The sequence below is a fragment of the Streptomyces sp. NPDC007088 genome (assembly GCF_042869355.1).
In the GTDB taxonomy this organism is placed as follows: Bacteria; Actinomycetota; Actinomycetes; order Streptomycetales; family Streptomycetaceae; genus Streptomyces.
Genome location: NZ_JBIAFO010000011.1, coordinates 228,251 through 285,055, shown reverse-complemented (window position 1 = coordinate 285,055; position 56,805 = coordinate 228,251). Strand labels below are relative to the sequence as shown.

Here is a 56,805-nt window from a genome sequence, read left to right as displayed (position 1 = left end):
TACTGGTGACGGGAGAAGGGCCGGTCACCCGGGTCGCCGCCGGAGCCCGGGGCGGCGCCCGGCACGGGTGCGGCCGCCCCCTGTCCGGTCTCGGAGTCCGGGCCGGACGGGGCGTCGGGGCGCCGTCGGCGTGCACGGGGTGTGCGCGTGGCGTGGTCCGTCCTGCTGCTCATCACCTGGCCGACCGTAGGCGCCCGCGCGCGACCACTTGGTCCAGCTTGAGCCCATTTAATCCTTACGGGTGAACAGATCACTCGAAAGGGGACAGTCTTCCGCTGCTTCCGCGGACCCGCGCACGCGTCTCGCACCCCCGGCGCCGACCGGGTCCGGGCGCGCGGTACGGCGCTGTCCGAGGCGCCCGTTACGGTGACGGCATGGCTGCCCGTACCAAGTCCGCGAAAGACCGTCCTTCCTATCGCTGTACCGAGTGCGGGTGGCAGACGGCCAAATGGCTCGGCCGCTGCCCCGAGTGCCAGGCGTGGGGGACGGTCGAGGAGTACGGCGCGCCCGCCGTGCGGACGACGACGCCCGGCCGGGTCACGAGTTCGGCCCTGCCGATCGGGCAGGTCGACAGCCGGCAGGCCACCGCGCGCTCCACCGGCGTCCCCGAGCTGGACCGGGTGCTGGGCGGCGGACTGGTGCCGGGCGCGGTCGTGCTGCTGGCCGGGGAGCCGGGCGTGGGCAAGTCGACGCTGCTGCTGGACGTCGCGGCGAAGGCGGCCGGCCCCGAGCACCGCACGCTGTACGTCACGGGCGAGGAGTCCGCCTCCCAGGTGCGGCTGCGGGCCGACCGCATCCACGCCCTGCACGACGAGCTGTACCTCGCGGCGGAGACGGACCTGTCCGCCGTCCTCGGCCACCTCGACGCGGTCAAGCCCTCCCTTTTGATCCTGGACTCGGTGCAGACGGTGGCCTCCCCGGAGATCGACGGCGCGCCCGGCGGCATGGCCCAGGTGCGGGAGGTGGCGGGCGCCCTCATCCGGGCCTCCAAGGAGCGCGGCATGGCGACGCTGCTGGTCGGGCACGTCACGAAGGACGGCGCGATCGCGGGCCCCCGGCTCCTGGAGCACTTGGTCGACGTGGTGCTGAGCTTCGAGGGCGACCGGCACGCCCGGCTGCGGCTGGTGCGCGGCGTCAAGAACCGCTACGGCGCGACCGACGAGGTGGGCTGCTTCGAACTGCACGACGAGGGCATCACCGGTGTGACCGACCCCTCGGGCCTGTTCCTGACCCGGCGCGACGAGCCCGTGCCCGGCACCTGCCTGACGGTGACTCTGGAGGGGCGGCGCCCGCTGGTCGCCGAGGTGCAGGCGCTCACCGTGGACTCGCAGATCCCCTCGCCCCGGCGCACCACCTCGGGCCTGGAGACCTCCCGGGTGTCGATGATGCTCGCCGTGCTGGAGCAGCGCGGCCGGATCACCGCGCTCGGCAAACGCGACATCTACAGCGCGACGGTGGGCGGCGTGAAGCTGTCCGAGCCGGCCGCCGACCTCGCGATCGCGCTGGCCCTGGCGAGCGCGGCGAGCGACGTACCGCTGCCGAAGAACCTCGTGGCGATCGGCGAGGTGGGCCTGGCGGGCGAGGTGCGGCGGGTCACCGGCGTACAGCGGCGGCTCTCCGAGGCGCACCGGCTCGGCTTCACCCACGCCCTCGTCCCCTCCGACCCGGGGAAGGTCCCCGCCGGGATGCGGGTCACCGAGGTCGCGGACATGGGCGACGCGCTGCGCGTCCTGCCCCGGGGCCGCTCGCGCGCCCCGCGTGAGCCGCGCGAGCCGCGCGAGCTGCGGACCCGGGAGCTGTGAGTCCGCGCACTCCTCGCGCGGGGGGCGCCCACCCGGCCGCGCACCCCGCGCCGAGGGGCGCGCACGCGCCCGGCGCCGCGGACGGCGCGCCCAGCACTTCGGACATTTCGGGACTGGTCGCGGGGCGTCTGGCCCCGGCCCCGCCGTCGGCGGGGGTGGCGCCGGTAGACTTTGCCCTGGTCTCGCCCGTCCGTACGGAAGTCCACAGGTCAGTCGGCGGCCCAGCCCCCACGGTGCGGTCCGCGTGTCCCGTCCTTGGTCCGCCGTGCGGACATCGGATCCAGTCGGGAGGTCGCCGGGCGCCGGCAGCTCTCCGGCCGTACCCGTGACTGGCTCCTGGGCATCCGAGGCACAGTAGATCTGCGACCGGAGGAGTGCAGTGGCAGCAGGCGACCGGGGAGCGGCTCCCGGCAAATCGGGCGGCGGTTCCCGTTCCGATGGGCTGATGCGCGCCTCACTGAGCGCGGTCGCGCCGGGTACCGCCCTGCGGGACGGCCTGGAGCGCATTCTGCGGGGCAACACCGGCGGGCTCATCGTGCTCGGCTGGGACAAGACCGTCGAGTCGATGTGCACGGGCGGGTTCATCCTGGACGTCGAGTTCAGCGCGACCCGGCTGCGGGAGCTGTGCAAACTCGACGGCGGCATCGTCCTCGACAAGGACCTGACGAAGATCCTGCGGGCGGGCGTGCAGTTCGTGCCCGACCCGACGATCCCGACCGAGGAGACCGGCACCCGGCACCGCACCGCCGACCGCGTCTCCAAGCAGGTCGGTTTCCCCGTGGTCTCGGTGAGCCAGTCGATGCGGCTCATCGCGCTGTACGTGGACGGGCAGCGCCGGGTCCTGGAGGACTCGGCGGCGATCCTGTCCCGCGCGAACCAGGCCCTCGCGACGCTGGAGCGGTACAAACTGCGCCTGGACGAGGTCGCGGGCACGCTCTCGGCGCTGGAGATCGAGGACCTCGTGACGGTCCGCGACGTGTCGGCGGTCGCCCAGCGGCTGGAGATGGTCCGGCGGATCGCGACCGAGATCGCCGAGTACGTCGTGGAGCTGGGCACCGACGGGCGGCTGCTCGCGCTCCAGCTCGACGAGCTGATCGCCGGGGTCGAGCCGGAACGCGAGCTGGTCGTACGGGACTACGTGCCCGAGCCGACCGCGAAGCGTTCGCGCACCGTGGAGGAGGCGCTGACCGAGCTGAACGCGCTGACCCACACGGAGCTGCTGGAGATGCCGGTGGTGGCCCGCGCCCTCGGTTACACGGGCTCGCCCGAGGCGCTGGACTCGGCGGTCTCCCCGCGCGGCTTCCGGCTGCTCGCCAAGGTGCCGAGGCTGCCGGGCGCCATCATCGACCGGCTCGTGGAGCACTTCGGCGGTCTCCAGAAGCTGCTCGCGGCGAGCGTGGACGACCTCCAGACGGTGGACGGCGTGGGCGAGGCCCGCGCCCGCAGCGTCCGCGAGGGCCTCTCACGGCTCGCCGAGTCCTCGATCCTGGAGCGCTACGTCTGATCCCGGCCCGGCCGGGGAGCGACAGGCGGTACGGGCGAGGGGGCGGGACCGGAGAGACCCGGTCCCGCCCCCTCGTGTCCCCCGCCCGCGCGCTCAGTCCTTGTCGAGGCGGAACGAGGTGCGGGCCTTCGGCAGTCCCGGCGCCTTGGCCTCCACGAGGTAGGTGCCGGGCTTGGCCGCCTCGGGCTTCGCCTTCGGGGTCGCGCACCGCCCGGTGCTCGCCTCGCGCTTCCAGGTGACGTCGTAGCGGACGCTGTCGCGCGCGGGCACCCGCAGCAGCACGCCGCCGGCGGCGGGGCAGTCGTCGGAGGCCCAGAAGCTGTTCTTCTCGCCGGTGAGCGCGATGGTCACCACCGTACGGCGCGGGCCCAGGTCGATCTTGCAGTCGCTGCCCGAGTTGTTCCTGACGGTCAGCTGGAGCACCGGCTTCTGGTCGGGCTCGTACGTGTTGCGCTTGCTGCGCAGCGTCAACTCGACCGCTGAGGCTGAGCAGTTGGCGAGGGAGGAGCCGGCCGGGAGCAGGTTCGCCGGGCCGCCGGCCACCGCGCCGGAGGCGCCGGAGGCGGAGCCCGCCGCGCCCGGACCGTCCGCGCCCTGACCGCTGTCACCCCCGGAACCGGCCGAGTCGCCGGAACCGCCGGAGCCCTTGGCGTCCCCGGAGCCGCCGGTTCCGGCCGAGGAGCCGTCCCCCGCACCGTCCCCCGAGCCGCCGCCCGAACTGCCCCCGGAACCGGCGGAATCGCCCGACTCGTCCCGTCCGCCCGGGTGTTGGCTGATGGCGGGGCCCGAGTCCCCCGGGCCGGGGGTGATGGAGGAGGGCGCGGGGTGACCGCCGTTGGGCCCGTTCGCGTCGTCCTTCTTGCCTCCGCCCGAGCCGCCGAGACTCAGCAACCAGACGACCAGCAGGACGACGAGGAGCAGGACGGCGCCGAGAATCCCCCTCCGTCGCCAGTAGATGCTGGAGGGAAGCGGCCCGACCGGATTACGCATAGATCCCACGGCGCAAACTCTACGAGAGATCACCGCGCCTTCCGGCGCCACCCGCCGCTTGGCGTACAACTTTTGCGGATCATCATTCCGGGTCCGTCCGGCGGCGCCCGCACCCCCGGCCACCGGCGGGCGGCCCCGGCACGAGGCCAACACCTCACCCCGGGGGCCGACTTGACCCGCATTGCCCGCATTTGCCCTGCTGGTGCGGTCTCCCAGCGCGGGCGACCCCGCCGAACGGCGGGTGTACCCCCGCCGAACGACAGGGGTACGGACGGTACCGGAGAGGGACGCGCGTGGTCGGGAGCACCGCGTAGCGTCCCCGACCATGGATGGCATGACCAGCGTCGACTCAGACCTCTATCTCGACATCGTGAACTTCGGCCACCGCACGCCGGGGTGGTTCCAGCACGTCGCCGAAGCCTGGACGGAAGCCGGACTGCTGCTGTTCGCGGTGCTCTTCCTCGTGGCGTGGTGGCGGGCACGGCGCGGCGACCCGATGGCGCTGGCCGTCGCGGTGCTCGCCCCGCTGGGTACCGGAGTGGCGTACGTCATCAGCGAGATCGCGAAGTCGGGCATCACCGAGGAGCGGCCGTGCCGCGCGGTGCAGGGCGCGGTCTCGCTCATCGCGTGCCCCGTGCGCGGGGACTGGTCCTTCCCGAGCAACCACGCGACGATCGCGGGCGGCGCGGCGGTCGGCCTGCTGCTGGCCTGGCGGGTGATCGCCTGGCTGACGGTGCCCATGGCGCTGCTGATGGCCTTCTCGCGCGTCTTCGTCGGCGTGCACTACCCGCACGACGTGGCGGTCGGCCTGGTCCTGGGCTCGCTGGTCTCGATCCTGGTGGTGAAGCTCGGCACCCGCCCGCTCGCCGCCCTCGCGAGCGCGATGCGCGCCTCCTCCTTCGGCCCCGCGCAGTGGCTCGCGGGCCCCGGCGAACGCCGCGCCGCCCACGCCGCGCCCTACGCGCGCTGAGCCCCGGCCCTCGGTCCGGGCTCCCTCAGCCGGAGAGGGGCCCCGCCTCCTCGTACGCGGACGCGGCGGGGGCTCCCTACCGCGTCCGCCCCCCGTGCGCCCCCCGCGCGCCCCGCGTCGCCCCTGCTCACGGCCCGGTGCGATGTGTCCCGGCGGCGTGCGGGTGCCGGGGCGTGGCAGGATCGGGGCGCCATGACTTTGCCGACGAAGACCGCGCCCGTGCCCGCCCCCTCGCCCGCCCAGGACTCCAGTTCGCTGCACACCCCCGTCATCGCCTGGTTCGAGGCGCACGCCCGGGACCTGCCCTGGCGGCGGCCCGAGGCGGGGGCCTGGGGTGTGATGGTCAGCGAGTTCATGCTCCAGCAGACCCCGGTCAGCCGCGTGCTGCCGGTGTACGAACAGTGGATGGCCCGCTGGCCGCGCCCCGCCGACCTGGCGAAGGAACCCTCGGGGGAGGCGGTGCGGGCCTGGGGCCGGCTCGGCTACCCGCGCAGGGCGCTGCGGTTGCACGGCGCGGCCGTCGCCATAACGGAACGGCACGGCGGTGACGTACCGGACCAGCACGCCCAGTTGCTCGCGCTGCCCGGGATCGGGGAGTACACGGCCGCCGCCGTCGCCTCGTTCGCGTACGGCCAGCGGCACGCGGTGCTCGACACCAACGTGCGGCGGGTCCTGGCGCGCGCCGTGAGCGGGGACCGCTACCCGCCGAACGCGACGACGGCCGCCGAGCGCCGGCTCGCCCGCTCCGTCCTGCCCGAGGACGAGGCGACGGCGGCGCGCTGGGCCGCCGCCTCCATGGAGCTGGGCGCCCTCGTGTGCACCGCGAAGAACGAGGACTGCGGGCACTGCCCGCTCGCCTCGCGCTGCGCGTGGCTGCTGGCCGGGAAGCCCGAGCACGAGGGGCCGCCGCGGCGCGGGCAGACGTACGCCGGTACCGACCGGCAGGTGCGCGGGAAGCTGCTCGCGGTGCTGCGCGAGGCGCACCACGCCGTACCGCAGTCCGCGCTGGACCGGGTGTGGCACGAGCCGGTGCAGCGGGCGCGGGCGCTCGACGGGCTGGTCGCGGACGGGCTCGTCGAACCGCTGGAGGGCGGCTACTACCGGCTGCCCGGTCACCGGCCGGCCGGCACCGCGCAGTACGGTGCGCCGCGGGCCGGGGCGGGTCAGCAGGTCGTACGGACCGGGCAGCAGCAGCCGCCGGGGACGGGCCGCCCGCCGCTGGCCCGGCCGTCCGGCGCGCCGGCGGAACGCCCCTGACACCCCCCGGCCCCCCTGGGGAACGAAAGCCGCGTACCACCCGTTATGCCCCGCGCACGGCCGCGCACGCTGGGCTGTTACACAACCTACGCACAGCCGTGCGCTGGTCTACCGGTGGAGCGCGAAGCTCCGTTACACCCTCTCCGTAGCGTCCCTCCCAAGTGCTCCGACCAGAGCACACGGGGAACGACGGAGGCGAAGACCATGGCGCACGGGGTGGCCGGGGGCAAGGTTCTGGGAGCGGTGCCGGCGATGCGGCACGGCGGGAGCGAGGGGGCGGAGGTCCGGGGCGGGGGCGACGGGCTGCCGGGCGAGATCCTCGACTTCGAGGAGTACGTACGGGCCCGGCAGGACGCCCTGCTGCGCAGCGCGCGTCGGCTCGTGCCCGACCCCGTCGACGCGCAGGACCTCTTGCAGACCGCCCTGGTGCGCACCTTCGGCCGCTGGGAGGGCATCGCCGACAAGCGGCTGGCCGACGCCTACCTGCGCCGCGTCATGATCAACACCCGCACCGAGTGGTGGCGGGCGCGCCGGCTCGACGAGGTGCCCACCGAGCAGCTGCCCGAGCCGAGCGTCGAGGACGGCACCGAGCAGTACGCCGACCGCTCCCTCCTCATGGACATCCTGTCGGTTCTCGCTCCGAAGCAGCGCAGTGTCGTCGTGCTGCGACACTGGGAGCAGATGTCCACGGAGGAGACGGCTGCCGCTCTCGGCATGTCGGCGGGCACGGTCAAGAGCACGCTGCACCGTGCGCTGGCCCGGCTCCGTGAGGAGCTGGAGACCCGGGCGCGGGAGGACCGCGCGCAGGAACGTGAGGAGCGGGAGCGGTGCGCGGCCTAGGTTCTTCTGGACGGCGGTCCGCGCGGGGCGCCGAAGGGCGCCCCGCGCACAGACGGCGGCGGCCGGCCCTCGTGGGCGCGGCCGTGCTCACCGCTTTCGGGACGGCCGCCCTCACGGCCTGCGGCGCCTCGGGCACCGGTACCAGGGACGAGGGCCCGGCCCGCACCGACGCGGTGAGCCGCCCCTCGCCCTCGCCGAGCCCGGCCGCGACCTCCTCGCCCGTGCCCTCGCTCAGCCAGGCCCAGGTGGTCCGGATGCTGCGGGCCGACCCCGAGGTGAGCCAGGAGACGAAGGACGATCTCCGGCCCTGCGGCCGGGACTACCCGGTGGACGTCAGCCTCGGCGACCTCACCCGCGGCAGCGCGCCCGACGTCCTGGTCAACGTCATGACCTGCGGGGACGCGGTGGGCGTGGCGACGTACGTGTACCGCGTGCGCGAGGGCTCCTACGTGAACGTCTTCCAGGCCGAGGACCCTCCGGTGTACGCGGAGATCGACCGGGGTGATCTGGTGGTGACCAAGCAGCTGTACCGCAAGGGCGACCCGGTCGCCTATCCGTCGAGCGAGGAGGTCATCACGTACGCCTGGCACGACGACGTCTTCAAGGAGGCGTACCGGCTGCACAACGACTACAGCAAGGCGGTCGGCGGCGACGACGACAAGTCCGGCTCCGCCGGAGGCTGACCGACCGCCCCGCCGTCCCTCTCCCCCACCCCGTCCCCGACCGGAGCAGCGCGCCACCATGACCGACCAGACTTCCGCGCAGGCAGCGGGCCCCCGGGTCCTCTTCGTCGAGGACGACGACGTGATCCGGGAGGCGACCCAGCTCGCACTGGAACGGGTCGGTTTCGCGGTGACCGCCGTGCCCGACGGGCTGCGGGGCCTGGAGGAGTTCCGGGCCGCTCTCCCCGACATCGCCCTGCTCGACGTGATGGTGCCGGGCATGGACGGGGTGAGCCTGTGCCGCCGTATCCGCGACGAGTCGACGGTCCCGGTGATCCTGCTCTCCGCGCGGGCCGACTCGATCGACGTGGTGCTCGGCCTGGAGGCGGGCGCCGACGACTACGTGACCAAACCCTTCGACGTGTCGGTGCTGGTGGCCCGGCTGCGCGCGGTGATGCGGCGCTTCGGGCACGCGGCGGGCCCGGCCGAGCGGACGGCGGGCGAGCAGGGGGACGAGGCGGACGAGGGGCCGCTGCGCTTCGGGGACCTGGAGGTCGACACCGAGGGCATGGAGGTGCGCAGGGACGGGACGCTGATCGCGCTGACGCCGACGGAGATGCGGCTGCTGCTGGAGTTCTCGGCGGCCCCCGGCACCGTACTGACCCGCGACAAGCTGCTGGAGCGGGTCTGGGACTACGGCTGGGGCGGGGACACCCGGGTCGTGGACGTCCACGTGCAGCGGCTGCGCACCAAGATCGGCCAGGACCGCATCGAGACGGTGCGCGGTTTCGGCTACAAGCTGCGGGCCTGACGGGCGGGTGAGCACCTCGTGACCTCACGTTTCGGCCGCGCCCGTGCCGGGTCCCCCACCGGTCCGGCCACCGGTCCCGCCGCCGCCTCTCCGGGCGCCCCGTCCTCCGGTTCCTCCCCCTCGGGTGCCACCGGCACCGGTCCGCGACCGCGCCTGTACCGGCTGCGCACCTCGCTGCGGACGGGGCTGCGCTGGAAGCTGAGCGCGGCGATCGCGCTGGTCGGGGCGTTCGTGGCGCTCGCGCTGAGTCTCGTCGTGCACAACGCCGCCCAGGTCTCGATGCTCGACTCCTCGCGGGACGTGCAGGACCAGCGGGTGCAGTTCGCGCAGCGCATCTACGAGGCGACCGGCCGGTTGCAGTTCGGCGCGAAGGTCGACGACCCGGCCCTCCCGAAGGCGTTGCGCGACCGGGTGGCGAAGAAGCGCCGGGCGACCTACATCCAGGACCACGCCAACGGCCGCCCCGACGTGTGGGCGGCGCTCCCGCTGAGCAACGGACACGTGCTGTCCCTGCACACGCACTCCACGGGGCGTCGCGGGGACATCATGAAGGACCTCGACCAGGCCCTCGTGATCGGCTCGATCTCGGTGGTGCTGGGCGGCAGCGCGCTCGGGGTGCTCATCGGCGGGCAGCTCTCGCGCCGCCTGCGCAAGGCCGCCGCCGCGGCCCGCGAGGTGGCCAGGGGCCGTACGGACGTACGGGTGCGGCAGGCGATCGGCGGGGTCGTACGGGACGAGACCGACGATCTCGCGCGCGCCGTGGACGCCATGGCGGACACGCTGCGCCAGCGCCTGGAGGCGGAGCGCCGGGTGACGGCCGACATCGCGCACGAGCTGCGCACCCCGGTCACCGGGCTGGTGACGGCGGCCGAGCTGCTGCCGCCCGGCCGGCCGACGGAGCTGGTGCGGGACCGGGCCCAGTTGCTGCGCACCCTCGTCGAGGACGTACTGGAGGTCGCCCGGCTGGACAGTTCGGCGGAGCGCGCCGAACTCCAGGACCTGATGCTGGGCGAGTTCGTCCGGCGCCGGGTCGCGGTCTTCGACCCGGCGGCCTCGGTACGGGTGCTGTACGAGTCGGAGGTCAGGACGGACCCGCGCCGCCTGGAACGCATCCTCGGCAATCTGCTCGCGAACGCCGCGAAGCACGGGCGGGCGCCGATCGAGGTGTCCGTCGAGGGCCGGGTGGTGCGGGTGCGCGACCACGGCCCCGGTTTCCCCGAGGCCCTGCTCGTGGAGGGCCCGAGCCGTTTCCGCACCGGCAGCGAGGACCGGGCGGGACGCGGTCACGGACTGGGCCTGACCATCGCGACGGGCCAGGCCCGGGTGCTGGGCGCGCGGCTCACCTTCCGCAACATCACCGCCCCGGGCGCCCGCGACGCCGAGTCCCCGGCTCAGGGCGCGGTCGCCGTCCTGTGGCTCCCGGAGTACGCGCCCACGAGCACGGAGGGATGAGGAGGGGGGCCGTCCCACCCTTCCCGCGGCACGACTGAGGCCCGGCACGACTGAGGCCCCGGGGCCGGCTTTCGCCGGCCCCGGGGCCTCAGTACGGATCTTGACGCGCGGGGCGCCGCGGCCCCCGTGGGTCGGGGGATCGCGCCCCTACGGGCCGGGGGGTCGCGTCCCCACGGGCCGGGGGGTCAGGGGTCAGACCTTGACGCCCACCTTGTGCAGGAAGTTCACGGGGTTGACCGCCGAGCCGTAGTTCGGGGTGGTCCGGATCTCGAAGTGCAGGTGCGGGCCGCTGGAGTTACCGGTGTTGCCGGACTGCGCGATGTGCTGGCCGGTCGTGACCTGCTGGCCGACCTTGACGTCGATCCGCGACAGGTGGGCGTACTGCGAGTACACGCCGTTGCCGTTCTTGATGACGATCGCGTTGCCGTAGGCCGGTCCGTCACCGGCGCCGTTGCCGCCGGCCTTCACGACGGTGCCCGTGTGGGCGGCCATCACGTTGGTGCCGAGCGGCACCGCGAAGTCCTGGCCGGAGTGCTTGTGCGCCCAGCGGGAGCCGTCGTTGCCGAAGCTCGCGGACAGCGTGTACTTGGCGACCGGGTCGATCCAGGAGGCCGCCTTCTTCTTGGCGGCGGCCTGCTCGGCGGCCTTGTCCTTCTTCGCCTGCTCGGCGGCCTTCTTGGTGTTCTGCACCGCCTTGGCCTGGGCGTGGGCCTGGGCCTGGACGGCGGACGCGTTCACGCCCGGGAGAGCGGCGGTGGCCTTACCGCTGTCAGCGGCGTTCGCGGCCCCGGCTCCGAGCACCGCGGCGGCACCGAGACCGGCGGCCATGACGGCGGCGCGGCTGCGGAGACGGGGGGTGTTGCCGGAGTTCGAGGTCGTGGCGCGCTTCAGCATGGGGGGATTACCTCCGGGTGGGGGAAACCCGGCGCACTGCCGGGGTGACACTCACATTGGTAACCCGGGCCCCAGAAGGACCCAAAATGGCCCTTGTACTACCAAACCCCGTAAACAACCCGCCACCGAGTCGCCGCGACGAAGGCCGATCCACCCCGCGTGACGCAGTCGACGTGACGCCGTTCACACGGCGAACGCGCAGCTCAAGAGGGGGGTGCCAGCCGCAGCGCCGACCGTCGCCACGCGGCCGCCCCTTTCACCTCCCGTATGACTTGTACATAAAAGTCCGTATTGTCCAACTAAAGTCCGTAGTACGTGACGCAGGCCCTATGCCACACGTCACGAACAGACCCCCTCCAGGGCCCGGATCTCGCGCTCGACAGCCTTGATCCGACTTCCCGGGACCGCCCGCAAGCGACCCGCCCGCCCCTTCCGGAGCCTCCATCCGTCATCACTGCGTGTAGGCGCACGTACAGACGGTCACCAGACGGACGCCCCTGCTGTCGGCACACGCGCACGAGCACGAGCACGAGCGCGCGCACGAGCGCAGGCAACGCGACGCGGACAGGCCGGCCCGGCAGGGGGCGCGACAGGCGCAGCACGGGCGGGCCGGCAGGCACGGCACAGGCGAGCGCGGCCCGGCAGACGCGGCACGGGACTCACGGGCGGGCACGGCACGGGGGACACGTCGGCCCGGCACGGCACGGGCACGCCTGGCACGGGCCCGGCACGGCGCAGGCCGACCCGCCCCCGGAGCCGCGTACGGCCGAGGCTCCCCGCCACCGGCCGCGAAAGGCGCGCGCACGGCCTCCGCCCGTGCGACCGCACGCGCCGGCCCCCGCCGGTCGTCGGTCCCGGCACACGAAAAGGCGGTCCAGGGCCGGTGCGTACACCGGCCCTGGACCGCCTTCCCGGACGTGCCGGGCTGTCCAAACCTTCCGGGCCCCTTGAGGCCCGGGGCTCCCCGGGGCTTCAACGGCCCCGGGGAGGGCCTCAGCCTTCCTTGCTCAGGTTCGGGCCGCCACCCGTCGCGGACTCGACCGGCGGGGCGTCCGGCAGCTGCGCCTTCTCCTCGCCGCGGAAGGTGAACTGGGCGCTCTCGCCCTCGCCCTCCGTGTCGACGACCACGATGTGACCGGGGCGCAGCTCGCCGAAGAGGATCTTCTCCGAGAGCACGTCCTCGATCTCACGCTGGATCGTGCGACGCAGCGGACGCGCGCCCAGCACCGGGTCGTAGCCGCGCTTGCCGAGCAGCTTGCGCGCCGACTGGCTCAGCTCCAGGCCCATGTCGCGGTCCTTGAGGCGCTCGTCCACCTTCGTGACCATGAGGTCGACGATGCGGGTGATGTCGGCCTCGGTGAGCTGCGGGAAGACCACCGTGTCGTCGACACGGTTGAGGAACTCCGGGCGGAAGTGCTGCTTCAGCTCGTCGTTGACCTTGGCCTTCATGCGCTCGTAGCCGGTCTTCGTGTCGCCCTGGACCGCGAAGCCCAGGTTGAAGCCCTTGGAGATGTCGCGGGTCCCCAGGTTGGTGGTCATGATGATCACCGTGTTCTTGAAGTCCACGACACGGCCCTGGGAGTCGGTCAGGCGACCGTCCTCCAGGATCTGGAGCAGCGAGTTGAAGATGTCCGGGTGGGCCTTCTCGACCTCGTCGAAGAGGACCACGGAGAACGGCTTGCGCCGCACCTTCTCGGTGAGCTGGCCGCCCTCCTCGTAGCCCACGTAGCCGGGAGGCGAACCGAAGAGCCGCGAGACGGTGTGCTTCTCGCTGAACTCCGACATGTCGAGGGAGATCAGCGCGTCCTCGTCGCCGAAGAGGAACTCGGCGAGCGTCTTGGCCAGCTCGGTCTTACCGACACCGGAGGGGCCGGCGAAGATGAACGAGCCACCGGGACGCTTCGGGTCCTTCAGACCCGCACGGGTACGCCGGATCGCCTGGGAGAGCGCCTTGACGGCATCGGTCTGGCCGATGACGCGCTTGTGCAGCTCGTCCTCCATGCGCAGCAGACGCGAGGACTCCTCCTCGGTGAGCTTGAAGACCGGGATGCCCGTGGCGGTGGCCAGGACCTCGGCGATCAGCTCCTCGTCCACCTCGGCCACGACGTCCATGTCGCCGGCCTTCCACTCCTTCTCCCGCTTGGTCTTCGCGGCGAGGAGCTGCTTCTCCTTGTCGCGCAGGGAGGCGGCCTTCTCGAAGTCCTGCGAGTCGATCGCGGACTCCTTGTCGCGGCGGACGCCGGCGATCTTCTCGTCGAACTCGCGCAGGTCCGGCGGCGCGGTCATCCGGCGGATGCGCATCCGGGAACCGGCCTCGTCGATCAGGTCGATCGCCTTGTCCGGCAGGAAGCGGTCCGAGATGTACCGGTCGGCGAGCGTCGCGGCGGCGACCAGGGCGGAGTCCGTGATGGACACGCGGTGGTGCGCCTCGTAACGGTCGCGCAGGCCCTTGAGGATCTCGATGGTGTGCGCCAGCGAGGGCTCCGCGACCTGGATGGGCTGGAAACGACGCTCAAGCGCCGCGTCCTTCTCCAGGTACTTGCGGTACTCCTCCAGCGTCGTGGCGCCGATGGTCTGCAGCTCGCCCCGGGCCAGCATCGGCTTGAGGATCGAGGCGGCGTCGATCGCGCCCTCCGCGGCACCCGCGCCGACGAGCGTGTGCAGCTCGTCGATGAACAGGATGATGTCGCCGCGGGTGCGGATCTCCTTGAGCACCTTCTTCAGGCGCTCCTCGAAGTCACCGCGGTAGCGGGAACCGGCGACCAGCGCGCCCAGGTCGAGGGTGTAGAGGTGCTTGTCCTTGAGGGTCTCGGGCACCTCGCCCTTGACGATGGCCTGCGCGAGGCCCTCGACGACGGCGGTCTTGCCGACGCCGGGCTCACCGATCAGGACCGGGTTGTTCTTGGTGCGGCGGGACAGCACCTGCATGACCCGCTCGATCTCCTTCTCGCGCCCGATGACCGGGTCGAGCTTGGACTCACGAGCGGCCTGGGTGAGGTTGCGGCCGAACTGGTCGAGGACCAGCGAGGTCGACGGCGTGCCCTCGGCGGGGCCGCCGGCGGTGGCCGTCTCCTTGCCCGTCTGGTAGCCGGACAGCAGCTGGATGACCTGCTGCCGCACCCGGTTGAGGTCTGCGCCCAGCTTCACGAGGACCTGGGCGGCGACGCCCTCGCCCTCGCGGATCAGGCCGAGCAGGATGTGCTCCGTGCCGATGTAGTTGTGGCCCAGCTGAAGGGCCTCGCGGAGCGACAGCTCCAGGACCTTCTTGGCACGGGGGGTGAAGGGGATGTGGCCGGACGGGGCCTGCTGGCCCTGACCGATGATCTCCTCCACCTGCTGGCGGACCGCCTCGAGCGAAATCCCGAGGCTCTCCAGGGCCTTAGCGGCGACACCTTCACCTTCGTGGATCAGCCCCAGAAGGATGTGCTCGGTGCCGATGTAGTTGTGGTTGAGCATCCGGGCTTCTTCCTGAGCCAGGACGACAACCCGCCGCGCGCGGTCGGTGAACCTCTCGAACATCGTTAATCGCTCCTCAGAGCGGTCAGGCAGTAAAGGGGTCGGTCCCCTCCCTGTCCTTCCGCAGCTTAGTCCCGCAGGCGGGGACCGCTCATTCCAACTGCCGACTGTTGCGATGGCCTCCTGCACCGTGACGCCGACAACTGCCTCAACCTGATGGTGCGAGACGATGTTCCCGCAGGCCAAGCGGATACCCGCGCCATCACTACGCCGATGGCGAACGCACCGCGCCGGAAACCGCGTGTCGCCCCTCCCCACTAGGGATGTCTTACCCGCAAACACCGACAGTCCATGCGGCGCACCCCCGTTCCCTCCGCTACGGGCGAACACCCTTGCGCCGTCCGGCCCGCCCGAGCGCCCGCGTTCCGCGCACACACCGTGACACGGTCATCACGGCACGTAACCCGGGAGTGCGGCCCGCTGTTGCTCCGGGCATGAACGCCCGCCCTCCCTCTCCCCCTTCCCGCCCGGTGCCCGTCGAGACCTCCGCGTGCCCCTGCGGCTCGCGGTCCCGGGCCCGCTGGTACCGGACGGAGCTCGGCTGGCCGGTCCGGGAGGCCGGGGCCGGGGGGCCGGTCCTCCTGGAGACGGGAGCGCTCTTCGACGTACTGGAGGTCCCGGCCCCGGCCGGTCTCGCCGTGCTGGAGAGGCTGCGGCCGCGCTCCCCCGTCGCGCTGCACGGCCGGACGACGCGGTTCCTGGTGGCCGCCGGCAGCGCGGAGGAACTGCCCGGACTCCTTCAGTGGCTGGAGTGGGGGACGCTCGCCACCGCCCTGCGCGCGTACGGCACCGGCGGGCACGTCGAAGCGCCGCACCCGCCCTCCTGCGAGCGGGAGGGGCCGGCCGGACGGCCGGGGACGGCCGCGGCGGGGCCCACGGCCGAGACGGAGCCGCCGCCCGCCCGGGGGCGAGGAGAAGAGGCCGGCGTCGGCGCGGGGCCGGCGCGAAGCGGCGCGGGGGCGCCCTGCCACTGGCTCGTCGCGCCCCGCGTCGGCGAGACCGGGGCCGGGGAATCTGAGTCGCTTCCCGGCCTGGACGGGCTCGGGGGCGGTGGGGGCGCCCCCGGACTCGCTCGGCTGGTGGACGCGGCGGCCACGGAATGTCACCGGATCGGACTGTGGGGCCCTGCGGCCCGGTCCGCTCAGCGGTGCGCGTCCTCGTACGCCTGACGGACGTCGGCGGGAACGCGGCCGCGGTCGTTGACCTTGTGGCCGTTCTCCTTGGCCCAGGCGCGGATGGCCGCGGTGTCCTGGTTGCCGCCGGAGGAGGCGCGGGACTTGCCCCGGCCGCCCGCCGCGCGGCCGCCGGTGCGCCGGCCGTGCTTGACGTAGTCCTCCAGCAGACCGCGGAGCTTGTCCGCGTTCGCCGTGGTGAGATCGATTTCGTAGCTCTTGCCGTCGAGTGCGAACGTCACGGTCTCATCGGCCTCGCCGCCGTTGAGGTCGTCGACAAGAAGGACCTGTACCTTCTGCGCCACCGGGTTTTCCTTTCATCGATAAATGCAGTACGCCGAAAGCAAACCGCTTTTTCCGGGAAAACACAAACCCCTCGTAGAGAGTAGGGGAGAGAGCGAGGGAAGAGCGGGGGAAGGGCGGAGGAGAGGCTGGGGAGAGACTGCACAGGCGAAGAGCCCGGGAAACATGCGCGTTTCGGACATAGGTAGCACGGGCAGCCTGGGCACGGAAAGGAGGGGGTGATTGACCGATCATCTCCGGTCACCGAAGTCACGGTCTTCACGCGGCGAACTCCGGACGCCCCCGACAAAGAACCCCGCTTGTGGAGTCCGGGAAGTCCGCCCGGGTAGTCGGCGTAGTCGGTCCGGGCCACTCGGCCGGTAGTCGGATCGCGTTAGCGAGGGCGCGCGGGAGACCTCCGGCGGCCACGGCGGGAACCTGTCGCACGGCACACCCGTATCTTCCGGCGGGGCGCGCGGATAGCCGCCTTCCCGGCTTCCCGGGAAGGCGTGCGGGCAACCGGTCAGAGATGCAGAAGCATCCGGTAGTTGCCCAAGGTGTTGGGTTTCACCCGTTCGAGACCGAGGAACTCCGCCACCCCTTCGTCCGGAGAACGCAGAAGTTCGCTGTAGACGTCGGTGTCGACGGGAGTCTCGCCGATCTCCACGAAGCCGTGCTTCGCGAAGAACTCGACTTCGAAGGTCAGGCAGAATACCCGGCGAACGCCGATCCAGCGGGCGGTGTGCAGCAGCTTCTCCAGCAGCAGGTGGCCGAGGCCGGCCCCCTTCAGCTCGGTGTTCACCGCGAGCGTCCGCACTTCCGCGAGGTCCTCCCACATCACGTGCAGGGCCCCGCAGGCGACGACCTCCGCGTTGTCGTCGCGTTCCGCGACCCAGAACTCCTGGATGTCCTCGTAAAGCGTCACCGTGGCTTTGTCCAGCAGGATGCCCCGGCGCGCGTAGGCGTCCAGGAGGTCGCGTACGGCGGGAACGTCCGCGGTCCGCGCCCGGCGCACGGTGACGGCATTCGGCTTGAGTTCGGACGCGTGAGCTGACATGCGGGGGAGGCTATCGCTCTTCCTCGGGCACGGACGCCGCGGGTTCCACTCGGGCTTGCCCGGGTTCTCGGGGTTTCCCGGGTTCCGGCCGGGGCTCTTCGGACTCCGCCCGCGTATCCTTCCGCGGTCCCGCTGCTTCCGCTGCTTCCGCCGAGGGCTCTCCCGGTTCTTCACGCTCCGCCGGTTCTTCGCGCTCCGCGGGTTCTCCCCGTTCCCCAGGTACCCCGTGTTCCGGGCCGGGCGCCGGGGTCGGCGTTTCCGCGAGCCCCGGGCGTTTCGGCGCTCGCGGAGTTCTCGCGGTTTCCCCGGTTTCCGGGGTTTCGGCTTCCGGGGCGGGCGTACCGGCCGCCCCGCCCGTTTCCTCGGGACCCTGCACGATGCGTACGGCGTCCCGGAGCGCCTCGCGCTGCGCGGGGGACATCATGCCGAAGAAGGCGACGAGCGCGGCGGCCTGGTTGTCGCTGCGCGCCCAGTCCTCGTTCATGAGGGCCGCGGCGTACGCGGCGCGGGTGGAGACGGCCTCATATCGATAGGCCCGCCCTTCGGCCTCGCGCCGCACCCAGCCCTTCTGATGGAGATTGTCCAGGACGGTCATCACCGTGGTGTAGGCGATCGAACGTTCCTGTTGCAGGTCCTCCAGAACTTCCCGGACCGTGACGGGACGGTTCCACTTCCATACGCGGGTCATCACCGCGTCTTCCAGATCTCCCAGGGGGCGGACCACGAAAGCACTCTACGTCGACAAAAGACATAAACCAGTGAATGGACGACAAAGGCGGCGAAAAGGGCGTGCGATCCGGTCGGGGCCGGATCGCACGCCCTTTCGGTACGTACGGGTGCGGTGCGGCGGGACGCCGCGGGCCGCGGTGGGACGGGGCCGGGACTCAGCCCGCGTCGCCCGAGCCCCGGGTGGGCGGCACGGAGGCCGGCTCGGCCTGCGAGCGGACGAGCGCCGCGTCCACCGCGGCGTCCTCCTTGGACTTGTTCGCACCGCCCTGCGACTTCACTATCGTCACGACCAGGCCGATGAAGAACACGGCCATCACCACGGGGGGTACGAGTGCGGAGACGTAGTCCATACGTTTCAGAGTAGCCGCGTCATCCCGCCGCCAGCTTCTGGGGTGGCGTGTCCGGTTTCTGCGGCGCGGGGGCGGGGCGCCGTTTGGGCGGGAACACCTCGGCCGGAGTGGGCGCGGGGCGGCCGGGGACCTTGGGGGCCGGCTTACGGGCGGGCTCGCCCGCGGGCTTCGCGTCCTGGTCCTCGGTGGACTTGCGGCCCCCGGGCAGGGCCAGCAGCCGGGTGCGCGGCGCGGGCGCGGAGGCCTGGCCGACGAGGCCGCCCCGCAGGGAGTGCCCGGCCAGCTCGCGGCAGCGCTCCAGCAGCCGGGCGGCGGCCGGGTCGTCGCGCAGGGAGCGCAGCGCGGCGAGATCGTCGGGGCCCGGCCGGTGCCCGGCCCCCAGAGCCTCTTCCAGGAGCGGCAGGTACCCGGGGGCGCTGCCGGGCAGGGCGGCGCGGTAGCGGCCGAGGTCGGCGACGAGGAAGGCGCGCAGCCGGGCCGCCTCCTCGACCGCCTCGTCCACGGCGCGGGCCAGCCGCAGACAGTCGCGGACGTCCTCTTCGCGGGCGGGGCCTGGCAGCAGGGCGAGGGCAAGGGCTCGACGCAGCACACGCAGCTCGTCTGCGCCGAACACCATGCCGCCGCGGGAAGATCCGTATGGCGTGGGCATGAACCGACGATACGCACAAAGCGGACAAAAGTCGGGTTATTGGGGCGGCGGGGCGGAGTCCCTGGGATGGGTGCGGGGGCCGCGCCTACGCGGTCGGGCCCCCGCCCGAGAAGCTGCGCGCCGTCGCCGCCCCGAACCGGCGGCCCGTACGCGGCCGCCGCCCCCACCCGACGTACTGCGCGCCGTCGCCGCCCCGAACCGGCGGCCCCGTGCGCGGTCGCGGCCCGCGCGGGCTTCCGGGGCCTGTCGCGCGGGGCGCGTTCCTCATCCGCGAGGAGACGTCACCTGCGGGAGACGTTGCGCTCGTACACGAGGCGCAGGCCGATGAGGGTGAGCCACGGTTCGTGCTCGTCGATGACGGTGGACTCGCCCAGGACCATGGGGGCGAGTCCACCGGTCGCGATGACCGTGACCTCGTCCGGTTCGGCGGCCAGCTCGCGCTTCATGCGCTGGACCACCCCGTCGACCTGTCCGGCGAACCCGTAGAGGATGCCGGACTGCATGGCCTCGACGGTGTTCTTGCCGATCACGCTGCGCGGTCTGGCCAGTTCGATCTTGCGGAGCTGGGCGCCGCGCACGCCGAGGGCCTCCACCGAGATCTCGATGCCGGGCGCGATCACGCCGCCGGTGTACTCGCCGCGTGTGGAGACCGCGTCGAAGGTGGTGGCGGTGCCGAAGTCCACGACGATCGCCGGTCCGCCGTACAGCTCGACGGCGGCGACCGCGTTGATGATGCGGTCGGCGCCGACCTCCTTGGGGTGGTCCATGAGGATCGGCACGCCCGTCTTGATGCCGGGCTCGACGAGGACGGCGGGGACGTCCCCGTAGTAGCGGCGGGTCACCTCGCGCAGCTCGTGCAGGACCGAGGGGACGGTCGAGCAGACCGCTATGCCGTCGATCCCCTCGCCCAGTTCCACGCCGAGCAGCGGGTGCATGCCCATGAGGCCCTGGAGCAGCACCGCGAGTTCGTCGGCGGTGCGCCGGGGGTCGGTGGAGATGCGCCAGTGCTCGACGATCTCCTCCCCGTCGAAGAGCCCGAGGACGGTGTGCGTGTTCCCGACGTCGATCGTCAGCAGCATCGGGGGCTCCTTCCCGGGCGGGGCGCCGTGGCCCCGGCTCGCGCGCGGGGCGCCCTGTCTCCGGCCGCCATCAGGCCGTGGCCCCGCGCAGGTCGAGGCCGATGTCGAGGATGGGCGAGGAGTGGGTCAGGGCGCCCACCGCGAGGTAGTCGACGCCGGTGTCGGCGTAGGCCCGCGCGTTCTCCAGGGTCAGCCGGCCCGAGGACTCCAGCAGCGCCCGGCCCGCGTTGAGCGTGACGGCCTCCTCGGTCTCGGCGGGGGTGAAGTTGTCGAGCAGGACGAGGTCGGCGCCCGCGTCCAGGACCTCGCGGAGCTGGTGGAGGGTGTCCACCTCGACCTCGACGGGGAGGCCGGGGAACATGTCGCGCACGGCCTTGAACGCCTGCGCGACGCCGCCGGCCGCGATGACGTGGTTGTCCTTCACGAGCGCCGCGTCCGACAGCGACATGCGGTGGTTGACGCCGCCGCCGCAGCGCACCGCGTACTTCTCCAGGGCGCGCAGGCCCGGCGTGGTCTTGCGGGTGTCGCGGACCTTCGCGTCGGTGCCCTCCAGCGCGTCGGCCCAGGCGCGGGTCGCCGTCGCGATGCCGGAGAGGCGGCACAGCAGGTTGAGCGCGCCGCGCTCGGCGGTCAGCAGGTCGCGGGTGCGGGTCGTGACGCTCAGCAGCCGCTGCCCGGCGTGCACCGCGTCCCCGTCGGACACGTGCCGCTCGACCTCGAACTCCTCGGAGGCGACGAGCGAGAGGACGGCCTCGGCGATGTGCAGCCCGGCGACCACGCCGTTCTCGCGCGCGGTGAAGTCGCCCGTGGCCACGGCGTCCTCGGGGACGGTCGCGGCGGAGGTGACGTCTTCGCCGCCGTCGAGGTCCTCGGCGACCGTGAGGTAGGCGACGTCCTCGACCAGGACCGGGTCGAGTCCGGCCTCGGTGAGCAGTTCGGCGAGCGCCGGGTCGAGGCCGGACTCGTCCGGTCCGTCGTGGCCGCCGCACGCGCAGCCGTCGCCGCAGCCGCCTGCGGAGACGAGGGGGAGTTCGGAAGGTTCGGGCGTACTGCTCACGGGTCAGTGCTCCTGGGGACGGGCGCTCGGGGTCGGCAGGGCGGGCAGGGTCGGCGGCAGCGCGGCCGTGTCGGTGGTGTGCGCCGACAGGCCGTGATCCGCGTTCAGGGTGACGACGATATGCCGCCGCCAGCCGGTGTCGTCACGCCCGGCGTGGTCCTCGCGCCAGTGGCAGCCGCGCGTCTCCTCGCGCCGCAGGGCGGCGGCGGTCAGGACCCGGGCGACGGTCAGCAGGTTCGTCGCCTGCCAGCTGTCGACGCCCGGTTCGGCCCGCTTGCCCTCGGCGGCCTCCAGGACGAGACCCTCCAGCCGTTCGGCGGCGGTGCGCAGGGAGGCGGCGGAGCGCAGCACGCCGACGCCCTCGGTCATGATCCGCTGGACGGCGAACCGGGCCTCGGCGGGCTGGAGCGTCTCGGAGACGAGGTCCCCGGCGGCCGGAGCCTGCGCGACGGCCTCGGTGGCGCGGGCGGCTCCGGCGCCTGTGGCGAGATCGGCCAGGGCCAGGTCGGCGAGCGCGGGGTCGGGCAGGGCGGACTCGGCGAGGGCGCGGCTCGCCTCGGCGGGGGGCGCCTCCGCGGCGTCCTCGTCGTCCATGGTGCTGGTGCTGGTGCCGGTGGTGCTGGCGGTGCTGCTCGCGTTGTCCGCGGCGAAGCGCTCGGCGAGGTGGCCGGCGATGCGCTCCGCGTAGACGAGCCCTTCGAGGAGGGAGTTGGAGGCGAGCCGGTTCGCTCCGTGCACCCCGGTGCAGGCGACCTCCCCGCACGCGTACAGGCCCGGGACGGTCGTCCTGCCGTACAGGTCGGTGCGTACGCCCCCGGAGGCGTAGTGCGCGGCGGGCGCGACCGGGATCGGCTCGGTGACGGGGTCGATGCCGTGCGCGCGGCACGCGGCGAGGATCGTCGGGAAGCGGCTGCTCCACATTTCGGCGCCGAAGTGGCGGGCGTCGAGGTACATGTGGTCGACGCCCTGCTCGCGCATGCGGCGCGTGATGCCCTTGGCGACGACGTCACGGGGGGCGAGTTCGGCGAGTTCGTGCTGACCGGTCATGAAGCGCACGCCGTCGGCGTCGACGAGGTGGGCGCCCTCGCCGCGTACCGCCTCGGAGACGAGCGGCTGCTGCCCCTCGGCGTCGGTGCCCAGGAACAGTACGGTCGGGTGGAACTGGACGAACTCCAGGTCGCTGACCTCGGCGCCGGCCCGCAGCGCGAGCGCGACCCCGTCGCCGGTGGACACCGAGGGGTTGGTGGTCGCGGCGAAGATCTGGCCCATGCCGCCGGTCGCGAGGACCACGGCGGGCGCGCGGACGGCGCCCACCCCGTCGTGCTGGCCCTCGCCCATGACGTGCAGGGTGACGCCGGCCGTGCGGCCCTCGGCGTCCTTGAGGAGGTCGAGCACGAGGGCGTTCTCGACGGTGCGGACGCCCTGTTCGCGGACGGCGGCGACGAGGGCGCGGGAGACCTCGGCGCCGGTCGCGTCGCCACCCGCGTGGGCGATGCGGCGCCGGTGGTGACCACCCTCCCGGGTGAGGGCGATCTCCTCGCCGCCGGGCGCGGTGTCGAAGCGGGCGCCGGTCCCGATGAGCCGGCGCACGGCGTCGGGGCCCTCGGTGACCAGGACGCGCACGGCCTCCTCGTCGCACAGTCCGACGCCCGCGACGAGGGTGTCGTCGAGGTGCTGCTCGGGGGTGTCGCCCTCGCCGAGGGCGGCCGCTATGCCGCCCTGGGCCCAGCGCGTCGAGCCGTCGTCCAGCCGGGCCTTGGTGACGACGACGGTGCGCAGCCCGGCGGCGCGGCAGCGCAGCGCGGCGGTGAGCCCGGCGATGCCGGAGCCGACGACCACGACGTCGGCCTCGTGCTCCCAGCCGGGCGGTGCGGCCGGCAGGCGTATCGCGGTGTGCGGCGGGCGGGGGGTGGACGGGCCGGTCATACGGCGCCTCCGGGGTGTTGGGCGGGGTGTGCGCGAGGGGTGTCGAAGGCCAGCGGGAGGTTGTCGATCAGGCGGGTCGTGCCGACCTTCGCGGCGACGGCGAGCACCGCCTCACCCCGGAAGTCCTCGGTGATCTCGGTGAAGTCGGAGGGATCGACGAGCGCGAGGTAGTCGAGGACCACGGACGGGCTCAGCCGCGCCCCCTCCTCCAGGACCTGGCGGGCGGCGGCCCTGACCTCCTCGGGGCCGGCGGCGACCGCGCGGGCCACGGCGTGCGCGTCGGCGGCGGCCCGGGACTCCCCGAGCGCGTCGAGGGCGAGGGCGCGGCCGGGGCCCGCCGGGGCCCAGGCGGCGCGGTGGTGCAGCGCGTTCTGCGCGGCGAGCCGGTCGCGGCCCGCGAACAGGGCGCGGGAGAGCGCCACGGCGCTGCGCCGCTCGGCGGGCGACAGGTAGCGGTTGCGGCTGGAGCGGGCCAGTCCGTCGGGCTCCCGGGCGGTGGGGACGGCGACGATGTCGATGCCGAACGCGAGGTCGCGCACCATGCGGCGCACGAGGGCCAGCTGCTGGGCGTCCTTCTGCCCGAAGAAGGCCAGGTCGGGGCGGGTGAGGTGGAACATCTTGCCGACGACCGTGAGCATGCCGTCGAAGTGCCCGGGGCGGGTGGCGCCTTCGAGCCGCTCCCCCATGGGGCCGGCGCTGATCCTGACCTGGGGTGCGCCGCCGGGGTAGACCTCCTCGGCCGAGGGGGCGAGGACGGCGTCGGCCCCGGCCTCCCGCGCGAGGACGACGTCGCGGTCCAGGGTGCGCGGATAGCGGTCGAGGTCCTCTCCGGCGCCGAACTGGAGCGGGTTGACGAAGACGGTGAGGACGACCTGTCCCTGTTCTCCGACGTGTTCCCGGGCGGCGCGGACGAGGCTCGCGTGGCCCTCGTGCAGCGCGCCCATCGTCATGACGAGGGCGCGGCGCCCGGCGGGCCGCTCCAGGGCGTGCAGCGCCTCGGCGGTGTGGACGAGGGCGAAGGGGCGCGTGGCGCCGGTCGCGGGCCGTCGCTCCGTGGTCTCCCGGGGGCTGCGGGTGGGTCCTTGGTCCGGGGTCACCGGGCGCCTCCCGTGGTGTCGTCGTCGGCGAGCACGTCGAGCAGGTCCTCGGCGAGTTCGGCTTTGAGCAGGCCGTGGGCGAGGGCGCGGTCGGCGGTCGCGCGGGCCATGGCCACGTAACCGGCGACGGTCTGCGGGGCGTGCCGGCGCAGTTCGCCGATGTGGGCGGCGACGGTGCCCGCGTCGCCGCGCGAGACGGGCCCGGTCAGGGCGCTGTCGCCGGAGCGCAGGACGTTGTCGAGGGTCGCGCCGAGCAGCGGGCCCAGCATCCGTTCGGGCGCGGCCACCCCGGCCTCGCGCAGCAGGTCCATGGACTGGGCCACGAGGGTGACGAGGTGGTTGGAGCCGAGGGCCAGGGCCGCGTGGTAGAGCGGACGGGCCCGCTCCTCGATCCACTCGGGCTCGCCGCCCATCTCGATGACGAGGGCCTGGGCCGCGAGCCGCAGCTCCTCGGGGGCGGTGACGCCGAAGGAGCAGCCGGCCAGGCGCTGCACGTCGACGGCGGTGCCGGTGAAGGTCATGACGGGGTGCAGCGCGAGCGGCAGCGCCCCCGCCCGCAGCGCGGGGTCCAGGACGCTGGTGCCGTACCGGCCTGAGGTGTGCGCGAGGAGCTGGCCGGGGCGTACGGCCTTGGTGTCCACGAGTCCCTCGACGAGTCCGGGCAGGGCGTCGTCGGGGACCGTGAGCAGCACCAGATCGGCGTGGGTCAGCACCTCGTCGGGTGTGACGAGGGGGACCTCGGGCAGCAGGGCCGCGGCGCGGCGGCGGGACGCCTCCGAGACGCCGGAGACGGCGACCGGCCGGTGCCCGGCGAGGGCGAGGGACGCGGCGAGGGCGGGACCGACCCGGCCGGCGCCGACGACGCCGACGGTGAGGCGCGCGGGGCGGTCCTTGGGGTCGGGGGGGTGGGGTGTGTTCACGCGACGGGCCTTCCGTTCCAGTCCGCTCGGGGTACCGGACGATTTCTCGTCATGCTAACGCTAATGGTCCGGGGCGCGCCGTTCGCCGTCCACAGGCTGTGCACAGTCATGCGCTGATCCGTTTGTCACAACAAACCTGTGGACGGTCCGGGGAGGAGTTTTGCCATGATCAACGCATGAATCAAGACACGAGCGACAGCGCCGGACTCGGCCCGTCCGACAACGCGGGGGCCACCGTTCCGCACAGTGGCGACGGCACCGCGGCGAGCGCGGGCGCGGGCGCGGCGGACGAGGTGGCCGTCGGGGCGGGGAACCCCAACGGAGGGGGCGCGGACGGAGAGGCCGCGGACGCGGAGGGCGTGGACCCGGAGGGCGTGGACGCGGAGGAGCGGGCTCAGCGGCGGCGGCAGGCCGCGTTCGCCGGTGCCCGGCGGCGACTCTCCCGGCAGGGGGCGCGGCCGACGGTCGGTGAGCGGATCGCGGAGCTGGCCGAGCTGGCCGGTTCCGTGACGGACCTGGACGAACCCGCCGACATCTACGGTGACGGGGTGGTGGCGCGGCTGGAGTCCCGGGTCGCCGAACTCCTCGGCACGGAGGCCGCGGCCTTCTTCCCGAGCGGCACGATGGCGCAGCAGGTCGCGTTGCGCTGCTGGGCCGGCCGCACCGGCAACCCCGCCGTGGCCCTGCACCCGCTGGCCCATCCGGAGACGCACGAACGCGACGCCCTCACCGTGGTGAGCGGCCTGCGCACGGTGCATCCGACGAGCGCGCCCCGGCTGCCCACCGCGGGGGAGGTACGGGAGCTGGGTGAGCCCTTCGGCACGCTCATGCTCGAACTGCCGCTGCGCGACGCCGGGTTCGTCCTGCCGACCTGGGAGGAGCTGGTGGAGGTGGTCGAGGCGGCCCGGGAGCGGGAGGCCGTCGTGCACTTCGACGGGGCCCGCCTGTGGGAGACGACCACCCATTTCGGGCGGAGCCTCCAGGAGATCGCGGCGCTCGCGGACAGCGTGTACGTGTCCTTCTACAAGTCGCTCGACGGCTTCGGCGGCGCCGCCCTGGCGGGTCCGCGGCAGCTCGTCGACGAGGCGGTCACCTGGCGTCACCGGTACGGCGGCCAGGTCTTCCAGCAGTTCCCGACGGCCGTCTCGGCGCTGATCGGCCTGGAGCGGGAGCTGCCGAGGCTCCCCTCCTACGTGGAGAAGGCCCGGTTCCTCGCGGCGGCGCTGACCGACGGTCTCGCGGCGGCGGGCGTCCCGTGGTCGCGGGTGTATCCGGAGGTGCCGCACACGCACCAGTTCCAGGTGTGGCTGCCGTATCCGGCGCGGGTGCTGACGGAGGCGGCGGTGCGGCAGGCCGAGGAGACCGGCACCTCACTGTTCCAGCGCTGGTTCGAACCGGGTCTGCCGGGCCTGTCGATGACCGAGGTGACCGTGTCCGCGGCGGGCCTGGACTGGTCGCGCGCCGAGGTCGGGGAGGCGCTGCGGCAGTTCCTCGCGCGGATCACGGCCGAGGGCTGAGGCGGGAGCGGCGAAGCCGGCGGGGTCCGCGCGGGGCGGACCACAGGGGGCGCCACACGGGGTGGGTGCCCGACCGGAGGGGAGGTGTGCCGTGCCGAAGTCCACGGTGGGTGGCGACGAGGCGGTCCTGGATGAGGCTCGTGCCGGCCGGCCCGGACCGCGGGCCCGGACCGGGTCGTGCGGACTGACGAGAGCGGATGACCGCCCGGGAGATCTCCCGGCACCCGTCCGTCCTGAAGAAGGCGGGCCCGGTCAGCACGCGCCGCCGGGGCCGTTACGTCCCGCAGCGGCTGGGTCTGGCGCTGGTCGCCCGGATCGGCACCGGCTTCGCCGAGGGCGTCCCGCGCGGACCCGGCCGGCGGCGCGGACACCAGCCGGGAGACGGCGACGCCGCCACCCGGGCCGCGTGGACCTCGTGGGCTCCTACGCCCCGCCGCCTCCGGCGCGCACGATCCCCGTCTCGTACGCGAGGACGACGACCTGGACGCGGTCGCGCAGGCCGAGTTTGGTGAGGATGCGGCCGACGTGGGTCTTCACGGTGGCCTCCGACAGGGTGAGGCGCGCGGCGATCTCCCCGTTGGACATGCCCTGGGCGACCAGGACCATGACCTCGCGTTCCCGGCCGGTGAGCCGTTCCAGGGCGTGGTGGCCCGGCTGGGTGGCGCCCGGCAGCATCGGGGCGAAGCGGTCGAGGAGCCGGCGGGTCGTGGAGGGGGCGACGACGGCGTCCCCGCTGTGCACCGCCCGGATCGCGGAGAGCAGTTCGCCGGGCGGCACGTCCTTCAGCATGAAGCCGCCGGCCCCGGCCTTGAGCGCGGAGAAGGCGTACTCGTCGAGGTCGAAGGTCGTGAGGATGAGGACCTTCGGCGGCGCCTGGCGTTCGTGGATGCGGCGGGTCGTCTCCACACCGTCGAGGCGGGGCATCCGCACGTCCATGAGGACGACGTCGACAGGCACGCGGTCGAGTTCGGCCAGGGCCTGCACACCGTCGCCCGCCTCGGCGACCACCTCCATGTCCGGCTGGGCGGCGAGCACCATCCGGAAGCCGGCGCGCAACAGCGCCTGGTCGTCGACGAGCATCACACGGATCGCGGGGGTGGCCGGCATGAGAAGTCAGGTCCCTTCGGGGGCGCGGGTCGGGGCGGGTTCGGTGGTGGCCCGGGGGCCGGGAGAGCGGGGTGGTGCGCAGGGTACGAGGGTGGCGGGCCCGGACGGGAGCCCCCCGGACGGTCCGGCCGCGCGGGCCAGCGGCCGGACCGCGCGACACCGGGACCCGGCCGCACGACACATGGCCCGGACCGGCCCCACACGCCTCCAGGACCCGGCCGCCCGGCCCCGGACCGGACCCACGCCCCTCCAGGCGCCGGCCACACGACACGTAGCCCGGACCGCGCGACACCAGGACCCGGCCGCACGGCCCCGGGAGCGGATCGCGCGACGCCGAGACCCGGTCACGCCGGGCCGCCGCTGCGGGCCGCCGGGTTCAGTGGGCCCCCTTGAGCGGGAGCAGGGCGCTGATACGGAAGCCTCCTCCCGGGCGGGGGCCGGCGTCCAGGGTGCCGCCCACCATCCCCACCCGCTCGCGCATGCCGATGAGGCCGTGCCCGGCGCCGTCGGCTCCCCCGTCCTCGTACAGCTCGTGCGGGGCGCCCCGGCCGTCGTCCTCGATGAGCAGGCCGAGCCCATCGTCGAAGTAGACGAGCCGGACCCGGGCCCCCGCTTCGGGCCCGCCGTGTTTGCGGGTGTTGGTCAGCGCCTCCTGCACGATGCGGTACGCGGTCAGCTCGACGCCGCTGGGCAGTTGCCTCGCGGTGCCCTCGACGCTGAAGTCCACGGGCAGCCCGGTGCCGCGCACCTGCTCGATCAGCTCGTCCATCTGTCCCACGTCGGGCTGCGGCACGTACTCGCCGCCCTCCTCGTGCTCCCCCGTGCGCAGCACGCCCAGCAGCCTGCGCATCTCGGCGAGGGCCTGCCGGCCGGTGCCGGAGATGGTCTCCAGCGCGGCCCTGGTCTGCTCGGGCGAGGCGTCGAGGACGTAGGCGGCGCCGTCGGCCTGCACGACCATGACGGACACGTTGTGGGCGACGACGTCGTGCAGTTCCCGCGCGATCCGGGCGCGTTCGGCGGCGACCGCGACCTTCGACTGGGCCTCGCGTTCCCGCTCCAGCCGCGCCGCCCGCTCCTCCAGTTGCGCGAAGTAGGCGCGGCGGGTGCGCAGCGAGTCGCCGAGCACCCAGGCGAGGACGAAGGGCACCACCATGATGCCGGTGAAGAAGAGCCACTGGGAGGTGCCGTGGATGTCGGGGGGCCAGCGCAGCTGCGCCAGCGGCGCGGCGAACAGCCCTCCGACGAGGGCGAAGCGGGAGGCCCAGCGCGGCCCCTCGGCGGCGGCGGTGCAGATCGCGACGAGCAGCGCGAAATCGGCGGGCAGCACCTGGACGTCGAAGGCGAGCTGGGCGACCCCGGAGAGGGCGGCGAGCAGCAGCATGTGCGCGGTGGCCCGGCGCCGCAGCGTGACGACGACGCCCAGCAGCAGCAGGACCGGGAGGACGGCCGCCTGTGCCAGCGGTCCGCGCTGGTGCCAGGTCTGCGCGATGCCCGGCACGGACAGCCCGAGGAGGATCACGGCGAGGACGCCGTCGACCCACGTCGGGTGTCTGCGGACCAAATCGTAGAGGCGCTGCACGTCACCCAGCGTAGGCAGGAGGAAAGGCGGCGGGAGTCGCCCGGAGGGTCGATCCGGGAGTGGGGGCGTACTCCCCAAGGTGGAGGTGGAGCGCCCCGGAAGCGGAGCCTAACCTTCGGTACGTGGACGACGAGTGGCGGGGCTGGCGGGCGGCGACCGAGGAAGCGCTGTACGGACCGGGCGGCTTCTACCGGGGGGCGGCGGGACCCGCCGCGCACTTCCGCACCTCGGTGCACGCCTCCGGCCGCTTCGCGCGGGCCGTCGCCCGGCTGCTCGGGGAGGTGGACGCGCTGCTGGGCGCACCGCCCCGGCTGGACTTCGTGGACATGGCCGCCGGCCACGGGGAGCTGGCGGCCGGGGTCCTCGCGGCGCTCCCCGAGCGGCTCGCGCCCCGGGTCCGGGCGTACGCGGTGGAACGCGCGCCGCGTCCCGCCGGGCTCGATCCGCGCGTCGAGTGGTGCGCGCGGCCCCCGTCCGGGATCACCGGCCTGCTGTTCGCCAACGAGTGGCTGGACAATGTGCCGCTGGACGTCGCCGAGGCCGACGCCGAGGGGGTGGTGCGGCAGGTGCTCGTCGCCCCGGACGGCGGCGAGCGACCGGGGCCGCCCGTGGCGGGCGAGGACGAGCGGTGGCTGCGCCGCTGGTGGCCGCTGGCCGAGCCCGGCCGGGCGGCGCGGCCGGGGCGGCGCGCGGAGATCGGCCGCACCAGGGACGAGGCGTGGGCCGCCGCCGCCTCCGGGCTGGAGCGGGGCCTCGCGGTGGCCGTGGACTACGCGCACCTCGCTGCCGCCCGGCCCCCGTTCGGGACGCTCACCGGCTTCCGGGAGGGCCGCGAGGTCACCCCCGTACCGGACGGCGGCTGCGACCTGACCGCGCACGTCGCGCTCGACGCGTGCGCGGCGGCGGGCGCGCACCTGGGGCGCGCGGTGCTGCGCACCCAGCGGGAGGCGCTGCGGCTGCTCGGGGTGGACGGGCGGCGCCCGCCGCTCTCCCTGGCGAGCGCCGATCCGGCCGCGTACGTCCGGGAGCTGGCGCTCGCCGGTCAGGGCGCGGAGCTGACGCAGCGCGGCGGGCTCGGCGACTTCCTGTGGCTGCTCCAGCCGGTCCGCCTGCCCACGCCGGGGCGGGGGGCGCCGGAGGGGGCGGGGGAACCTGAGGCGCTGCGGGCGCTACTTGTCGATGTCGCCGACGACGAAGAACAGTGAGCCGAGGATCGCGACCATGTCGGCGACGAGGGTGCCGGGCAGGAGCACGGCGAGCGCCTGGATGTTGTTGTACGAGGCGGAGCGCAGTTTGAGCCGGTACGGGGTCTTCTCGCCCTTGGAGACGAGGTAGTAGCCGTTGATCCCGAGCGGGTTCTCGGTCCACGCGTAGGTGTGGCCCTCGGGCGCCTTGAGCACCTTCGGCAGCCGCTGGTTGACCGGTCCTGGCGGCAGCTCGGCCATCCGGTCGAGACAGGCGTCGGCGAGGTCGAGGGAGTTGTACGTCTGCTCCAGCAGGCACTCGAAGCGGGCCAGGCAGTCGCCCTCCTCGCGGGTCACGACCCGCAGGTCGCGCTGGAGTTCCCCGTACGCGAGGTAGGGCTCGTCGCGGCGCAGGTCGAAGTCGGCCCCGGAGGCGCGGGCGACGGGGCCGCTGACCCCGTAGGCGTGCACGTCGCGTACGGACAGTTCGCCGACGCCCCGGGTGCGGCCCCGGAAGATCTCGTTGCCGAGGATCAGCCGGTCGTACACGTCCATGCGCGAGCGGACCGTGGCGACGGCCTGGCGGACCCGGCCGAGCCAGCCGACCGGGAGGTCCTCCTTGAGGCCGCCGACCCGGTTGAACATGTAGTGCATGCGGCCGCCGGAGATCTCCTCCATGACCGCCTGGAGGTCCTCGCGCTCCCGGAAGGCGTAGAACATCGGCGTGATGCCGCCCAGCTCCAGGGGATAGGAGCCGAGGAACATCAGGTGGTTGAGGACCCGGTTCAGTTCGGCGAGCAGGGTGCGCGTCCACACGGCCCGCTCGGGGACCTCCATGCCGAGCATCCGCTCGACGGCCATGACGACGCCCAGTTCGTTGGAGAACGCGGACAGCCAGTCGTGCCGGTTGGCGAGCATGACGATCTGCCGGTAGTCCCGGGCCTCGAAGAGTTTCTCGGCGCCCCGGTGCATGTAGCCGATGACGGGTTCGGCGCTCACGACGCGCTCTCCGTCCAGGACGAGGCGCAGCCGCAGGACGCCGTGCGTCGAAGGGTGCTGCGGCCCGATGTTGAGCACCATGTCGGTGCTCTCCGCCGCGCCGCCGATACCGATCGTGGTCTCCGTCATGGGAGTCAGTGTCTCGCACCTACGCTGGAGCGATGGAGACGGGGACGCGAGACGAACCGGGCGGCGGGACGCGAGACGAACCGGGCGGCGCCGGGCACGCCGCGACACCGGTGGCCGGGGACTGGCACGGACTGCCCCGGCAACTGCTCGGCCTGCGCCGACTGCTGCTCGCGCTGGCGGCGGTGCCGGTCGCCGTGCTGCTCGGGGTGCCGCTCGGCGTGTTCGCGGGCCCCGCGTGGGCCCTCCTCGCGCTGGTCCCGCTGCTCGTCCTCGCCTGGGGCTGGCCGGTGCTGGGGCGCAACTGGCGCTCGTGGCGCTACCGGGAGCGCGCCGACGACCTGCTCATCAGCCGGGGCGTGCTGTGGCGCCGGCAGACGATCGTGCCGTACGGGCGGATGCAGCTCGTCGAGGTGACCTCGGGCCCGGTCGAGCGCCGCTTCGGGCTCGCGACCGTCCAGCTGCACACGGCGGCCGCCGCCACCGACGCCCGCATCCCCGGGCTGCTGCCCGTCGAGGCGGAACGGCTGCGGGACCGGCTCACCGAACTCGGCCAGGCCCGATCGGCCGGACTGTGAGCGGCCTCGCGGACGGCGCCCCGGCCCCGGCCGCGCCCGAACCCGCGGCACCGGGACCCGGGAGGCCGGGGCGCGCGGGAGCGGACACCGGCCCCGGGATACCGGGGGCCGCAGGGCCGCGCACCGGACAGCCGAAGGACGAGGGCACGGGGGCCGAGGGCACGGGGGACGAGGGAACAGAGGCCGAGGGCACGGGGGCCGGGCCCGGGGGACGGCGCGCCGGAAAGCCGGGCGCGGGTCCCGGCGAAGCGGTGCTGTCGGAGCGGCGACTGCATCCGCTCACGCCCCTGCGCCGGGCCTGGGCGCCGGTCGCGGTGGTCGCGGGCTGGGCCGTGCACGATCCCAACGGCGCGTACGAGCGGCTCTCCTCCCTCGCGACCAGCACCCTCCTGATCGCCGCCGCCGTCGTGGTGCCCGCCGCGTGCCTGTGGGGCGTGCTGTCCTGGTGGGTGACGCACTTCGCGGTGACCGACACGGAGCTGCGCATCCGCACCGGCCTGCTGTTCCGGCGTACGGCGCACATCCGCCTGGACCGCCTCCAGGCCGTGGACATCACGCAGCCGCTGCTCGCGCGGATCGCGGGGGTCGCGAAGCTCAAGCTGGACGTGGTCGGCGCGAAGTCCAAGGACGAGCTGGCCTTCCTCGGCGAGCCGGAGGCGAGGGCGCTGCGCGCGGAGCTGCTGGCCCGCGCCGCCGGTTTCGCGCCGGACGCGGCCCGCGAGGTCGGCGAGGCGGAGGTCCGCGAACTGCTGCGGGTGCCGCCCCGCAGCCTCGCCCTCTCGGTCCTGCTGAGCGGTTCGACGGGCGGCACCCTGCTCGCGGCGGTCCTGGTCCCGGCGATGCTGTGGTTCGCCTCGCACAGCCCCTGGTCGATCCTCGTCACGGCCGTGCCGATCGTCGGGGCCGGGGCGACGCGGACGGTGCGCCGTTTCGTCACCGAGTACGACTGGACGGTCGGCGAGTCTCCCGACGGGCTGCGCCTGGATCACGGGCTGCTGGACCGTACGCACGAGACGGTGCCGCCCGGCCGGGTGCAGACGGTGCGGATCGTCGAGCCCGTGCTGTGGCGGCGGGCCGGCTGGGTCCGCGTCGAACTGCACGTCGCGGGCTCGGCGAACACCGTCCTCGTGCCGGTCGCGCCACGCGAACGGGCCGAGCGGGTCATAGCGCGCGTCCTGCCCGGGGCCGCCGTCCCCACCGCCCTGTCCCGGCCGCCGCGCCGGGCGCGCTGGCGGCTGCCGCTGTGGTGGCGCGGGCACGGTCTCGCCGTCACGGACGAGGTGCTCGTCTCGCGGTCCGGACTGGTGCGGCGCACCACCTCCCTCGTTCCGCACGCGAAGGTGCAGAGCGTCCGCTGGGAGCAGGGCCCCTGGGAGCGGGCGCTGCGGCTGGGCGGCGCGGCCGTGGACACGGGGGCGAACAAGACGGTACGGCTGCGCCTGCGGGACGTCGACGAGTCCCGGGCCCTGCTCCTGGAACAGGCCGACCGCTCCCGCACCGGCCGCCGGCTCGCCCTCCCCGAGCAGTGGATGCGAGCGGGGCGGGAGCCGGAGGCACCGGGGACGGGGGACTGACCACCCCCGGCCGTACGACAGAGCGCCGGGCCACGTACGCGGCCCCTCGCCGTCGTACGCGCCCCGGCGCCCGGTCGTTCTCCAGTGGCCCGGCGGGGCCCGGCGGGCTCAGTGGCTCCCGGCGGGGCCCGGCGCGCTCAGTGGCTCCCGGCGGGGCCCGCCGTCCTCCTCGGTCCGCGGGTCGCTCAGGCCCGCATGGCCTGGCGCAGTCCGCCGACGTCGAGCTGTTCGGTCTCGTCGTGCGCGGTCAGGTCGATGACCTCCCCCGGGGCCGCGCCGTCGTCGCCGCTCCCGGCCCCGTCCGCGTCCTGCCGCTCCCCGGGCTCCGCTCCGGCCCGCGCGACGGACTCGTGGCCGACGACGTCGGCGAGGTCCTCGCGCTGGACGGCCTCGATGGCCTCGCTGTGCGCGGTGCTCTCCCCCGCCTGCGTACCGAAGAAGTCGAAACCGCCCTGCGGCAGACTGCGCCGGGCCGGCGGGGACGGGGCGACGGCGGTCGCGGCGGCGATCTGCGGACGCCGGTGTGTGACGGGCGCGGCGGCGACCGGCGCGGGGAAGGGCACCGCGGGCGCCAGGGCGACCGGGTCGCCCCGCTCCTCGTCCCCGGCGGGGCGTGGGCCGGACGCCAGGCGGTCGAGGGCCGTGTTGGCCCGCGCGTAGAGGTCGGCGGTCGGCCGAGCGGGGGTGGCACCGGTACCGGGCTGGGGGTTCACCAGCGCGGCCGGACCGGCGGACGCCACGGCGGGCGAGAGCGCCCTGGCCGGGGTGGCGGCCTCGATGGCGAGCTGCCTGCGGCCTTCGAGGGCGCCGGCCCGCTCGGTCTCCGCCGTCGCGTACCGGCGCAGCAGCGCCGCGTGCTCACCGCGCAGCGCGGACAGTTCGCCGCGCTTGGCGCGCAGCTTTCCGGCGAGCTTGGCCCGCAGCTCGCGGGACTCCTCCAGCTCGCTCTCCAGCTCCGCGACCTGTTCCTCGTGCCGCCACCGGTCGGCCTCGCGCGCGCGGGACAGCTCCGCGACCCGCAGCCCGGCGACGCTGTCCCAACGCCGCATGACGAGAGCACCGGCCAGCGCGGCGAGCGCCACGACCCCGGCCAGGGCGCGCAGGACGAGGGCTTGTGAACTGACCCAGGTACCGCCGGCGCCCAGGACGGCCACCACGGCGATGGTCGTGGGAGGCATCAGCCGGTGCAGGGGAGGGGAATGGCGGTGACGTCCGTGTGGCATGGCCAGAAACTTACCGCGCGTAGGCGATTTACGGACCCCCGGCCCGAAATCTGTTGGCCCGTCAGTTCCGGATGTTTCCCGGGCCCGCACTTACGGATCTGGATATTCCGCATCGAGTACGGCCAAGTACAGCTGAGTAGGGCCGAGTAACGCCGAGTACGGCTGAGTACAGCCGAGTACGGCCGAGTACGGCCGAGTACGGCTGTCGGGCACCCGAGGACGCGCCGCGAGGGATAGGGGCGCCCGGCACCGGACGGGACCGCAGAACCGACCCGCATGGCCAATCCGCATGACCGACCCGCATGACCGGTCCGCAGATCCGCCCCGCAGGGACCGACCCGCAGGGACCGACCCGCAGGGACCGGCCCGCAGGACGGTTTCACCCGGCGAGGGGACCGGTGGGAGCGATGCCTCCCACCGGTCCCCCGCCCGCCCGGCCTACTTCTTGATCAGGCCCTTGGACTTCAGGTAGTCCGCCGCGACGTCCTTCTCCTTGAGCCGCTCGGCGTCGACCTTGCGGTTGAGGTCCACGAGGTCCTCGGTCGTGAGCGTCTTCGTCAGTTCGCCGAGGGCGTCGGCTATCTCCTGGCCCCCCGCGTCCTTGGCGTTGACCACGGGGAGGATGTTGTCCGCGTTCTGGAGCTTCTTGTCGTCCTCCAGGACCACCAGGCCGTAGCTCTCCAGGGTCGCGTCGGTCGTCGTGGTCAGCGCGAGCTGGTCCGTGCCGTCCTTGACGGCCTGCTTCGACTGGGGCGTGCCGACGCCCTTCGGGTCGATGCCGGTGACGTCGATGCCGTAGGTCTTCGTGAGTCCGGGTGCGCAGAACGGGCGGGTCGCGCATTCGTCGCCGGCCGCGATCTTGACCTTGAGCTTCGACTTTCCCAGATCGGAAAGCGTCTTGAGCTTGTTCTTGTCCGCGAATTCCTTCGTCACGACGAAGGCGTTCTGGTCGACGGCCTCCCCGGCGGGAAGCGCTTTGATCCCCTCCGGTTCCGCGAGCTTGTTGAGCGCCTCGACGGTCTTGCCGATGTCGCTGGAGGCGACCGGCTCCGCCTTCTCGCCGTTCTTCGCGTGGTTGAGCCATTCGGCGAGCGTCGCCGCGTACTCGGGGACGACGTCGATGGAGCCCTTGCGCAGCTCCGGCTCGTAGACCTCGCGGTTCTGCACGGTCTTGACGGACGTGCTGTACCCGGCGTCCGCGAGGACTCCGGCGTACAGCTCGGCGAGCACCTTGGCCTCGGTGAAGCGGGCCGCGCCGATCACCAGCGAGCCCTTCTTCCCGTTGCCCGAGCCGCTGTCCGAGCCGCTGGACACCTTGTCGGAGGACCCCTTCCCGGAGTCCTCCAGGCTGTCGCCGCCGCACGCGGTGAGCCCCGCGGCCAGCGTCGCGGTCGCGAGGACCGCTCCGGCCATGCGCGCACGGCGCGAGTTCCTGTACATGCGATCTCCATGGGGGTGTCGAACGGCCCGGGAAGGGCCGGGTAGGGCTGATGGGACGGGACGGAAGCGTGGTGACGTGGAGCGAGGCGAGAAACCGGGCCGGGGGCGGCGTCCGGGTCCCGGGGCCGGGAACCGGACGGGCGCTCAGGCGCCCGCCGTGGAGGCCGTCGGCACCTCGGGCGCCCCGGTGCCCCGGCCGGGGGTCCTCCGGCGGGTACGGCGCCGCATCGGGTCGCCGACGCGGGCGAGGGCCACCAGGAGCCCTTCGAGGAGCAGGGCGAGAGCGGCCACGAGCAGGGCGCCCGCCACGACCTGCGCGGTGTTCTGGAGGTTGAACCCGGCGGTGATGATCCGGCCGAGCCCGCCACCACCCGGGATCGCGGCGAGCGTCGCGGTGGCCACGGTCTGCACCGCGGCGCTGCGTACGCCCGTCATGATCAGCGGGAAGGCGAGCACCACCTCGACCTGGCCGAACACCTGCCGCCCGCTCATACCCATGCCGCGCGCCGCCTCGACCACCGAGCGGTCGGCCTCCCGCATCCCGATGTACGCGTTGGTGAGGACGGGCGGGATCGCGAACAGGACCAGCGCGATGAGCGTCGGCACCTCGCCGTACTGCCGCAGCGGGGTGATCGACAACAGGGCCAGCAGCGCCAGCGTGGGCACCGCCCGCCCCACGTTGGAGATGTTGACGGCGAGGGCGCCGCCCTTGCCGAGGTGGCCGAGGGTCAGCGCGATCGGCAGCGCGATCGCGCAGGCGACGAGGAGCGAGGCCCCGGTGAACCACAGGTGTTCCAGGAGGCGGTGCGGCACCCCGTTCTCGCCCTGCCAGTGGGAGCCGGTGGTGAGCCAGGTCCAGGCGCCGGTCAGCTCGTTCATATCGCCTCCGCCGGGTCGGGCCGCGCGGCCGGGGCGGCCTGCGGAACGGGGCGCCGCGGCCGGCGGGCCCGGGTCCACGGCGTCAGCAGCCGCTGCACGCCCAGCAGCAAAACGTCGGCGAGGATCGCGAGGACCACACACAGCACCGAGGCCGTGAGCACCTGGGCCTTGAAGGTGGTGTCGAGCCCGTCGAGGATCAGGGTGCCCAGGCCCCCGTAGTCCACGATGGCGCCGACCGTGGTGAGCGCGACCGTCGAGACCGTCGCGATGCGCACCCCGCCCAGCAGCGCGGGCAGGGACAGCGGGAGTTCCACCTCCCACAGCAGCCGCCAGGGCCCGTATCCCATACCGCGGGCCGCCTCCCTCGCCTCCTCGGGGACCGAGGAGAGGCCCACGAGGATGTTGCGCACGAGGATCGTCAGCGAGTACAGGACCAGGCCCGTGACCACGAGGGCGGCCGAGAGCCCGAACACCGGCAGCAGCAGCGAGAACATCGCGAGCGAGGGGATCGTGTAGAGGATCGTCGTGACACCGAGGATCGGTCCGGCGAAGGCCCTGCTGCGGCGCGCGAGCAGCGCGAGCGGCAGGGCCACCAGGAGCCCGAGGGCCACCGACACCACCGTGATCAGGACGTGTTGCACCGTCGCGTCGACCAGTTCCTGGCTGCGGGTCCGCAGATACTCGCCGCAGATCCACTCATTGGTGACCATGCAGTTCTGTCCGCTCACGCGCGACCCACCTCCCCCAGCGTCTTGGAGCCCCCGGACCTCCCGAGAACAGCCGTCCGGCTACCCGCCCGTCGGTGCGCCAATCGCACCGCGTCGCTACCGTGACCTGGCGCGCCCGTGCGGGACGCGCCTCGCGGCACGGATACGAGCCCTCCCCGCCGGCGGGGACGGACGCCACACGCCGGCCGGCCGCGCTCGCACGGACGAACGACTCATGCGCGACCCTAACCCTCGCCTCGGACAATCGGCGGAACCGTCGTATTCCGGCAACGAGCGGCAACACTGTCTTCACAAACAACCCGCCACAATGGGGACCCATGATCCGGTTCGAGCAGGTCAGCAAGCGGTACGAGGACGGCACCACGGCTGTGGACGGCCTTTCCTTCGAGGTCGCGGAGGGCGAACTCGTCACACTCGTCGGCCCCTCGGGCTGCGGTAAGACCACGACGATGAAGATGGTGAACCGGCTCATCGAACCCACCGAGGGCCGGATATTCCTGGACGGTGAGGACATAGCGGGCGTCGACCCCGTCGAACTGCGGCGCCGCATCGGCTACGTGATCCAGCAGGTCGGTCTCTTCCCGCACAAGTCGGTGCTGGACAACACGGCCACCGTGCCGCACCTGCTGGGCTGGAAGAAGGCGAAGGCGCGGGCCCGCGCCGCCGAACTCCTCGACCTCGTGGGCCTGGACCCCGCGGTCTTCGGCGACCGCTACCCCGAGCAGCTCTCCGGCGGGCAGCGCCAGCGCGTGGGGGTGGCCCGCGCCCTGGCCGCCGATCCCCCGGTGCTCCTGATGGACGAGCCCTTCGGCGCCGTCGACCCCGTCGTGCGTGAACGGCTCCAGTCGGAGTTCCTGCGGCTACAGGCCGCCGTCCACAAGACCGTGCTGTTCGTCACCCACGACATCGAGGAGGCCGTCCGCCTCGGCGACCGCATCGCCGTCTACGGGCAGGGCCGCATCGAGCAGTTCGACACGCCGAGCACCGTCCTCGGCTCCCCCGCCACCCCTTACGTCGCCGACTTCGTGGGCGCGGACCGCGGCCTCAAACGCCTCTCGGTGACCCCGATCGAGCCCGGCGACCTCGAACAGCCCCCCGTCCTGCGCCTGGACGACCCGCTGAGCGCCGTCGCGGACCGGCTGGCCGCCGAGGACGCGCGCTGGGCCGTCGTCCTCGACGCGGAGGGCGCCCTGCGCGGCTGGATCGGCGCGGAACACGCGCGCGCGGACGGGGTCGTCGGCGACCGGGTGCGCCGCATGGAGGCGTGGCTCCCGGTCGGCGCGACGCTCAAGCAGGCGTTCTCGACGATGCTCCAGCACGACGCCGGCTGGATCGCGGTGACCGACGAGAGCGAGGGCGGCGCCTTCCTCGGCGTCCTCACCCCGGCCCGGCTGCACGAGGCGCTGCGCCGCTCCACGGCCGCCGACGCCCGCGACCTCGCCCGCGCCGAGGTCGAACTGGAGACGGTCAACGGGGTGTGAGCCCGCGCGGGGCTCCGGCGGCCGCCCCCGCGAGGAGCGGCCACCGGAGCCCCGCGCACAGCGGCCACCCACCCTCTCGGCGCGCCTCCCCCGGCGTTCCGATCAGCGCGCCTCCCCCGGCGTTCCGAGCCGTTCGCTCAGCCAGCGCAGGGTCGCGGGGATCTCCCGGCGCCACGTCGTGAAGTTGTGGCCGCCGCTGTCCAGGATGACCGAGGAGACCCGGGTCGGCGGCCGTACGAGGCCCAGCAGCTCCCTGGTCTGCGCGTAGTTGTCCTCCCCGTGCCGGCTGCTGCTGACCAGCAGGGACGTACGCGGCGGGGGCGACTCGCGCAGCACCCGCAGCAGGTCGGCGCGGCGGCGCGAGGACGCGTCCCCGTGGAACAGGTCCCCCGTCGTGGGGTCCTCGGCCGCCCGGTAGTACGCGGAGAGACCGGCGCCCGCCGCGTAGATCCCGGGGTGGTGCACGGCGAGCTTCAACGCGCAGTAGCCGCCCGTCGAATCGCCCACCGCGCCCCAGCCCTCCCCCGGCCGCGCCACGCGGTAGTGCCCGGCCACGGCGCGCGGCAGGTCCTTCGCGAAGTAGGTCTCGACGGCGGGCCCGCCCGGTACGTCGACGCACTCGGTGTCACGCGGCGGGGCGACCGTGGGCCGCAGCATGACCAGCACCATGGGCCCGGCCCGCCCCGCCCGCACCTCCGCGCGCAGCGTCTGCGGGTAGCGCAGCCCCGTGACCAGCGCCGAGGCCGTACCGGGGTAGCCGGTCAGGACGGTGACGGCGGGAAAGCGGTAGTCGCGCCACCGCGGCTGGAAGTACTCGGGCGGCAGATAGACGAGCGCCGGGCTCGCGATCCGCGAGGCGCGGCCCGCGATCTCCACACGCTCGATCCGCCCGCCGCTCCGCGCCCCGCCCCCGCCGGGCACCGGGTCCTCGCCCAGGACCCGTACGGCCGCGTCGCGTCCGCTCACGTCCACCGCCCCGGACGCCCCCGGCCGCGCCGGGGCCGCGCTCTGGTCGACGACGACCCCGGGTGTCCGCTCGCGGCCCAGCAGGTCGGCCCAGGAGGCGTAGAACCCGAAGGTCTGGTTCACGGCGAGCGCCACGACAGCGAACAGCAGGGCCTGCGTGGTCACGAGCAGACCGGCCCGCCCCAGCACCGAACGCCAGGAGGTACGGGCCAGCCGGGGCCACACCCACAGCGTGCCCACGAAGAACACCAGCGTCAGGAGAGCGGCCGTGACGAGAATCCCACGCCCCGTCAGGCCCACGACCCACCCCACGCCTTCACCGCGTCCGTCCCTCGCGCTCCGCCGCGCCCACGCCCTGGTTCTCGCCCGCCCACGTCTCTCCTCCGCCACACGGACCGGTCCCGCCCGGGGCGTACGCGACGACCCGCCGCGTTGCGGCCGCTTCTCCGCCGTGACTGTCCGGCGTCACTCGCTCTTTTCCGGACGGATTGCCGTCCGGAGTGAACCCGCCTCCCGTATCCAGCGTCCTAACGAGCGAAATTCGCCGAATGCAGCTCTTGGCAGCCGGTGTACACGTCCGTTGGCACATGTACGGGAATGCGATGTCTGTGGAAGTAGATGGGGTACGCGGCACCGGGGTTCCCCCGAGCCCCACGGGCAGCGCCCGAATCCCGGCCGCCAGGTCGGGCGAAGTCGACAAGACAGCCCGTGAAGCCAACCAAACCGCAGGAGCGACCGGACCCACTGGAGCGACCGGAGCCACCGAAGCCACCGAAGCCACCAGCAAGAACAACGAGGCGTACAAGGCCAACAAGGCCAACGAAGCGAACAAGGCGGCCACAGCGGATGTTTCACGTGAAACATCCGCGTCGGCCGCCTCTGGCGGGCGACGCCTCACGCTCCCCGGCCCCCGCCCCGAGTCCGTCCCGGCGCTCGTCTCCGGCGCGGGCACCCTGGTGGGCCTGCTGGACGTCGCGGCCGCGGTCTTCCCCCGTTTCCGGCACAGCTGGATGCACAGCCTGGCCGAGGTGCTGCCCGGAACCCTCGGCCCCTTCGCCGCCGCGCTCGCCCTGAGCGCCGGCATCCTGCTCCTGCTCCTCGCCCACGGTCTGCGGCGCGGAAAACGGCGGGCCTGGCAGGCGGCCGTGGTCCTGCTCCCGGTCGGCGCCGCCGCCCAGTACGTGTACCGGCACTCGCTGTGCGGCATCCTCATCCCGCTCGTCCTCCTGGCCGTACTGTGGCGCCACCGCGCCCAGTTCCAGGCCCTGCCCGACCCGCGCGGCCGCTGGCGGGCCCTGGCCAACTTCGCCGTCCTCGGCAGCGGTTCCGTCCTGCTCGGGCTGCTCATCGTCAGCGCCCACCCGGGCCGCGTCCACGGCCACCCCGGCCTCGGCACCCGGCTGCGGCACGTCCTGCTCGGACTCGTCGGCATCGAGGGGCCCGTCGGTTACGACAACACGACCTCCTGGACGGTGGGCACCTCGCTCGGCGCGCTCGGCCTGCTCACCGCCGTCACCACCCTGTACTTCGCGCTGCGCCCCGAGCACCCGGTGGCCCGGCTCGACGCGCGGGACGAGGAGCGGCTGCGCGCCCTGCTGGAGCGGCACGGCGCCCGCGACTCGCTCGGCCACTTCGCGCTGCGCCGCGACAAGAGCGTCCTGTTCTCACCGAGCGGCAAGGCCGCCGTGTGCTACCGCGTCGTCTCCGGGGTGATGCTCGCCAGCGGTGATCCGATCGGAGACGTCGAGGCGTGGCCGGGCGCCGTCGAACGCTTCCTCGCCGAGGCGAAGGCGCACTCCTGGACGCCCGCCGTCATGGGCTGCGGCGAGACCGGTGCCCTCGTCTGGTCCCGCGAGGCCGGTCTCGACGCCCTGGAGATCGGTGACGAGGCCGTCGTGGACACCGCGGGGTTCTCCCTGTCCGGCCGCGCGATGCGCAACGTGCGCCAGATGGTGACCCGCATCGAACGCGCCGGGTACGAGACCCGGGTGCGCCGCGTGTCCGAGGTCCCCGCCGAGGAACTGGACCGGATCACGGCCGCCGCCGCGCACTGGCGCGGCAGCAACACCGAACGCGGCTTCTCGATGGCGCTGGGCCGTCTCGGCAACCCCGGGGACGGCGACTGCCTGATCGCCACCGCCCACCGCGCCGAACCGGCCGGCCCCGCGCACCCGGAGACCGGGCAGCCCTCCTCCCCGTACGGCGACCTCAAGGCGGTCCTGCACTTCGTGCCCTGGGGGCCCGACGGCGTCTCGCTCGACCTCATGCGCCGCGACCGCGCGGCCGACCCCGGCATGAACGAACTGCTGATCGTCGCGGCGCTGCGGGCCGCCCCGGCGCTCGGGGTGCGCCGGGTCTCGCTCAACTTCGCGATGTTCCGCGCCGCCCTCGCCCGGGGCGAGCGCATCGGCGCGGGACCGGTCCTGCGCGCCTGGCGCGGGCTGCTGGTCTTCCTCTCCCGCTGGTTCCAGATCGAGTCGCTGTACCGCTTCAACGCCAAGTTCCAGCCGCGCTGGGAACCGCGGTACGTCGTCTTCGGCGCGAGCCGTGACCTGCCGCGCATCGGGCTCGCCGCGCTGCGCGCCGAGGGTTTCCTGAGCCTCCCGCCGCTGCGCGCGCCGCGCCGCCGGGCCCGCCCCGCCGGGCCGCGGGAGCCCGACCGCTCCCCGGCAAGGGCCGCCTGACCGGCCGGTACGCGCGCTCGCGCCCCGCCGCGCCCGGCACCCCGACCGCCTACGCTGACCTCATGAGTACGTTGCGAGGGCGCGGTCGCGTCGAGGGTCTGCCCGAGTGGGACCGGTGCGCGGTCATGGGGGTCGTGAACGTGACCCCCGACTCCTTCTCCGACGGCGGGCACTGGTTCGACACCACCGCCGCCGTCAAGCACGGCCTGGAACTCGTGGCCGAGGGAGCCGACCTCGTGGACGTGGGCGGGGAGTCCACCCGCCCCGGCGCCCCCCGCGTCGACGAGGCGGAGGAACTGCGCCGCGTCCTGCCCGTCGTACGCGGACTCGTCTCCGAAGGGGTGTCCGTGTCCGTCGACACGATGCGGGCGAGCGTCGCCGAGCAGTCCCTCACGGCCGGGGCGGTCCTCGTCAACGACGTCAGCGGCGGTCTCGCCGACCCCGCGATGGTCCCCGTCGTGGCGGCGGCGAACGCCCCGTTCGTTGTCATGCACTGGCGCGGCTTCAGCGAGGGCATGAACCAGCGGGCCGTCTACGCCGACGTCGTCGGCGAGGTCCTCACGGAGCTGCGGCAGCGCGTCGAGGCGGTCGTCGAGGGCGGCGTCGCGCCCGAGCGCGTCCTGGTCGATCCCGGCCTCGGCTTCGCGAAGCAGGCCGGACACGACCTCGCCCTCGTCGCGCACCTGGACCGGCTGCGGGAACTGGGCCGGCCGCTGCTCGTGGCCGCCTCCCGCAAACGCTTCCTCGGCCGGGTCCTCGCCGGCCAGGACGCGAGCCCCCCACCGGCCCGCGAACGGGACGCCGCGACGGCGGCGGTCACCACGCTGGCCGCGAGCGCGGGCGCCTGGGGCGTGCGGGTCCACGAGGTCCGCGCGAGCGCCGACGCGGTGCGCGTGGTGCGGGCCGTGGAGGCGGCCCGATGACGGCCCGCACGGCGGCCGAGGAGGTCGAGCAGGCGAACGCGGCCTACTACGCGGCGGTGGAGAGCGGCGACTTCGACGCGCTGTCCGGACTGTGGATCGACACCACCGACGACGTCAACGACGGTGACGGCTCCGACGTGTCCTGCGTGCACCCCGGCTGGCCGGTACTGAACGGGCGCGGCGAGGTCCTGCGCAGCTACGCGCTGATCATGGCCAACACGGAGTACATCCAGTTCTTCCTGACCGACGTCACCGTCAGCGTGCACGGCGCGACCGCGCTGCTGACCTGCACCGAGAACATCCTCAGCGGCGCCCCCGCCCAGGAGGACGAGGAGGGGCCCGGCCCGCTCATCGGCCAGCTCGTCGTCGCCACCAACGTGTTCCGCCGCACGAGCGACGGCTGGAAGCTGTGGTCGCACCACTCCTCGCCGGTCCTGACCTCCTCCGACGAGGACGAGGACGACGAGGACGGGACCGACGGCGAACCGGGCGGCCCGGGAGGCCCCGGCGACGCCACACCGGCCTGACCGGCGGCACCTGACTCCCGGCGCCCCACCCGACCCCGAGGGCCCACGGCCGGAGAGGACCCGGGAGTCCACCCCGAAGGCCCACGGCACACGACGGCCCGGGAGACCGCCCCGGAGCCCCCTCCCGGTCTCCCCCGCGGGCCCGCCCCGGAGCCCGCCCCTGGATTGGATCACCGGACGACTGGGTAGGGGCGTCGGACATCGGCGGCACGCCCTCCGTGCCGTCCCGACGAGCCGCGTCCGGGACACCCGTCGGCGCGGCCTGTCCGAGCGCGCGGGTAGATTCGAACGCATCAGGGTGTCGACTGCGCCGCACGCAGTCGACCGCGCCGTGTCCCGGACTCACCGGCGCGGCCACCGAGACCGACGACAGCTGGAGTGATTCGCGTGGACCGTGTCGCGCTGCGGGGCCTGCGGGCCCGGGGACACCACGGCGTCTTCCCGCAGGAGCGCGAGGAGGGCCAGACCTTCCTCGTCGACGTCACCCTGGGGCTCGACACCCGCGCGGCCGCCGCCGAGGACGACCTGACGAAGACCGTGCACTACGGAGTGGTCGCCGAAGAGGTCGTCGCGATCGTCGAGGGCGAGCCCGTCGACCTCATCGAGACACTCGCCGAACGCATCGCGGCGAGCTGCCTCAAGCACGAAGGGGTACAGGAAGTGGAGGTGTGCGTGCACAAACCGTCCGCCCCCGTCACCGTGCCCTTCGACGATGTGACCGTCACCATCAGCCGGAGCCGAGTATGACTGCATTTGACCAGGGCCAGGGCGACCCCACCGTCCAGCCGGTGCCCGCCTCCGTGGTCGAGCGGGTGGACGCGGCGGACACCACCCTCTCCAACCCGCACCGGGCCGTCGTCGCGCTCGGCAGCAACCTGGGCAACCGTCTGGAGACCCTCCAGGGCGCCATCGACGCGCTGGAGGACACCCCGGGCCTGCGGGTCAAGGCCGTCTCCCCGGTCTACGAGACGGAGCCCTGGGGCGTCGAACCGGGCAGCCAGCCCTCGTACTTCAACGCCGTCGTCGTGATCCGCACCACCCTGCCCCCCTCCTCGCTGCTGGAGCGCGCGCACGCCGTGGAGGAGGCCTTCCACCGCGAGCGCGCCGAGCACTGGGGGCCGCGCACCATCGACGTGGACATCGTCACGTACGCCGACGTCGTCTCCGACGACCCGGTCCTCACCCTGCCCCACCCGCGCGCCCACGAACGCGCCTTCGTCCTCGCCCCCTGGCACGACATCGACCCCGAGGCGACCCTGCCCGGCCGCGGCGAGGTCACCGAACTGCTCGCCTCCGTCACCCGCGCCGGCATCGCCCCGCGCACCGACCTGGAACTGGTCGTCCCCGAATAGCCGTTAGGGTCGATGAGGCGGTGACGCCGGGCCGGGCCCGGCGCGGGAAGGCGAGGACGAAGTGAAGCAGCTCCGCATCAGGGTGATGGCCGGCATCTTCGTGGTGGCCGCGGTCCTCTCCTGGGCGGGCGCCCGGCTGTGGGACTCGCTCTCCACCCTGCCGAGCGTCCCGGTGGCCGCGCCCGTCGTCCTCTTCGTCGTCGCGATGCTCCTGCTGGCCACGGCCCTGTCGATACGGTCCCGGCTGCGCGCCCAGCGCGAACGCCGCCCCGGCGCCCAGGGCGTCGACCCGCTCCAGGCCGCCCGCGCCGTCGTCCTCGGCCAGGCCAGCGCCCTCGTGGTCTCCCTGGTCGCCGGGGCGTACGGCGGCACCGGCGTCTTCCTGCTGACCCAGCTCGACGTGCCGGCCCGCCGCGACCAGGCGATCTACGCGGGCCTCACCGTGCTGGCCGGGATCGCGGTGGCCGCCGGCGCCCTGTTCCTGGAACGGGTCTGCAAACTCCCCGACGACGAGGACGAGGGCCCGGGAGCGGCCGGCCGCTCCACCTGAGCGAGTCCCCCGGCGCGCGGCGGCCGGCCGCCGCGCCGCCCGGAAATGGCCGGGGCGGCGGGCGGGCCCTCTCATAGACTCCCGCCCATGCCGACGACGCCCCGAGTCCCGCCCGCCCGCCGCGTGGTGGCCGAACTCGCCGGAGCCGACTACGCCTCGGCGTTCACCGTGCCGGCCACCGGACTGGAGTCCCGTACGGCGGACCACTGGGCACGAGCGGTCGTCGAGCAGGCGCCGTGGCCCGTGCGCTGGGCCCTGCTCACCGGCTGGCGCGGCGTCCTCGGCCTGCGACTGGCCCCGACGTACGCACCGGGCCACGTCCTGGGCTGGCCCGTCGAGCGGGACGAGCCGGACGCGATCACCCTGCGGGCACGCTCCCCGCTGCTCCTCGCCCGCAACACCGTGTCCGTCGACGGCGCGGGACTCACCTGGACCACCCGGGTCCACTACGAGCGCCGCGCCGGCCGGACGGTCTGGGCGGCGGCCGCCCAGGTCCACCACCGACTGCTCCCGTTCCTCCTGCGCCGGGCGGTCCGCCGGGCGGCGTGAGGCCGATGCCCCCAGGGGGGCCACCGGGCACCCGTGCCAGCACCCCGCCGGCGCCCCGCACCGGCGCGCACCGGCCGTGGCCGACACGCGGCCCCGTCGAAGCGGGGCGCGTGGTCCCGGAGGGGCCCCGCCGGCCGGGGTCAGCGCGCCATGATCAGGCTCATCGCCTCGGCGCGGGTCGTGGAGTCGCGCAGCTGGCCGCGCACCGCCGAGGTGATCGTCTTCGCTCCCGGCTTACGCACCCCGCGCATCGTCATGCACATGTGCTCGCACTCGATCACGACGATGACGCCGCGCGGCTCCAGGATGCGCATGAGCGCCTCGGCGACCTGTGTGGTCAGCCGCTCCTGGACCTGCGGACGGCGCGCGTACACGTCGACCAGCCGGGCGAGCTTGGACAGGCCGGTGATCTTCCCGTCGGCCGAAGGGATGTACCCGACGTGCGCCACGCCCACGAAGGGCACCAGATGATGTTCACAGCTGCTCTGCACTTCGATGTCCTTGACGAGCACCATCTCGTCGTGGCCCAGGTCGAAGGTCGTGGTCAGGACGTCCTCGGGCTCCTGCCACAGGCCCGCGAATATCTCCTTGTACGCGCGGGCCACCCGGGCGGGTGTCTCGCGCAGGCCCTCGCGGTCGGGGTCCTCACCGACCGCGATGAGGAGTTCGCGCACGGCGTTCTCGGCGCGCTTCTCGTCGAACACGCCGATCCTGCCCTCGCCGTCCAGGGTCACCGGGTCAGTCATCAGTGCCTCGTTCCTGTGCATGTCACCGGGGCCCGGCCCTCGGTGCCCTCGTCGTGGGGCCTGCCGGCCCACGGGACGGAAAAGCCCGTGCCCCCCAAGGCTAGAACCTGGGGGGCACGGGCTTCATTCCGGGCTGTACGCGCCGCGACTAGCTCTCGCCGCGGTCCTCCGGGGACGGCTCCGGCTGCGCCGGGGGCGTCTTGTCGGTGGAGATCCCGCCGGTGACCGCCGGGGTGCCGTTGGCCCCGTGGGTCAGCTGGAGCTCCCGGGGCGACAGGACCGGGGGCCGCGTCGACGGGGTGCGCCGGGCGGAACCGGTCCACGCCGGACGGGCGGGACGCTTGACGATCGGGGCGAAGATCTCGGCGATCTGCTCCTTGCCCAGCGTCTCCTTCTCCAGCAGCTGGAGGACCAGATTGTCGAGGACGTCGCGGTTCTCGACCAGGATCTCCCAGGCCTCGTTGTGCGCCGTCTCGATGAGCTTCTTGACCTCTTCGTCGACGAGCGCGGCGACCTCTTCCGAGTAGTCGCGCTGGTGGCCCATCTCACGGCCCACGAAGGGCTCCGTGTTGTCGCCGCCGAACTTGATCGCGCCGAGCCGCTCGGTCATGCCGTACTGGGTGACCATCGCGCGGGCCGTGCCGGTGGCCTTCTCGATGTCGTTGGCCGCGCCGGTGGTCGGGTCGTGGAAGACCAGTTCCTCCGCCGCGCGGCCGCCCATCATGTACGCGAGCTGGTCGAGCATCTCGTTGCGGGTGGTCGAGTACTTGTCCTCGTCCGGGAGCACCATCGTGTAGCCCAGGGCCCGGCCCCGGGACAGGATGGTGATCTTGTGGACCGGGTCGGAGTTCGGTGAGGCCGCCGCGACCAGGGCGTGTCCGCCCTCGTGGTACGCGGTGATCTTCTTCTCCTTGTCCGACATGATCCGGGTCCGCTTCTGCGGGCCCGCGACCACCCGGTCGATCGCCTCGTCCAGCATGTCGTTGTCGACGAGCTTGCGGTCGCTGCGCGCGGTGAGCAGCGCCGCCTCGTTGAGCACGTTGGCCAGGTCCGCGCCGGTGAAGCCCGGGGTCCTGCGGGCGACGGCCGCGAGGTCGACGCCCGGGGCGACCGGCTTGCCCTGCTGGTGGACCTTGAGGATCTCCAGACGGCCCTGCATGTCCGGGCGGTCCACGGCGATCTGCCGGTCGAAACGGCCCGGACGCAGCAGCGCCGGGTCGAGGATGTCGGGCCGGTTGGTGGCGGCGATCAGGATGACGCCGCCCTTCACGTCGAAGCCGTCCATCTCGACGAGCAGCTGGTTCAGCGTCTGCTCGCGTTCGTCGTGCCCGCCGCCCATACCGGCGCCGCGGTGGCGGCCGACGGCGTCGATCTCGTCGACGAAGACGATCGCCGGGGCGTTCGCCTTGGCCTGCTCGAAGAGGTCACGGACCCGGGAGGCACCGACACCGACGAACATCTCGACGAAGTCGGAACCGGAGATCGAGTAGAACGGGACCCCGGCCTCGCCGGCGACGGCCCGCGCGAGCAGGGTCTTGCCGGTTCCGGGCGGGCCGTACAGCAGCACGCCCTTGGGGATCTTGGCGCCGACGGCCTGGAACTTCGCCGGTTCCTGCAGGAACTCCTTGATCTCGTGGAGTTCCTCGACCGCCTCGTCGGAGCCCGCGACGTCCGCGAAGGTCGTCTTCGGGGTGTCCTTGGTGAGGAGCTTGGCCTTGGACTTCCCGAAGTTCATGACCCGGGAGCCGCCGCCCTGCATCTGGTTCATCAGGAACAGGAAGAGCACGACGATCAGGATGATCGGCAGGAGGGAGAGCAGGATGCCGACGAAGGCGTTCTGCTTCGCGGGCTGGACGGTGTAGCCGTCCGGGATCTGCTTGTCCTGGTACTTCTTCTGCAGCGCTTCGGCGAGGTCGGCGCCCTGGGTGCCGATGTAGCTCGCCTGGATCTTGCTGCTGCCCTTGACCTTCTGGCCGTCCTTCAGCTCGACCTTGATGGTCTGTTCGTCACCGGTGCTGAGCTTGGCCGACTTGGCTTTGTTGTCGTTGATCGCCTGTACGACCTGGCCGGTGTCCACTGTCTTGTAGCCGCCGGACGAACCGACGACCTGCATCAACACGACCACGGCGAGGACGGCCAGCACGATCCACATGACCGGCCCACGGAAGTATCGCTTCACGTCCATCCACACGGAGCGGTGGCGCCCCGTCCCTCCTGCCATAGTGAGTTTGATAAAGACTGTTCTTCGGACGGTACCCCAGCATTGTCACCCGAAGACGCAGGGGACTGCTGGGGAACCGGCCTCCGCCCCCTCCAACGGCGGGCGGGCGCCGAGGGTTCCCCGGAGTGTGCCGGAGACCCTCAGCCGCCGTACACGTGCGGGGCGAGCGTGCCGACGAACGGCAGATTGCGGTACTTCTCCGCGTAGTCCAGCCCGTAGCCCACGACGAACTCGTTGGGGATGTCGAAGCCGGTCCACTTCACGTCGATGGCGACCTTCGCGGCGTCCGGCTTGCGCAGCAGCGTGCACACCTCCAGGGAGGCCGGCTCGCGGGAGCCGAGGTTGGTGAGCAGCCAGGACAGGGTGAGCCCGGAGTCGATGATGTCCTCGACGATCAGGACGTGGCGGCCCTTGATGTCGGTGTCGAGGTCCTTGAGGATGCGCACGACGCCGGAGGACTGGGTGCCGGCCCCGTAGGAGGACACCGCCATCCAGTCCATCGTGGCGGGGGTGGACAGCGCGCGCGCGAGGTCCGCCATCACCATGACGGCGCCCTTCAGGACACCGACGAGGAGCAGGTCCTTCCCCGCGTACTCGGCGTCGATCTTCGCTGCCAGCTCGGCGAGCTTCGCGTCGATCTCTTCCTTGGTGAGGAGAACCGACTCGAGGTCGGAGCCCATGTCTTTCGCGTCCACGCGCATCACTTTCGTCGTTCGAGCCGGTGGCCGGCGCCTGCCCGCCCGTGGGCCCGCGCCGTCAGCCTTGCCGGAGGACCAGTCTGCCACCTAGCCGCCTGGCCTCGACTTTGCCCGGCAGGTTGATGGCCCCCTGACCGCGCCAGCCGGTGATGAGCCGGTCGACTTCCTCGATGTGCTTGGCGAACAGGGCGCCCGCGGGGGCGCCTTCGGCGAGCAGGGCGGCGCGCAGGACGCGGCGGCGTACGGCGGGGGGCAGCGCGTACAGGGCGGCGCAGTCCAGGTGGCCGTGCTCGTCGCGGACTCCGGCGGCGGCCCGCTGCGCCCAGGAGTCCAGGGCGTCGGCGTCGTCCCTGGAGAGCTGGGCGGTGCGGGCCAGGGCCTCGACGACGCCTTTGCCGAGGGACTTCTCCAGCGCGGGCAGTCCTTCGTGGCGCAGCCGGGAGCGGGTGTAGGCGGGGTCGGTGTTGTGCGGGTCGTCCCACACGGGCAGGGCCTGGACCATGCAGGCTCTGCGCGCGGTCTGCCGGTCCACCCGCAGGAAGGGGCGGCGGTAGCGGCCGCGGGGTCCGGAGACCTCGGCCATTCCGGACAGGGAGCGGGTGCCGGAGCCGCGGGCGAGGCCTAGCAGGACGGTCTCCGCCTGGTCGTCGCGGGTGTGGCCGAGCAGGACGGCGGCGGCGCCGTGGCGTTCGGCGACGGCGTCGAGGGCGGCGTAGCGGGCCTCGCGGGCGGCCGCCTCGGGTCCTCCGGCGTGGCCGACGTCGACGGCGACGGACTCGACGGGGTCCAGGCGCAGGGCGCCGAGGCGGGAGACGACCTCGGCGGCGCGGGCGTCGGAGCCGCTCTGGAGGCGGTGGTCGACGGTGACCCCGCCGGCCCGGACGCCGAGGCGGGGGGCCTCGAAGGCGAGGGCGGAGGCGAGGGCCATGGAGTCGGCTCCGCCGGAGCAGGCGACGAGCACGAGGGGGGCGTCCGGGGCGGGGGCGCGGAACGGGCGGCTGGCGCGGAGGATGCCGGCGGCCCAGTCCGGGGAGGGGGCCTGGCGCTCGGGAGGGGCGGCGGCCGACATCGCGGGCGGCTCAGGGGCGCGGGCGGTGGCACCGGCGGCGGCCGAGGCGTGCTGGCTGAGGATGTCGTGCAGGGCGCGGCGGACTGCCAGACGTATCGCCGCGACCGCGGGATGGGGACCCATGTCCGGTTCCCTTCATGGGGATCTTGTACGAGTTCGGGAGCGCTGTGTTCCGTGGGGCCCCGGGGGGTGAGGGAGGCCCCGCACTGTCACGCAGTGTGCGGAGATGGTGACAGAAACAGGCTGTTCTCCGAGCATCGCACGCCCGCCCGTGACGCACGGTCCCTCGGACGGGTGATTACCGGGTCGTACTTCTGCCGTCGGCCGCATCTTCTTCACACACGGCCGTACGGTGCGGGTCCGCTTCGGCGGTGCCACCGGCGTACGCGGGGCGGGGGCGGTGTACGGGGGGCGGGGCGGGGCCGCTCGTACGGGGGTGGGGCGGCGTGCGGCGGGCCGGGGCGCCGCCACCGCGGCGTGCGGCGCCCCGTTCGCTACTCGGCGCTGCTGTGCACGCGGGCGATCCAGTCCTCCGGGCGGTGGATCTCGGCCTTGGTGGGGAGGGTGTTGGGCGAGGTCCACACGCGGTTGAAGCCGTCCATGCCGACGCTCTCGACGACGGCGCGCACGAACTTCTCCCCGTCGCGGTACTGCCGCAGCTTCGCGTCGAGTCCGAGGAGCTTGCGCAGGGCGAGGTCGAGGCGGCTGGCGCCCTTGGCGCGGCGCTTCTGGAACTTCTCGCGGATCTCGGCGACGGAGGGCACGACCTGGGGGCCGACGCCGTCCATGACGTAGTCGGCGTGGCCTTCGAGCAGGGACATGACGGCGGTGAGCCGGCCGAGGATCTCGCGCTGCGCGGGCGACTGCACCATCTCGACGAGGGAGCGCCCCTCGTCCTCACCGGGCGCGTCCGGGCCGGCCTCCTTGCCGGACGTGTCGGACCGGTCCTTGTCGAAGAGGGACTGGACGGTGTCGCGGAGGCGGTCCACGAAGGTGCCCGGGTCGAGTTCGGTCTCGGCGAGGAACGCCTGGATCTCGTTCTCCAGGTGGTCCCGCAGCCAGGGCACGCCGGTGAACTGGGTGCGGTGGGTCTCCTCGTGGAGGCAGACCCAGAGCCGGAAGTCGTGCGGGTCGACCTCCAGCTCCCGTTCGACCTGGACGATGTTGGGCGCGACGAGCAGCAGCCGGCCGCCGCCCGTACCGGCGGGCAGTTCGCGGGAGGCGGGGGCGAAGGTCTCGTACTGGCCGAGCACCCGGGAGGACATGAAGGACAGCAGGACGCCGAGCTCCGCGCCGGTGACCTTGCCGCCGACGGCCCCGAGGATGCTGCTGGAGCCGCCCTCGTTCCTGCGCTCCCGCATCTTGTCGAGGAGCGGGCCGAGCAGTTCGCGGAAACCGGCGACGTTCGCCCGTACCCAGCCGGGGCGGTCGACGACGAGGACGGGGGTGTCCGCCGCCTCGGCCCCGGCCATCCGGGTGTAGGCGCGGACGTGTTCCTCGGCGGCCTTGGCGTGGATGCGGAGCTCGGCGACGATGGCGCGTGCCTCGTCGCGGCTCACTTCGGGGCCCGGCCGCACCAGCCGGGAGGCGGTCGCGACCGCGAGATTCCAGTCGACCATCTGGGCACCACCGATGCTCGTCATGCGTCAACCGTACGTGCTGCGCGCGGTTTGCGGTGCGGGCTCGGGGCCCCCGGTGCGGAGGGGACGGTTCCGCACCGGGCGGCCGGGCCGGTTCAGGTGTCGGTGAGGGCGGCGGCCATCCGGTCGAGGGCGGCCTGCGCCTCCAGGGGGCTGGGCGCGTCCTGGGTCATGTACGCGAAGGCGAGCAGCCGGCCGGAGCGCGTCACGACGGTTCCGGCGAGGGTGTTGACGCCGGTCAGGGTGCCGGTCTTGGCGCGGACCATGCCGGTGCCCGCGGCGTTGGTGTGCTCGTTGTAGCGGGTGGCGAGGGTCCCGGTGAAACCGGCGACGGGCAGTCCGCTGAGGACGGGCCGCAGGGCGGGCCGGTCCTTGTCGCCCGCGTGCGCGAGCAGGCCGGTGAGCAGGGCCGGGCTGAGCCGGTCGGCGCGGTCGAGTCCGCTGCCGTCGGCGAAGCGGGCCCCGTCGAGGGGCAGTCCGAGCTTGCCGAGGCGGGCCCTGGTGGCCTTCCCGCCGCCGTCGAAGCTGGCGGGTTCGTGCGCGGCGAGCGCGGTCTGCCGGGCGAGGCCCTCGGCGATGTCGTTGTCGGAGTAGGTCAGCATGCGTTCGACGAGCGCGGACAGCGGGGCGGAGGACACGGAGGCGAGGGTCCGCGCGCCGGTGGGGGCCCGGTGCTGCCCGACCTCGTCCCCGACCTTGACGCCCCGCTCCCGCAGGAGGTCGCGGAAGCGTTCGGCGGCGTCCTTGTCGGGCCGGGTGCTGCGCGCGGCGGGGCCGCTGCGGGAGTCGTCGAGCCGGCCCTCGTCGGCCATGAGCGGGGTCACGGGCGCGATGTTCTCGTTGGGGCCTATGGGGTGCAGCCGGGGCCCGGAGTAGAGCGAGACGTCGTAGTCGACGATGTACGACCGCGCGGCCCCGTCCTTCTTCAGGGCGCGGGCGGTACGGGCGGCCAGTTCGCGCAGGCTCGCGAAGCCGTCGGGGCGGGCGCGGGCGGTGAGCGTCGGGTCGCCGCCGCCGACCAGGGTGAGCCGCCCCTTCCGGGCCCCCTTGCCGTCACCCCCACTCCCGCCGTCCTCGGCGCCGACGACCCTCGTCTCGATGCGGTGGTCGGCGCCGAGGGTGTCGAGGGCGGCGACGGCGGTGGCCAGTTTGGTGACCGAGGCGGGGGTGCGGGCGGTGCCGGCGTGCGCGTCGTACAGGACGGTGCCGGAGGCCACGTCGACGACGGAGGCGACGGGCCGTTCGCCGAGCGCGGGCTTGTCGAGCAGCGGGTCCAGCCGTCGGGAGAGGGAGCCCCGCGCGGGGACGCGGGTGGCGGAGCCGAGGGTGGTGAGGACGGCGGCGGCGCTGGGCGCGGGGGCCGGGAGTCCGGCGGAGGTCAGCCGGGGGGAGTCCTCGCCCCGGGGGGCACCGGGGGCCGGGGCCGCTCCCGCGCCAGAGGCGGCGGCCCCGGCCCGGCGGGCCTCGGCGACGCGCTGCCCCGAGGAGTCGAAGGGGCCGGCGAGGGCGGCGGCGGTGCCCGCGACGAGGAGCCCGAGGACGGCGGCGGCCGCGGTGACCCGCGCGGTGCCCGGCGGGCGCTGGGGACGGGTCCACGCGGGCAGCCGCGGGGGCCGCTGAAGGCGGGTCCACGCGGGCAGCCGGGACAGGGCGGGGGGCCACCGCCGCGGGCGGCCGGTGAGCCGTGGCTCGGGTACCTCGGGCACCTCGGGCACGTGGAACCAGCCCCTTTCACGATCACACACCGGAGTGAGGGACACTTAACCACTGCGCCCTGCCGCGAGCATGGCGCCCCGGTCCGTACGGGTTCCCCCGGCCCCCCGGGGCGAAGAGGGGCCCCCGGTCGGACGCAGGTACCAGCCCACACCCGCGCACGGTGCTTGAACACGTGCCGACCATGGAGGAACAACCGGTGGAGTTCGACGTCACGATCGAGATCCCGAAGGGTTCGCGCAACAAGTACGAGGTGGACCACGAGACCGGTCGGGTGCGGCTGGACCGTCGCCTCTTCACCTCGACCGCGTACCCGACCGACTACGGCTTCGTGGAGAACACGCTCGGCGAGGACGGCGACCCGCTGGACGCGCTCGTCATCCTGGACGAGCCGACCTACCCGGGTGTCCTGATCGAGTGCCGCACGATCGGCATGTTCCGCATGACCGACGAGGCCGGCGGCGACGACAAGCTGCTGTGCGTCCCGGCCGGTGACCCGCGGATGGAGCACCTCCAGGACATCGGCGACGTCTCGTCGTTCCTGCGCGACGAGATCAAGCACTTCTTCGAGGTCTACAAGGACCTGGAGCCCGGCAAGTCCGTCGAGGCCGCCGACTGGGCGAGCCGCGCCGAGGCCGAGGCCGAGGTCGAGAAGTCGTACCAGCGCGCCAAGGAGCAGGGCGGCCACTGAGCCCGAACCGCCTCACGTGCCCCCGGAGGGCCGTACGACCGGCAGGCCGTACGGCCCTCCGGCGTTTACGGTGCAGGTGGAGGGGTGAGCCGAGGGAAGGTCGGGAGGTGTGTGGCCTCCCGGGCGGACGGGCCGTACGGGCCCTCCGGGACCGGCGGACCGCGCGAGTCGGCGGGAGGCCGGGAGGGACGGGACGGACGGGTACGGCGGCGGACGCGTGGGGCACGGCGAGGAGCGAGGCGGACAGGTGAGCGAGCTGGAGGACCACGGGCCGCAGGAGGACCGCAAACCGCAGTCCGACGAGGCGCGCAGTGCCTTCTCCCCGCCGTCCGGGCTGCCGAAGCCGCCCCCGGCGGCACAGGGCGAGGACGAGTCGCAGGTCACCTCGGAGTTCGCGCTGCCCGAGGGGTTCCGCGCGCCGGAGCCGCAGGACGCGGCGAACGGGGCGGCCTCCTCGTCCGCGACGACCTCGGCGTTCACCGCCCCGCACACCTACAGCGCGCGCGACGCCCCGGCGGCCTTCACCCCGCCCGAGGGCGTGCCGATGATACGGCTCACCCAGGAGGCGCCCTGGCAGGACCGGATGCGCACGATGCTGCGTATGCCGGTGGCCGAGCGGCCGACGCCCGAGCCCTCGCAGAAGCACGACGCGGAGGAGGGCCCGGCCGTTCCGCGCGTGCTGGACCTGACGCTGCGCATCGGTGAGCTGCTGCTCGCCGGCGGTGAGGGCGCCGAGGACGTGGAGGCGGCGATGTTCGCCGTGTGCCGCTCCTACGGCCTCGACCGCTGCGAGCCGAACGTCACGTTCACGCTGCTCAACATCAGCTACCAGCCCTCGCTGGTGGACGATCCGGTGTCGGCCTCGCGCACGGTGCGCCGTCGCGGTACGGACTACACGCGGCTGGCCGCCGTGTTCCAGCTCGTGGACGACATCAGCTCCCCGGACATGGAGGTGTCCCTCGAAGAGGCGTACCGGCGGCTCGCGGAGATCCGCCGTAACCGGCACCCGTATCCGGGGTGGGCGCTGACGGCGGCCAACGGACTG

General features: G+C 73.6%; 50 protein-coding genes and 2 pseudogenes (2 of these 52 only partly in view). 24 read left to right on the top strand and 28 right to left on the bottom strand.

The features are described 5' to 3' along the window. On the bottom strand, positions 1-173 hold the 5' portion of the coding sequence (locus ACFYMP_RS19925; protein ID WP_388858982.1) for a sigma-70 family RNA polymerase sigma factor. Its footprint begins 1,738 nt before the window's first position; only the first 173 of its 1,911 coding nucleotides appear in the window; its start codon is at positions 171-173; its stop codon lies beyond the left edge, outside the window. 201 nt (positions 174-374) lie between these two features. Here ACFYMP_RS19925 and radA point away from each other — a divergent pair, with 201 nt between their 5' ends. After that, entirely contained in the window at positions 375-1,802 is a 1,428-nt protein-coding gene (radA, locus tag ACFYMP_RS19920) for a DNA repair protein RadA (RefSeq protein ID WP_388858979.1), read from the top strand. Positions 1,803-2,181: 379 nt separating this feature from the next. Then, positions 2,182-3,306: a DNA integrity scanning diadenylate cyclase DisA gene (gene disA / locus ACFYMP_RS19915; RefSeq protein ID WP_388858976.1), complete on the top strand. Its 1,125-nt coding sequence runs from the start codon at positions 2,182-2,184 to the stop codon at positions 3,304-3,306. 93 nt (positions 3,307-3,399) lie between these two features. On the opposite strand, the gene ACFYMP_RS19910 is transcribed toward disA, so the two are convergent. Then, positions 3,400-4,305, bottom strand: coding sequence for a hypothetical protein (locus ACFYMP_RS19910; protein WP_388858973.1), 906 nt, complete (start codon positions 4,303-4,305; stop codon positions 3,400-3,402). A 316-nt stretch (positions 4,306-4,621) separates the two neighbouring features. On the opposite strand from ACFYMP_RS19910, the gene ACFYMP_RS19905 reads away from it, so the two are divergent. From ACFYMP_RS19905 to cseC, 6 genes and pseudogenes are all read left to right on the top strand, one after another. Next, a complete protein-coding gene (locus tag ACFYMP_RS19905; RefSeq protein WP_388858970.1) occupies positions 4,622-5,266 on the top strand; it encodes a phosphatase PAP2 family protein in 645 nt (214 codons plus the stop codon). Between the two features lie 192 nt (positions 5,267-5,458). Next, a pseudogene (locus ACFYMP_RS19900) lies at positions 5,459-6,376 on the top strand (A/G-specific adenine glycosylase); the annotation flags it as partial. A 399-nt stretch (positions 6,377-6,775) separates the two neighbouring features. Next, positions 6,776-7,363 (top strand): SigE family RNA polymerase sigma factor, encoded by a 588-nt coding sequence (locus tag ACFYMP_RS19895; RefSeq protein ID WP_388859042.1) that lies wholly within the window; start codon positions 6,776-6,778, stop codon positions 7,361-7,363. An 83-nt stretch (positions 7,364-7,446) separates the two neighbouring features. Beyond that, positions 7,447-8,046, top strand: a complete 600-nt coding sequence (locus ACFYMP_RS19890) for a hypothetical protein (protein ID WP_388858967.1) — start codon at positions 7,447-7,449, stop codon at positions 8,044-8,046. Between the two features lie 58 nt (positions 8,047-8,104). Beyond that, entirely contained in the window at positions 8,105-8,836 is a 732-nt protein-coding gene (gene cseB, locus ACFYMP_RS19885; RefSeq protein ID WP_388858964.1) for a two-component system response regulator CseB, read from the top strand. Positions 8,837-8,854: 18 nt separating this feature from the next. Next, positions 8,855-10,288 carry a two-component system sensor histidine kinase CseC gene (gene cseC / locus ACFYMP_RS19880; RefSeq protein ID WP_388858961.1) on the top strand — a complete coding sequence of 478 codons (1,434 nt, stop codon included), beginning with the start codon at positions 8,855-8,857 and terminating at the stop codon, positions 10,286-10,288. A gap of 192 nt (positions 10,289-10,480) precedes the next feature. Here cseC and ACFYMP_RS19875 read toward each other — a convergent pair whose 3' ends face one another. Beyond that, a complete protein-coding gene (locus tag ACFYMP_RS19875) occupies positions 10,481-11,182 on the bottom strand; it encodes a M23 family metallopeptidase (RefSeq protein WP_388858958.1) in 702 nt (233 codons plus the stop codon). A gap of 993 nt (positions 11,183-12,175) precedes the next feature. Beyond that, positions 12,176-14,701 (bottom strand): ATP-dependent Clp protease ATP-binding subunit, encoded by a 2,526-nt coding sequence (locus tag ACFYMP_RS19870; protein ID WP_388858955.1) that lies wholly within the window; start codon positions 14,699-14,701, stop codon positions 12,176-12,178. Between the two features lie 431 nt (positions 14,702-15,132). On the opposite strand from ACFYMP_RS19870, the gene ACFYMP_RS19865 reads away from it, so the two are divergent. Next, complete coding sequence (locus ACFYMP_RS19865) at positions 15,133-15,867, top strand: SCO3374 family protein (protein WP_388858952.1); 735 nt, start codon at positions 15,133-15,135, stop codon at positions 15,865-15,867. Here the strand turns inward: ACFYMP_RS19865 and ACFYMP_RS19860 are convergent. From ACFYMP_RS19860 to ACFYMP_RS19815, 10 genes are all read right to left on the bottom strand, one after another. Next, positions 15,840-16,175, bottom strand: coding sequence for an Lsr2 family protein (locus ACFYMP_RS19860; RefSeq protein ID WP_388858949.1), 336 nt, complete (start codon positions 16,173-16,175; stop codon positions 15,840-15,842). The genes ACFYMP_RS19865 and ACFYMP_RS19860 overlap by 28 nt on opposite strands. Before the next feature lie 500 nt (positions 16,176-16,675). Further along, on the bottom strand, positions 16,676-17,209 hold the full coding sequence (locus ACFYMP_RS19855) for an amino-acid N-acetyltransferase (protein WP_388858946.1): 534 nt from the start codon (positions 17,207-17,209) through the stop codon (positions 16,676-16,678). A 10-nt stretch (positions 17,210-17,219) separates the two neighbouring features. Further along, positions 17,220-17,933, bottom strand: a complete 714-nt coding sequence (locus ACFYMP_RS19850) for a BlaI/MecI/CopY family transcriptional regulator (RefSeq protein WP_388858943.1) — start codon at positions 17,931-17,933, stop codon at positions 17,220-17,222. Positions 17,934-18,093: 160 nt separating this feature from the next. Then, a complete protein-coding gene (locus tag ACFYMP_RS19845; RefSeq protein ID WP_388858940.1) occupies positions 18,094-18,288 on the bottom strand; it encodes a hypothetical protein in 195 nt (64 codons plus the stop codon). Positions 18,289-18,307: 19 nt separating this feature from the next. Then, entirely contained in the window at positions 18,308-18,937 is a 630-nt protein-coding gene (locus tag ACFYMP_RS19840) for a hypothetical protein (RefSeq protein WP_388858937.1), read from the bottom strand. A gap of 281 nt (positions 18,938-19,218) precedes the next feature. After that, entirely contained in the window at positions 19,219-20,016 is a 798-nt protein-coding gene (locus tag ACFYMP_RS19835; protein ID WP_388858934.1) for a type III pantothenate kinase, read from the bottom strand. A 70-nt stretch (positions 20,017-20,086) separates the two neighbouring features. Then, positions 20,087-21,073 carry a carboxylating nicotinate-nucleotide diphosphorylase gene (gene nadC / locus ACFYMP_RS19830; protein WP_388858931.1) on the bottom strand — a complete coding sequence of 329 codons (987 nt, stop codon included), beginning with the start codon at positions 21,071-21,073 and terminating at the stop codon, positions 20,087-20,089. Positions 21,074-21,076: 3 nt separating this feature from the next. After that, a complete protein-coding gene (locus ACFYMP_RS19825) occupies positions 21,077-22,999 on the bottom strand; it encodes an L-aspartate oxidase (protein ID WP_388858928.1) in 1,923 nt (640 codons plus the stop codon). Continuing rightward, the gene (panC, locus tag ACFYMP_RS19820; protein ID WP_388858925.1) at positions 22,996-24,096 is read right to left on the bottom strand and encodes a pantoate--beta-alanine ligase; all 1,101 of its coding nucleotides are present in this window, start codon (positions 24,094-24,096) and stop codon (positions 22,996-22,998) included. Before panC ends, ACFYMP_RS19825 begins: the two co-directional genes overlap by 4 nt. Further along, positions 24,093-25,016, bottom strand: a complete 924-nt coding sequence (locus ACFYMP_RS19815) for a Rossmann-like and DUF2520 domain-containing protein (RefSeq protein ID WP_388858922.1) — start codon at positions 25,014-25,016, stop codon at positions 24,093-24,095. Before ACFYMP_RS19815 ends, panC begins: the two co-directional genes overlap by 4 nt. Before the next feature lie 176 nt (positions 25,017-25,192). On the opposite strand from ACFYMP_RS19815, the gene ACFYMP_RS19810 reads away from it, so the two are divergent. Both ACFYMP_RS19810 and ACFYMP_RS19805 read left to right on the top strand, forming a co-directional pair. Then, positions 25,193-26,533 carry a threonine aldolase family protein gene (locus tag ACFYMP_RS19810; protein ID WP_388858919.1) on the top strand — a complete coding sequence of 447 codons (1,341 nt, stop codon included), beginning with the start codon at positions 25,193-25,195 and terminating at the stop codon, positions 26,531-26,533. A gap of 197 nt (positions 26,534-26,730) precedes the next feature. After that, positions 26,731-26,880, top strand: a pseudogene (locus tag ACFYMP_RS19805) (transcriptional regulator); the annotation flags it as partial. Positions 26,881-26,956: 76 nt separating this feature from the next. Here ACFYMP_RS19805 and ACFYMP_RS19800 read toward each other — a convergent pair. Next, a complete protein-coding gene (locus ACFYMP_RS19800; RefSeq protein ID WP_388858916.1) occupies positions 26,957-27,640 on the bottom strand; it encodes a response regulator in 684 nt (227 codons plus the stop codon). A 376-nt stretch (positions 27,641-28,016) separates the two neighbouring features. Then, positions 28,017-29,219, bottom strand: coding sequence for a sensor histidine kinase (locus ACFYMP_RS19795; protein WP_388858913.1), 1,203 nt, complete (start codon positions 29,217-29,219; stop codon positions 28,017-28,019). 122 nt (positions 29,220-29,341) lie between these two features. On the opposite strand from ACFYMP_RS19795, the gene ACFYMP_RS19790 reads away from it, so the two are divergent. Next, positions 29,342-30,424, top strand: a complete 1,083-nt coding sequence (locus ACFYMP_RS19790) for an SAM-dependent methyltransferase (RefSeq protein ID WP_388858910.1) — start codon at positions 29,342-29,344, stop codon at positions 30,422-30,424. Here the strand turns inward: ACFYMP_RS19790 and ACFYMP_RS19785 are convergent. Next, positions 30,389-31,531, bottom strand: coding sequence for an NADH-quinone oxidoreductase subunit D (locus tag ACFYMP_RS19785; protein ID WP_388858907.1), 1,143 nt, complete (start codon positions 31,529-31,531; stop codon positions 30,389-30,391). The genes ACFYMP_RS19790 and ACFYMP_RS19785 overlap by 36 nt on opposite strands. A 32-nt stretch (positions 31,532-31,563) precedes the next feature. On the opposite strand from ACFYMP_RS19785, the gene ACFYMP_RS19780 reads away from it, so the two are divergent. Both ACFYMP_RS19780 and ACFYMP_RS19775 read left to right on the top strand, forming a co-directional pair. Then, complete coding sequence (locus ACFYMP_RS19780) at positions 31,564-32,106, top strand: PH domain-containing protein (RefSeq protein WP_388858904.1); 543 nt, start codon at positions 31,564-31,566, stop codon at positions 32,104-32,106. 251 nt (positions 32,107-32,357) lie between these two features. After that, positions 32,358-33,680 carry a PH domain-containing protein gene (locus ACFYMP_RS19775; RefSeq protein ID WP_388859039.1) on the top strand — a complete coding sequence of 441 codons (1,323 nt, stop codon included), beginning with the start codon at positions 32,358-32,360 and terminating at the stop codon, positions 33,678-33,680. Between the two features lie 185 nt (positions 33,681-33,865). Here the strand turns inward: ACFYMP_RS19775 and ACFYMP_RS19770 are convergent, their stop codons facing one another. The 4 genes from ACFYMP_RS19770 to ACFYMP_RS19755 all read right to left on the bottom strand — a co-directional run bounded on the left by ACFYMP_RS19770 (position 33,866) and on the right by ACFYMP_RS19755 (position 37,950). Then, positions 33,866-34,903, bottom strand: a complete 1,038-nt coding sequence (locus tag ACFYMP_RS19770; protein WP_388858901.1) for a hypothetical protein — start codon at positions 34,901-34,903, stop codon at positions 33,866-33,868. Between the two features lie 438 nt (positions 34,904-35,341). Continuing rightward, on the bottom strand, positions 35,342-36,343 hold the full coding sequence (locus ACFYMP_RS19765) for an ABC transporter substrate-binding protein (protein WP_388858899.1): 1,002 nt from the start codon (positions 36,341-36,343) through the stop codon (positions 35,342-35,344). A gap of 144 nt (positions 36,344-36,487) precedes the next feature. After that, positions 36,488-37,222, bottom strand: coding sequence for an ABC transporter permease (locus ACFYMP_RS19760; protein ID WP_388858896.1), 735 nt, complete (start codon positions 37,220-37,222; stop codon positions 36,488-36,490). Continuing rightward, positions 37,219-37,950, bottom strand: coding sequence for an ABC transporter permease (locus ACFYMP_RS19755; protein ID WP_388858893.1), 732 nt, complete (start codon positions 37,948-37,950; stop codon positions 37,219-37,221). Before ACFYMP_RS19755 ends, ACFYMP_RS19760 begins: the two co-directional genes overlap by 4 nt. Positions 37,951-38,267: 317 nt before the next feature. Between ACFYMP_RS19755 and ACFYMP_RS19750 the strand changes: the two genes are divergently transcribed. Beyond that, the gene (locus tag ACFYMP_RS19750) at positions 38,268-39,431 is read left to right on the top strand and encodes an ABC transporter ATP-binding protein (protein WP_388858890.1); all 1,164 of its coding nucleotides are present in this window, start codon (positions 38,268-38,270) and stop codon (positions 39,429-39,431) included. A 102-nt stretch (positions 39,432-39,533) separates the two neighbouring features. On the opposite strand, the gene ACFYMP_RS19745 is transcribed toward ACFYMP_RS19750, so the two are convergent. Further along, on the bottom strand, positions 39,534-40,697 hold the full coding sequence (locus tag ACFYMP_RS19745; RefSeq protein ID WP_388859036.1) for an alpha/beta hydrolase: 1,164 nt from the start codon (positions 40,695-40,697) through the stop codon (positions 39,534-39,536). Positions 40,698-40,999: 302 nt separating this feature from the next. Here ACFYMP_RS19745 and ACFYMP_RS19740 point away from each other — a divergent pair, with 302 nt between their 5' ends. The 7 genes from ACFYMP_RS19740 to ACFYMP_RS19710 all read left to right on the top strand — a co-directional run bounded on the left by ACFYMP_RS19740 (position 41,000) and on the right by ACFYMP_RS19710 (position 46,982). After that, positions 41,000-43,081, top strand: coding sequence for a phosphatidylglycerol lysyltransferase domain-containing protein (locus ACFYMP_RS19740; protein ID WP_388858887.1), 2,082 nt, complete (start codon positions 41,000-41,002; stop codon positions 43,079-43,081). Between the two features lie 62 nt (positions 43,082-43,143). Continuing rightward, a complete protein-coding gene (gene folP / locus ACFYMP_RS19735; RefSeq protein ID WP_388858884.1) occupies positions 43,144-44,004 on the top strand; it encodes a dihydropteroate synthase in 861 nt (286 codons plus the stop codon). Next, positions 44,001-44,531 (top strand): nuclear transport factor 2 family protein, encoded by a 531-nt coding sequence (locus ACFYMP_RS19730; protein ID WP_388858881.1) that lies wholly within the window; start codon positions 44,001-44,003, stop codon positions 44,529-44,531. Before folP ends, ACFYMP_RS19730 begins: the two co-directional genes overlap by 4 nt. Positions 44,532-44,918: 387 nt before the next feature. After that, on the top strand, positions 44,919-45,278 hold the full coding sequence (gene folB, locus ACFYMP_RS19725) for a dihydroneopterin aldolase (RefSeq protein ID WP_388858878.1): 360 nt from the start codon (positions 44,919-44,921) through the stop codon (positions 45,276-45,278). Continuing rightward, complete coding sequence (gene folK, locus ACFYMP_RS19720) at positions 45,275-45,883, top strand: 2-amino-4-hydroxy-6-hydroxymethyldihydropteridine diphosphokinase (protein WP_363149783.1); 609 nt, start codon at positions 45,275-45,277, stop codon at positions 45,881-45,883. Before folB ends, folK begins: the two co-directional genes overlap by 4 nt. Positions 45,884-45,944: 61 nt before the next feature. Next, a complete protein-coding gene (locus ACFYMP_RS19715; RefSeq protein ID WP_388858874.1) occupies positions 45,945-46,433 on the top strand; it encodes a DUF3180 domain-containing protein in 489 nt (162 codons plus the stop codon). A gap of 87 nt (positions 46,434-46,520) precedes the next feature. After that, positions 46,521-46,982 carry a hypothetical protein gene (locus ACFYMP_RS19710; RefSeq protein ID WP_388858871.1) on the top strand — a complete coding sequence of 154 codons (462 nt, stop codon included), beginning with the start codon at positions 46,521-46,523 and terminating at the stop codon, positions 46,980-46,982. Positions 46,983-47,122: 140 nt separating this feature from the next. Here ACFYMP_RS19710 and folE read toward each other — a convergent pair whose 3' ends face one another. The 6 genes from folE to dacB all read right to left on the bottom strand — a co-directional run bounded on the left by folE (position 47,123) and on the right by dacB (position 55,071). After that, positions 47,123-47,728, bottom strand: a complete 606-nt coding sequence (gene folE / locus ACFYMP_RS19705; protein ID WP_388858868.1) for a GTP cyclohydrolase I FolE — start codon at positions 47,726-47,728, stop codon at positions 47,123-47,125. 148 nt (positions 47,729-47,876) lie between these two features. Continuing rightward, positions 47,877-49,913: an ATP-dependent zinc metalloprotease FtsH gene (gene ftsH / locus ACFYMP_RS19700; RefSeq protein ID WP_388858865.1), complete on the bottom strand. Its 2,037-nt coding sequence runs from the start codon at positions 49,911-49,913 to the stop codon at positions 47,877-47,879. Positions 49,914-50,089: 176 nt separating this feature from the next. Beyond that, positions 50,090-50,650: a hypoxanthine phosphoribosyltransferase gene (gene hpt, locus ACFYMP_RS19695; protein ID WP_388858862.1), complete on the bottom strand. Its 561-nt coding sequence runs from the start codon at positions 50,648-50,650 to the stop codon at positions 50,090-50,092. A gap of 55 nt (positions 50,651-50,705) precedes the next feature. Beyond that, the gene (gene tilS / locus ACFYMP_RS19690) at positions 50,706-51,839 is read right to left on the bottom strand and encodes a tRNA lysidine(34) synthetase TilS (RefSeq protein ID WP_388858859.1); all 1,134 of its coding nucleotides are present in this window, start codon (positions 51,837-51,839) and stop codon (positions 50,706-50,708) included. A gap of 371 nt (positions 51,840-52,210) precedes the next feature. Then, a complete protein-coding gene (locus tag ACFYMP_RS19685) occupies positions 52,211-53,359 on the bottom strand; it encodes a zinc-dependent metalloprotease (protein WP_388858856.1) in 1,149 nt (382 codons plus the stop codon). A gap of 92 nt (positions 53,360-53,451) precedes the next feature. After that, positions 53,452-55,071, bottom strand: a complete 1,620-nt coding sequence (gene dacB, locus ACFYMP_RS19680) for a D-alanyl-D-alanine carboxypeptidase/D-alanyl-D-alanine-endopeptidase (protein ID WP_388858853.1) — start codon at positions 55,069-55,071, stop codon at positions 53,452-53,454. 197 nt (positions 55,072-55,268) lie between these two features. Between dacB and ACFYMP_RS19675 the strand changes: the two genes are divergently transcribed. Beyond that, the gene (locus ACFYMP_RS19675) at positions 55,269-55,760 is read left to right on the top strand and encodes an inorganic diphosphatase (RefSeq protein WP_388859033.1); all 492 of its coding nucleotides are present in this window, start codon (positions 55,269-55,271) and stop codon (positions 55,758-55,760) included. A 247-nt stretch (positions 55,761-56,007) separates the two neighbouring features. Further along, on the top strand, positions 56,008-56,805 hold the beginning of the coding sequence (locus ACFYMP_RS19670; RefSeq protein WP_388858850.1) for a threonine/serine exporter ThrE family protein. Its footprint extends 900 nt past the window's final position; the window shows 798 of its 1,698 coding nt (coding positions 1-798); its start codon is at positions 56,008-56,010; the stop codon falls past the right edge of the window.

Bases quoted from the DNA above. Each gene is read 5' to 3' on its own strand.
- radA (WP_388858979.1), top strand. From the start codon at position 375: ATGGCTGCCCGTACCAAGTCCGCGAAAGACCGTCCTTCCTATCGCTGT.
- ACFYMP_RS19905 (WP_388858970.1), top strand. From the start codon at position 4,622: ATGGATGGCATGACCAGCGTCGACTCAGACCTCTATCTCGACATCGTG.
- ACFYMP_RS19895 (WP_388859042.1), top strand. From the start codon at position 6,776: ATGCGGCACGGCGGGAGCGAGGGGGCGGAGGTCCGGGGCGGGGGCGAC.
- cseB (WP_388858964.1), top strand. From the start codon at position 8,105: ATGACCGACCAGACTTCCGCGCAGGCAGCGGGCCCCCGGGTCCTCTTC.
- ACFYMP_RS19875 (WP_388858958.1), bottom strand. From the start codon at position 11,182: ATGCTGAAGCGCGCCACGACCTCGAACTCCGGCAACACCCCCCGTCTC.
- ACFYMP_RS19870 (WP_388858955.1), bottom strand. From the start codon at position 14,701: ATGTTCGAGAGGTTCACCGACCGCGCGCGGCGGGTTGTCGTCCTGGCT.
- ACFYMP_RS19865 (WP_388858952.1), top strand. From the start codon at position 15,133: ATGAACGCCCGCCCTCCCTCTCCCCCTTCCCGCCCGGTGCCCGTCGAG.
- ACFYMP_RS19855 (WP_388858946.1), bottom strand. From the start codon at position 17,209: ATGTCAGCTCACGCGTCCGAACTCAAGCCGAATGCCGTCACCGTGCGC.
- ACFYMP_RS19845 (WP_388858940.1), bottom strand. From the start codon at position 18,288: ATGGACTACGTCTCCGCACTCGTACCCCCCGTGGTGATGGCCGTGTTC.
- ACFYMP_RS19840 (WP_388858937.1), bottom strand. From the start codon at position 18,937: ATGCCCACGCCATACGGATCTTCCCGCGGCGGCATGGTGTTCGGCGCA.
- ACFYMP_RS19835 (WP_388858934.1), bottom strand. From the start codon at position 20,016: ATGCTGCTGACGATCGACGTCGGGAACACGCACACCGTCCTCGGGCTC.
- ACFYMP_RS19825 (WP_388858928.1), bottom strand. From the start codon at position 22,999: ATGACCGGCCCGTCCACCCCCCGCCCGCCGCACACCGCGATACGCCTG.
- ACFYMP_RS19810 (WP_388858919.1), top strand. From the start codon at position 25,193: ATGAATCAAGACACGAGCGACAGCGCCGGACTCGGCCCGTCCGACAAC.
- ACFYMP_RS19800 (WP_388858916.1), bottom strand. From the start codon at position 27,640: ATGCCGGCCACCCCCGCGATCCGTGTGATGCTCGTCGACGACCAGGCG.
- ACFYMP_RS19785 (WP_388858907.1), bottom strand. From the start codon at position 31,531: ATGACGGAGACCACGATCGGTATCGGCGGCGCGGCGGAGAGCACCGAC.
- ACFYMP_RS19780 (WP_388858904.1), top strand. From the start codon at position 31,564: ATGGAGACGGGGACGCGAGACGAACCGGGCGGCGGGACGCGAGACGAA.
- ACFYMP_RS19770 (WP_388858901.1), bottom strand. From the start codon at position 34,903: ATGCCACACGGACGTCACCGCCATTCCCCTCCCCTGCACCGGCTGATG.
- ACFYMP_RS19765 (WP_388858899.1), bottom strand. From the start codon at position 36,343: ATGTACAGGAACTCGCGCCGTGCGCGCATGGCCGGAGCGGTCCTCGCG.
- ACFYMP_RS19760 (WP_388858896.1), bottom strand. From the start codon at position 37,222: ATGAACGAGCTGACCGGCGCCTGGACCTGGCTCACCACCGGCTCCCAC.
- ACFYMP_RS19750 (WP_388858890.1), top strand. From the start codon at position 38,268: ATGATCCGGTTCGAGCAGGTCAGCAAGCGGTACGAGGACGGCACCACG.
- ACFYMP_RS19740 (WP_388858887.1), top strand. From the start codon at position 41,000: ATGTCTGTGGAAGTAGATGGGGTACGCGGCACCGGGGTTCCCCCGAGC.
- folP (WP_388858884.1), top strand. From the start codon at position 43,144: ATGAGTACGTTGCGAGGGCGCGGTCGCGTCGAGGGTCTGCCCGAGTGG.
- ACFYMP_RS19730 (WP_388858881.1), top strand. From the start codon at position 44,001: ATGACGGCCCGCACGGCGGCCGAGGAGGTCGAGCAGGCGAACGCGGCC.
- folK (WP_363149783.1), top strand. From the start codon at position 45,275: ATGACTGCATTTGACCAGGGCCAGGGCGACCCCACCGTCCAGCCGGTG.
- ACFYMP_RS19710 (WP_388858871.1), top strand. From the start codon at position 46,521: ATGCCGACGACGCCCCGAGTCCCGCCCGCCCGCCGCGTGGTGGCCGAA.
- folE (WP_388858868.1), bottom strand. From the start codon at position 47,728: ATGACTGACCCGGTGACCCTGGACGGCGAGGGCAGGATCGGCGTGTTC.
- ftsH (WP_388858865.1), bottom strand. From the start codon at position 49,913: ATGGACGTGAAGCGATACTTCCGTGGGCCGGTCATGTGGATCGTGCTG.
- hpt (WP_388858862.1), bottom strand. From the start codon at position 50,650: ATGCGCGTGGACGCGAAAGACATGGGCTCCGACCTCGAGTCGGTTCTC.
- tilS (WP_388858859.1), bottom strand. From the start codon at position 51,839: ATGGGTCCCCATCCCGCGGTCGCGGCGATACGTCTGGCAGTCCGCCGC.
- ACFYMP_RS19685 (WP_388858856.1), bottom strand. From the start codon at position 53,359: ATGACGAGCATCGGTGGTGCCCAGATGGTCGACTGGAATCTCGCGGTC.